The organism is Geminocystis sp. GBBB08 (assembly GCF_016743215.1).
Lineage (GTDB): Bacteria > Cyanobacteriota > Cyanobacteriia > Cyanobacteriales > Cyanobacteriaceae > Geminocystis.
In genome coordinates this window covers 1-57,671 of the sequence record NZ_VRZC01000002.1, presented here as the reverse complement: position 1 = coordinate 57,671, position 57,671 = coordinate 1, and the positions used below count along the sequence as shown (strand labels likewise).

53 protein-coding genes (1 of these 53 running past the window's edge) are annotated in these 57,671 nt (G+C 31.3%); 21 read left to right on the top strand and 32 right to left on the bottom strand.

Annotated features, from left to right (window positions below; genetic code table 11):
• The 7 genes from FWJ34_RS00615 to FWJ34_RS00585 form a co-directional block, all read right to left on the bottom strand.
• Positions 1–98: the 5' end (the start) of a GIY-YIG nuclease family protein gene (locus tag FWJ34_RS00615; protein ID WP_308253327.1), read on the bottom strand. 184 nt of this gene lie to the left of the window's left edge; the window shows 98 of its 282 coding nt (coding positions 1–98); the start codon lies at positions 96–98; its stop codon lies off the left edge, out of view.
• A 42-nt stretch (positions 99–140) separates the two neighbouring features.
• Positions 141–380, bottom strand: a complete 240-nt coding sequence (locus FWJ34_RS00610; protein WP_308253325.1) for a hypothetical protein — start codon at positions 378–380, stop codon at positions 141–143.
• Positions 381–462: 82 nt separating this feature from the next.
• Positions 463–792, bottom strand: a complete 330-nt coding sequence (locus tag FWJ34_RS00605) for a hypothetical protein (protein ID WP_308253324.1) — start codon at positions 790–792, stop codon at positions 463–465.
• Between the two features lie 258 nt (positions 793–1,050).
• Positions 1,051–1,413 (bottom strand): DUF6943 family protein, encoded by a 363-nt coding sequence (locus FWJ34_RS00600; RefSeq protein WP_308253323.1) that lies wholly within the window; start codon positions 1,411–1,413, stop codon positions 1,051–1,053.
• A gap of 79 nt (positions 1,414–1,492) precedes the next feature.
• Positions 1,493–1,984: an SLOG family protein gene (locus FWJ34_RS00595; RefSeq protein ID WP_308253322.1), complete on the bottom strand. Its 492-nt coding sequence runs from the start codon at positions 1,982–1,984 to the stop codon at positions 1,493–1,495.
• A 204-nt stretch (positions 1,985–2,188) separates the two neighbouring features.
• Positions 2,189–4,855, bottom strand: a complete 2,667-nt coding sequence (locus tag FWJ34_RS00590; RefSeq protein ID WP_308253321.1) for a hypothetical protein — start codon at positions 4,853–4,855, stop codon at positions 2,189–2,191.
• Between the two features lie 74 nt (positions 4,856–4,929).
• Complete coding sequence (locus tag FWJ34_RS00585; protein ID WP_308253319.1) at positions 4,930–5,157, bottom strand: hypothetical protein; 228 nt, start codon at positions 5,155–5,157, stop codon at positions 4,930–4,932.
• A 480-nt stretch (positions 5,158–5,637) separates the two neighbouring features.
• On the opposite strand from FWJ34_RS00585, the gene FWJ34_RS00580 reads away from it, so the two are divergent.
• Positions 5,638–5,937 (top strand): hypothetical protein, encoded by a 300-nt coding sequence (locus tag FWJ34_RS00580; protein WP_308253317.1) that lies wholly within the window; start codon positions 5,638–5,640, stop codon positions 5,935–5,937.
• A 360-nt stretch (positions 5,938–6,297) separates the two neighbouring features.
• Positions 6,298–7,710: a hypothetical protein gene (locus tag FWJ34_RS00575; protein WP_308253315.1), complete on the top strand. Its 1,413-nt coding sequence runs from the start codon at positions 6,298–6,300 to the stop codon at positions 7,708–7,710.
• A gap of 123 nt (positions 7,711–7,833) precedes the next feature.
• Here FWJ34_RS00575 and FWJ34_RS00570 read toward each other — a convergent pair whose 3' ends face one another.
• The 8 genes from FWJ34_RS00570 to FWJ34_RS00535 all read right to left on the bottom strand — a co-directional run bounded on the left by FWJ34_RS00570 (position 7,834) and on the right by FWJ34_RS00535 (position 16,366).
• Complete coding sequence (locus tag FWJ34_RS00570) at positions 7,834–9,090, bottom strand: hypothetical protein (protein ID WP_308253314.1); 1,257 nt, start codon at positions 9,088–9,090, stop codon at positions 7,834–7,836.
• Between the two features lie 2 nt (positions 9,091–9,092).
• Positions 9,093–9,950: a hypothetical protein gene (locus FWJ34_RS00565; protein ID WP_308253313.1), complete on the bottom strand. Its 858-nt coding sequence runs from the start codon at positions 9,948–9,950 to the stop codon at positions 9,093–9,095.
• Complete coding sequence (locus tag FWJ34_RS00560; RefSeq protein WP_308253311.1) at positions 9,947–11,866, bottom strand: hypothetical protein; 1,920 nt, start codon at positions 11,864–11,866, stop codon at positions 9,947–9,949. The genes FWJ34_RS00565 and FWJ34_RS00560 overlap by 4 nt, the downstream gene beginning before the upstream one ends.
• The gene (locus FWJ34_RS00555; protein ID WP_308253309.1) at positions 11,854–12,510 is read right to left on the bottom strand and encodes a glycosyltransferase family 2 protein; all 657 of its coding nucleotides are present in this window, start codon (positions 12,508–12,510) and stop codon (positions 11,854–11,856) included. The genes FWJ34_RS00560 and FWJ34_RS00555 overlap by 13 nt, the downstream gene beginning before the upstream one ends.
• Complete coding sequence (locus tag FWJ34_RS00550; RefSeq protein WP_308253308.1) at positions 12,507–13,160, bottom strand: hypothetical protein; 654 nt, start codon at positions 13,158–13,160, stop codon at positions 12,507–12,509. The genes FWJ34_RS00555 and FWJ34_RS00550 overlap by 4 nt, the downstream gene beginning before the upstream one ends.
• 567 nt (positions 13,161–13,727) lie before the next feature.
• Complete coding sequence (locus FWJ34_RS00545; RefSeq protein WP_308253307.1) at positions 13,728–14,324, bottom strand: hypothetical protein; 597 nt, start codon at positions 14,322–14,324, stop codon at positions 13,728–13,730.
• Positions 14,321–15,394: a hypothetical protein gene (locus FWJ34_RS00540; protein WP_308253306.1), complete on the bottom strand. Its 1,074-nt coding sequence runs from the start codon at positions 15,392–15,394 to the stop codon at positions 14,321–14,323. The genes FWJ34_RS00545 and FWJ34_RS00540 overlap by 4 nt, the downstream gene beginning before the upstream one ends.
• Positions 15,395–15,427: 33 nt before the next feature.
• Positions 15,428–16,366 carry a caspase family protein gene (locus FWJ34_RS00535; RefSeq protein WP_308253305.1) on the bottom strand — a complete coding sequence of 313 codons (939 nt, stop codon included), beginning with the start codon at positions 16,364–16,366 and terminating at the stop codon, positions 15,428–15,430.
• A gap of 269 nt (positions 16,367–16,635) precedes the next feature.
• Between FWJ34_RS00535 and FWJ34_RS00530 the strand changes: the two genes are divergently transcribed.
• The 4 genes from FWJ34_RS00530 (at position 16,636) to FWJ34_RS00515 (ending at position 18,935) form a co-directional block, all read left to right on the top strand.
• A complete protein-coding gene (locus FWJ34_RS00530; RefSeq protein ID WP_308253304.1) occupies positions 16,636–17,130 on the top strand; it encodes a hypothetical protein in 495 nt (164 codons plus the stop codon).
• Between the two features lie 2 nt (positions 17,131–17,132).
• On the top strand, positions 17,133–17,300 hold the full coding sequence (locus FWJ34_RS00525; protein ID WP_308253303.1) for a hypothetical protein: 168 nt from the start codon (positions 17,133–17,135) through the stop codon (positions 17,298–17,300).
• 377 nt (positions 17,301–17,677) lie between these two features.
• Complete coding sequence (locus FWJ34_RS00520; RefSeq protein ID WP_308253302.1) at positions 17,678–18,415, top strand: glycoside hydrolase family protein; 738 nt, start codon at positions 17,678–17,680, stop codon at positions 18,413–18,415.
• Positions 18,416–18,584: 169 nt separating this feature from the next.
• Positions 18,585–18,935 carry a hypothetical protein gene (locus FWJ34_RS00515; RefSeq protein ID WP_308253300.1) on the top strand — a complete coding sequence of 117 codons (351 nt, stop codon included), beginning with the start codon at positions 18,585–18,587 and terminating at the stop codon, positions 18,933–18,935.
• Between the two features lie 62 nt (positions 18,936–18,997).
• Here the strand turns inward: FWJ34_RS00515 and FWJ34_RS00510 are convergent, their stop codons facing one another.
• Entirely contained in the window at positions 18,998–19,954 is a 957-nt protein-coding gene (locus tag FWJ34_RS00510; protein ID WP_308253299.1) for a Fic family protein, read from the bottom strand.
• Positions 19,955–20,167: 213 nt separating this feature from the next.
• Here FWJ34_RS00510 and FWJ34_RS00505 point away from each other — a divergent pair, with 213 nt between their 5' ends.
• From FWJ34_RS00505 to FWJ34_RS00485, 5 genes are all read left to right on the top strand, one after another.
• Positions 20,168–20,476, top strand: coding sequence for an HNH endonuclease (locus FWJ34_RS00505; protein WP_308253297.1), 309 nt, complete (start codon positions 20,168–20,170; stop codon positions 20,474–20,476).
• Positions 20,477–21,017: 541 nt separating this feature from the next.
• Entirely contained in the window at positions 21,018–22,790 is a 1,773-nt protein-coding gene (locus tag FWJ34_RS00500) for a DUF4209 domain-containing protein (RefSeq protein ID WP_308253296.1), read from the top strand.
• A gap of 251 nt (positions 22,791–23,041) precedes the next feature.
• Positions 23,042–23,848 carry a hypothetical protein gene (locus tag FWJ34_RS00495; protein ID WP_308253295.1) on the top strand — a complete coding sequence of 269 codons (807 nt, stop codon included), beginning with the start codon at positions 23,042–23,044 and terminating at the stop codon, positions 23,846–23,848.
• Positions 23,845–25,701, top strand: a complete 1,857-nt coding sequence (locus tag FWJ34_RS00490; RefSeq protein WP_308253293.1) for a 7-cyano-7-deazaguanine synthase — start codon at positions 23,845–23,847, stop codon at positions 25,699–25,701. The genes FWJ34_RS00495 and FWJ34_RS00490 overlap by 4 nt, the downstream gene beginning before the upstream one ends.
• A 35-nt stretch (positions 25,702–25,736) precedes the next feature.
• On the top strand, positions 25,737–26,159 hold the full coding sequence (locus tag FWJ34_RS00485) for an ASCH domain-containing protein (protein ID WP_308253291.1): 423 nt from the start codon (positions 25,737–25,739) through the stop codon (positions 26,157–26,159).
• Between the two features lie 181 nt (positions 26,160–26,340).
• Here FWJ34_RS00485 and FWJ34_RS00480 read toward each other — a convergent pair whose 3' ends face one another.
• The 4 genes from FWJ34_RS00480 to FWJ34_RS00465 all read right to left on the bottom strand — a co-directional run bounded on the left by FWJ34_RS00480 (position 26,341) and on the right by FWJ34_RS00465 (position 33,001).
• Positions 26,341–27,294, bottom strand: a complete 954-nt coding sequence (locus FWJ34_RS00480; RefSeq protein ID WP_308253289.1) for a calcium-binding protein — start codon at positions 27,292–27,294, stop codon at positions 26,341–26,343.
• Positions 27,295–27,634: 340 nt separating this feature from the next.
• Complete coding sequence (locus FWJ34_RS00475) at positions 27,635–28,456, bottom strand: hypothetical protein (RefSeq protein ID WP_308253288.1); 822 nt, start codon at positions 28,454–28,456, stop codon at positions 27,635–27,637.
• Between the two features lie 479 nt (positions 28,457–28,935).
• Positions 28,936–32,061 carry a tetratricopeptide repeat protein gene (locus FWJ34_RS00470; RefSeq protein ID WP_308253286.1) on the bottom strand — a complete coding sequence of 1,042 codons (3,126 nt, stop codon included), beginning with the start codon at positions 32,059–32,061 and terminating at the stop codon, positions 28,936–28,938.
• A 49-nt stretch (positions 32,062–32,110) separates the two neighbouring features.
• Positions 32,111–33,001, bottom strand: coding sequence for a DUF928 domain-containing protein (locus FWJ34_RS00465; RefSeq protein WP_308253284.1), 891 nt, complete (start codon positions 32,999–33,001; stop codon positions 32,111–32,113).
• 89 nt (positions 33,002–33,090) lie between these two features.
• On the opposite strand from FWJ34_RS00465, the gene FWJ34_RS00460 reads away from it, so the two are divergent.
• Both FWJ34_RS00460 and FWJ34_RS00455 read left to right on the top strand, forming a co-directional pair.
• Complete coding sequence (locus FWJ34_RS00460; protein WP_308253282.1) at positions 33,091–33,684, top strand: neutral zinc metallopeptidase; 594 nt, start codon at positions 33,091–33,093, stop codon at positions 33,682–33,684.
• 240 nt (positions 33,685–33,924) lie between these two features.
• Positions 33,925–34,047: a hypothetical protein gene (locus tag FWJ34_RS00455; RefSeq protein ID WP_308253281.1), complete on the top strand. Its 123-nt coding sequence runs from the start codon at positions 33,925–33,927 to the stop codon at positions 34,045–34,047.
• A 281-nt stretch (positions 34,048–34,328) separates the two neighbouring features.
• On the opposite strand, the gene FWJ34_RS00450 is transcribed toward FWJ34_RS00455, so the two are convergent.
• Positions 34,329–34,655 carry a type II toxin-antitoxin system RelE/ParE family toxin gene (locus FWJ34_RS00450; RefSeq protein ID WP_308253280.1) on the bottom strand — a complete coding sequence of 109 codons (327 nt, stop codon included), beginning with the start codon at positions 34,653–34,655 and terminating at the stop codon, positions 34,329–34,331.
• Complete coding sequence (locus FWJ34_RS00445; RefSeq protein ID WP_308253279.1) at positions 34,655–34,921, bottom strand: type II toxin-antitoxin system ParD family antitoxin; 267 nt, start codon at positions 34,919–34,921, stop codon at positions 34,655–34,657. The genes FWJ34_RS00450 and FWJ34_RS00445 overlap by 1 nt, the downstream gene beginning before the upstream one ends.
• A 218-nt stretch (positions 34,922–35,139) precedes the next feature.
• On the opposite strand from FWJ34_RS00445, the gene FWJ34_RS00440 reads away from it, so the two are divergent.
• The 5 genes from FWJ34_RS00440 to FWJ34_RS00420 all read left to right on the top strand — a co-directional run bounded on the left by FWJ34_RS00440 (position 35,140) and on the right by FWJ34_RS00420 (position 39,277).
• Positions 35,140–35,406 carry a hypothetical protein gene (locus tag FWJ34_RS00440; protein ID WP_308253278.1) on the top strand — a complete coding sequence of 89 codons (267 nt, stop codon included), beginning with the start codon at positions 35,140–35,142 and terminating at the stop codon, positions 35,404–35,406.
• Between the two features lie 94 nt (positions 35,407–35,500).
• Positions 35,501–35,836 carry a type II toxin-antitoxin system RelE/ParE family toxin gene (locus tag FWJ34_RS00435; RefSeq protein WP_308253276.1) on the top strand — a complete coding sequence of 112 codons (336 nt, stop codon included), beginning with the start codon at positions 35,501–35,503 and terminating at the stop codon, positions 35,834–35,836.
• A 4-nt stretch (positions 35,837–35,840) separates the two neighbouring features.
• Positions 35,841–36,140, top strand: coding sequence for a helix-turn-helix transcriptional regulator (locus FWJ34_RS00430; RefSeq protein WP_308253274.1), 300 nt, complete (start codon positions 35,841–35,843; stop codon positions 36,138–36,140).
• Positions 36,141–36,370: 230 nt separating this feature from the next.
• Positions 36,371–37,237, top strand: coding sequence for a tetratricopeptide repeat protein (locus FWJ34_RS00425; RefSeq protein WP_308253272.1), 867 nt, complete (start codon positions 36,371–36,373; stop codon positions 37,235–37,237).
• A 12-nt stretch (positions 37,238–37,249) separates the two neighbouring features.
• Positions 37,250–39,277, top strand: a complete 2,028-nt coding sequence (locus FWJ34_RS00420; RefSeq protein WP_308253362.1) for a CHAT domain-containing tetratricopeptide repeat protein — start codon at positions 37,250–37,252, stop codon at positions 39,275–39,277.
• 100 nt (positions 39,278–39,377) lie between these two features.
• Here the strand turns inward: FWJ34_RS00420 and FWJ34_RS00415 are convergent, their stop codons facing one another.
• Both FWJ34_RS00415 and FWJ34_RS00410 read right to left on the bottom strand, forming a co-directional pair.
• A complete protein-coding gene (locus FWJ34_RS00415) occupies positions 39,378–39,839 on the bottom strand; it encodes a hypothetical protein (protein ID WP_308253361.1) in 462 nt (153 codons plus the stop codon).
• A complete protein-coding gene (locus FWJ34_RS00410; protein WP_308253271.1) occupies positions 39,839–41,143 on the bottom strand; it encodes an AAA family ATPase in 1,305 nt (434 codons plus the stop codon). The genes FWJ34_RS00415 and FWJ34_RS00410 overlap by 1 nt, the downstream gene beginning before the upstream one ends.
• Before the next feature lie 738 nt (positions 41,144–41,881).
• On the opposite strand from FWJ34_RS00410, the gene FWJ34_RS00405 reads away from it, so the two are divergent.
• Positions 41,882–42,112, top strand: coding sequence for a type II toxin-antitoxin system prevent-host-death family antitoxin (locus tag FWJ34_RS00405; RefSeq protein ID WP_308253269.1), 231 nt, complete (start codon positions 41,882–41,884; stop codon positions 42,110–42,112).
• Positions 42,109–42,501 carry a type II toxin-antitoxin system VapC family toxin gene (locus tag FWJ34_RS00400; RefSeq protein WP_308253267.1) on the top strand — a complete coding sequence of 131 codons (393 nt, stop codon included), beginning with the start codon at positions 42,109–42,111 and terminating at the stop codon, positions 42,499–42,501. Before FWJ34_RS00405 ends, FWJ34_RS00400 begins: the two co-directional genes overlap by 4 nt.
• 193 nt (positions 42,502–42,694) lie before the next feature.
• Here the strand turns inward: FWJ34_RS00400 and FWJ34_RS00395 are convergent, their stop codons facing one another.
• The 8 genes from FWJ34_RS00395 to FWJ34_RS00360 all read right to left on the bottom strand — a co-directional run bounded on the left by FWJ34_RS00395 (position 42,695) and on the right by FWJ34_RS00360 (position 55,690).
• On the bottom strand, positions 42,695–43,579 hold the full coding sequence (locus FWJ34_RS00395) for a dynamin family protein (RefSeq protein ID WP_308253266.1): 885 nt from the start codon (positions 43,577–43,579) through the stop codon (positions 42,695–42,697).
• A gap of 742 nt (positions 43,580–44,321) precedes the next feature.
• Positions 44,322–46,487 (bottom strand): dynamin family protein, encoded by a 2,166-nt coding sequence (locus FWJ34_RS00390; RefSeq protein ID WP_308253264.1) that lies wholly within the window; start codon positions 46,485–46,487, stop codon positions 44,322–44,324.
• A 372-nt stretch (positions 46,488–46,859) separates the two neighbouring features.
• Positions 46,860–47,765: a lipase family protein gene (locus FWJ34_RS00385; RefSeq protein WP_308253263.1), complete on the bottom strand. Its 906-nt coding sequence runs from the start codon at positions 47,763–47,765 to the stop codon at positions 46,860–46,862.
• Positions 47,766–47,799: 34 nt separating this feature from the next.
• Positions 47,800–48,699, bottom strand: a complete 900-nt coding sequence (locus FWJ34_RS00380) for a M48 family metallopeptidase (RefSeq protein WP_308253261.1) — start codon at positions 48,697–48,699, stop codon at positions 47,800–47,802.
• Positions 48,700–48,856: 157 nt separating this feature from the next.
• Positions 48,857–51,118 (bottom strand): hypothetical protein, encoded by a 2,262-nt coding sequence (locus tag FWJ34_RS00375; RefSeq protein ID WP_308253260.1) that lies wholly within the window; start codon positions 51,116–51,118, stop codon positions 48,857–48,859.
• An 818-nt stretch (positions 51,119–51,936) separates the two neighbouring features.
• Positions 51,937–53,262: a protein kinase domain-containing protein gene (locus tag FWJ34_RS00370; protein ID WP_308253258.1), complete on the bottom strand. Its 1,326-nt coding sequence runs from the start codon at positions 53,260–53,262 to the stop codon at positions 51,937–51,939.
• Between the two features lie 205 nt (positions 53,263–53,467).
• Complete coding sequence (locus FWJ34_RS00365) at positions 53,468–54,838, bottom strand: protein phosphatase 2C domain-containing protein (RefSeq protein ID WP_308253257.1); 1,371 nt, start codon at positions 54,836–54,838, stop codon at positions 53,468–53,470.
• Positions 54,839–54,952: 114 nt separating this feature from the next.
• A complete protein-coding gene (locus FWJ34_RS00360; RefSeq protein WP_308253256.1) occupies positions 54,953–55,690 on the bottom strand; it encodes a VWA domain-containing protein in 738 nt (245 codons plus the stop codon).
• Between the two features lie 826 nt (positions 55,691–56,516).
• Here FWJ34_RS00360 and FWJ34_RS00355 point away from each other — a divergent pair.
• Positions 56,517–57,671: hypothetical protein (locus FWJ34_RS00355; RefSeq protein WP_308253255.1), on the top strand; the 1,155-nt coding region annotated here is incomplete at its 3' end.

Sequence of the window (57,671 nt, the reverse complement as noted above, 5' to 3'; positions counted from 1 at the left end):
TGAGGGTGTCCAGTTTGTAATTGTTTTAATCTTTTATCAGGATGTTTACTAATTCCAATTTTATATTTTTCACCATCCGATATTAAATAAATTGCCATTAAAAAAACTCCCCCGAAGGAGAGTAATAAATTGTTTAGAGATTAGAAATTACCGTCATATTGGTCAAATGTAGGATTCTCTTCGACATTTCCGTATTGACCTATACACCAATGATGTTTGTGGGTATTAGGGATAAGGTCATAATCAAACCAATAATCATATTCAGGTTCAGGTTCATTTTCAGAACAATAATCCATATATTCATCTAAATCTTGTTGATAACTACGATATTCTCCACTTCCATCTGCTACTAAATAAAATCCTATTTGGTCATAATTCATCTCTTTTTTCCTCAAATTAAATTACACAATTATTAAGCGATAGCCATAAAAAAAAGCCCTCATAAAGAGAGCTAAATAATAATTAAATTTGAGATGAAAGCCAATAAATAGTTTTACCGATTAAATCTGCTTTTACTTTATCAGAAACATATAATAATTTGACTGAACCGTATTTCTTATAAGCCAATGCTATTTTTAATAAAGGACAGAAATAACGAGAATCATCATTTACTTCAAATTCTTCACCTTGTGAGTATCTCGGTTGAAAGTTTAAGAATCTAGGTAGATGTTTCTTGATTTGTTCCCAATAGATAATGCGTAATTCTTCTACTGATTTATCTGACCAAAGATGTGATTCATCAAGATTTTGGTCTTCAAATACAATGCTTACGGAGATAACCTTCGGAAACATTGAAAGTTTTATCACCTAGAGATAAATGTCCTACTTTCTCCTCTCTAAATTTGTTAACATCAAATTGTTCAATAATAATCATCGTTTTTACCTTTAACTAAAGAAACATGATTCTCTAGCGATAGCCAATCAATTAAGTAAAAAGTAAAAAGTAAAAAACCTGTAAAAGTTAAAAGCGATAGTCCAGACGAAGGAAGGATCTGGATAAAAGTTAAAAATAAAGGGATAAAAAAAGCCCTCATCTGAGAGCTAAAAATATTAAACAGTAATAAAATTATTGAGAACACTACGAATATCTTTTATCCGTAAATGTTGCCAATTGATAGAAGAACAGGCGTAACCTTGCCATATTCTTTGCTGATGAAGATAAACACAAAGATAAAAACCGTAATCAGATACAATTAATTCCTTATTACACTTAATTCCTGTTAAAAAACTTTGATATTCTTTCGTTGGTCTTCCTAGTTGCTCGAGCGTTCCTTTATTTAATAACCAAAAATCAGCTTCTGCATAATTATTATGAACTTCAAATACTTTAAATGACATATTATCACCGGGGGAGAACAAACTCCCCACAGCGAAAGCAGTTAAAAGTAATCCATAAATAATTAAAATAATCAACTTTTAAGTTAAAAGTGGTTTACACTTAAATAAAACAAAAGCCCTCAGATTGAGAGCTAATGAGTTATTGATTTAATAATTAAAATAAATTAAATTGAGAAGGTTTAATAGTAATAAATTGATGATTATTAGGATTAAAATAACAAACAAATAAATTCTTATTTAATGCCGTATTAATTGTAAATGCAGTACCACCTTTTTCTAATTCATCATAAATACCGATACAAAGTTGACTGCGTTCTAACATCCATAAATTACGCTCAATCATTACATGGGATTCGTAATAAGGAGAAAGAATAATTTGATTTTCAGTTTTAGAGATTATTTTATCAAATCGTTGTTTATCGGCATAATTCCATAATTTAATATGATTATGACAAGGAATAATAGCAGTCCATTTTAAATTACGAGCAATTAATTGTTCTGCAAATAATAAATCAGCACCTCGTGCCATACCGACTAAAAATTCAGTAACATTTTTTTTAAGTGCAAAATCAATTAATTGATTAATTCCTTTGATATTTGTTTCATTTGATTTGATATTCCGATGTCCAGTTACAGTTACTATCATTTGAGTGAATTTCTAAACTACAAAATTTTATAGCGATAGCAAAAACAAAGGATGAATAAATAAATTAAAATAAATTAAGAAATTAAACAAATAAAATTCATTAATTTATAAAATGAATAAACAAATATTAAATGAATGAATTAAACAATAATAAACAAATAAATAAATAAACAAATAAATAAATAAATAACTAAATTAAATGAATTACAGATAATAAGAATTTTTATTGCGGAAGTATTCAACGATTTTATTAATTTCATCTTGGGGATAATCCATCTCAAATAGTAAAACTGAACTATTAAATATTTGACCTTGATGAAGTTTGAATCGAATAGTATAAATTTTCATTTTTTTCGTTTCACCGATGGCGATTTGACCCCTTGTTTTTTGTCCGATCATTCCTAAATGTTGAAAACCGAAAAATTTAGGATTTGTTACACCGTTCCATTGAAACTCTACCGCCTTACCTTGTTTACCATTAATATTTTTGAGATAAACACGGGTCATGACATCTTCACCGTTCCATTCCCATTTATGCTTATTAATTGGGGAAAATTGAACTGCATAAACTTCAATCATCGAAAATACTTTATCTTTCATATTTTGTAATTCCATGATAATTTCATCAGGAAAAATAGCAAATACAAAACCCGCATCTCCGGAGTTTACCATATGTGACACTTTCCAGTATGCTGATGCCCACGATTCGGCTGTAAATAATTCACCATTATCTGTTAGTTCTAAAACTGTATTTAAAGATGCTTTAAATCGTTGTGAAACTTCTCTAATTTTAGTAGTATCACCTTCATTATTATTCTTCCAATCGTTTGCTATTTTCATTTCTGCCCAATATTCGTTTCTTTGAGATAAAGCATAATTTAATTGAAATTGTGTTGGTTCTACATCTGAAAATAAAGTATCAACATAATCTCTTGCATCAGTATTTACAGAAAGTGAAGGTGCAGTAAAATATGAGTTTACTAGGCGGACTAACCTACTAATAGTATCGGTAGCATCCTCATCAACGGCACAAGGACGAGTTTTATAACAATCAGGGTTTTTGAAATCAGCTAACCACGGAATATTAGTATTAATACCACTACCAATCGGTTCGCCATCTTCATTAACAGTTGGAGCACCTAAATCATCTAAATAACCTTTAACGACATCTAAACCTTTTGTATGATTTGGATATGCACTCTTTATTGAGTCAACTGCTATTTGTAATTCCTGAGAAAGAAAATCGATAATTCTACGTTCTTCAGGTTCGGATTGATACGGTGGAAAAGCTGGAATTTCTAAAACATGATAACCAACATTCACGGCTGTACTTCTTCCTAATAAACTAGCGACAACACCTGTTAAATCATTCATTGAACCTAAAGCTATTTTTCTCAAATCTCCTTTTAACGGTACTTTTGGTAATTTCTTCGTAACAGGTGATTCATCAAATGCCATGATTGCGTCTTTTATATGTGGATAATGATTTGCAAACGCTATTTGTACATAATCCCCATCGGTATCTCTACCTAAACTTAACAATAAATCTTTACCAGTGGCAAGAATACCAGTATCGCCGAGATAATCACCTTCATAAACATTACGCCATAATTGTACATCACCCCAATGACGCATAGGGTTACAAAATACGATATATAACCCTTCTTGAAAATCAGGAGCGCAAAACAATTTATCCCCGACTATTCTACCGTCCGCATTAACCGTATAATATTTGGCAAAATGTTCATCTGGCATCGTCATTACTGAAAAAAACTTCATTCCTGCACTCTTGGCTAGATTTAACCAATAACTTTGTAATCTTTGTTCAATTCTACGCACAACGTATGGATGCAATAAAAGTAATCCTCGTTTATCAGCCCGAATAATCCGAATCATCATGTTTTCATATTCGGCAACGGAGGTAAAGCCGTCATCAGGATTACTTAATTGGGCTTCTCCCGAATCTTGTTCTACTTTTAAAAACTTAGCTAATTCTTGGATATTATCGTACGCCTTAATAATCTTTTCACATCGTTTTATTATCTGTGTAATAATTCTATCTTTTTCTAAAGTCTCAAAACTAAACCATTGAAATAACATCCAACCACCTTTAGCAGAGCGTTTTTCGGCGGTAAAAACCTTACCATAGAGAATTTTACCTTCGTATCTTCCTAATGGTAATTTATTACCTTTCATTGATGATAATGGTTGGGCAAAATCGATGTCATTATCATCACAGGTAGTATTATAAGCTACTGTACCTTTACCAATCCATTTACCGAATAAAGCCGTACGAAATTGTAACGGATTACCTGCATTTAAGTTACCGAAATTTTCTATTAAATTAATCAATTCTGAATTACATTTACCATGACTATCACCTGTTTGGAAGTTTATCCCTAATGGTGGACAATCATATTGATCTCCGTCTTCATCTCTGTTTTCATCATCGGTAATTGCATAATTTGATACATAATAAGTTAATTTTTTGCATCCAGTGTGAACGATACTACCGTAAATTATTCGTTTCCAATCTTCACCGTAATATAATTTACCAATGGGTTTTTCTGAAAATGTAAATCTACCGTGATTACGAGAATTGGAAGCTAAATCTAAATATTGTTTTGGACAACTATCACTTGGTTTAAACGGATTTAATAAATTAAGATTAGTCTCATTTTTATCTATTTCTCCGATGGTAAAAGTCAATCTCGGATACATTGCAAATAATAAAGTATTTCTTAATACCACTGGTGGCGTACTTGCCCATTTTTTAGCTTTACAATCCCAAACTTTTAACGTAGTAATAGTTGTTAATTCACCAGCCGTTGCATCGGAAAAGTATAATTCATTCTTAAAATCTGTCGGCATAATATCAAGTTAAAAGTTAAAAGTTAAAAGTAATAGTCAAGACAAAGTCCAGTTCAAAAGTAAAAAGTAAATAATTAATTTGGAGCATTAGCAATCAATTGTCGATAATATTCTCTTAACTGTGTCAAAGCTGTTTTTTGTGTGGACTTCAACTGTGTTAATTGATTCTTTTGAGTAGTTTTTAGAGTTATTCCCTGTTGTTTATGTACATTTTTCATATAAGTGATGTCGTTTAGAGATTTATTGCGTAAATCTTTTATTGCGTTATCTCTTTGGATTCTTAATTGTATTTTAGTAGCCATAATTAATAATTTTTAGATTTTTTCTTTAATCCTAATTTTGAAGCACGGCAATAAATACTATATCGTGTTCTATTTAATTTTACCATTAATTCATTTATCGGCAGATTATAATTATTTCTCAAAAATTCTTTTTCGATTTCAATACACTTTTTATTCGGTAATTAATATCAATAGACAATATACTATTCGTATTTCATTCGTGGCAAAATCAGCACCAAAAATTTGATGCAAGGGGATGGGAGCCCTTTATTAAATAATAATTATAAACTTTTTTACTACTTTTAAATATATCACAGCTTGTTTAGGATTGCTATAGAATGAATGCTATTCTTTGATTTGTTTAAAATCTTTGCCAATTCTGCTACTGATTTATGTTCTTTTTTATATTTTGTCATTGTAAGTAATTCAGTTATTTTTATCATTTTTTATTATATAATAAAGATATAATAAATTTGATCATTCATTATAATTTTAAACTAAATGTATAAAGATTTTGAAGTTGACTTAATCGAATTAGAAGACGTAATAATTAACGGTTATTTTATAGGAGAAAACAGCGAATATTATATTTTTCAAGAAATAGAATTTACAGCTTCACCGTATAAATTATTAGATGTTTGGCATATAGATAAATCAACAGTTAAAGGTATTCCGAAAGAGAATATACAAGGTATTTTACAATTAGATGATTCTTATTACCCAGAGTTTGAAGGAGGTAAATGGTATATTAGTAAAGGTATGGGAGCATTAATGAATTTTATCTCTAATCCATTTCTCTGATTCATATAGAGTTGAAGTAAAGGTTGTTACCCATAAGTTATGGGAATTTATAAACCAATTTTAGCTATTAATAAACCTATCATGACACCTCAGTTCGACATAAAATTATCGATTAAGATAAGGTATCAGGTAAAGATAAGATAAGATAAAATAAAGATAAGGTAAAAAAATTATTCAAATTGATTTTATCAAAATTAAATTAAGTAATTAATTGATCTAAACAAAGAAATTGTTAACCTGAAAAGAGCAACCGTCAAACCTATTAACATAGAGAATTCTTATAGTTCACTCAGTATCCTTTGACCAATTTAAAAAACAAATAGAACCACCAGTAAATCCTCCCTTTGCTATGCAAAAATAATGAGTTATCAAGGAAAAGAAATATTAAAATTACCGTCTAATTTAAACTCAATTGATACGGTAATGAATACGCCCCCATTTGAAACATTTAGAACTTTACCTAAATTATCTTATTTAATTAATTTATTTGAGTCTGTACCAGATTTATTAAGTATTTTAGTTTCAATGCCCTTCACTTTTTTAGAATCAATACACGGCATAAATAGAGCGTATAATTCCGATAAATATGATAATCTTAATCAAATAGGTACGAGTTTATTAAATAGTTCAAAATATGAAAATAGATTATATGAAGGAGTTTTTAAAGCCTATAATAATTCACTTGATATTGATTATTTAACAGAAGTTCTAACAGAAAATAATATTGATTCAGTACCAATTGACGGCGGTAATCCTTATAATGAAATGCAATCTTGGCAACAAGAATCGATTAATGTTTTAGAATCAATTAAAGAATCAGTTTCTAATCTATTAAATAGTTTAAAAGGTAAAAAATTAACTGCCGAACAAAGAAAACAACGGACAAGATTATCATGGCAACTATCCGATTTGAATAAGATTTACTCCCAAATTCAATCTAAATTAGGTTTACGAACATTGGAAGATAGAAATAATTTATTAGAAATAATATTAAATCCGAATAGAATTGATCCTTCCTTTGTCAGAACTAATCCGTTAAACATTCTTGATTTACCACAAATTCATAATCAATTTAATCAATTTCAATTTAATCAATTTAATCATCAATTTAATCAAAACCAATTAAATAAAAGACAATTAACAGATATTATTTCGACACCTGCGGATATGTTGGCGCAACTTAACCGAATGTCTAATTTTTTTCTTAGTTTCTTCGGAATACCAGTCAATATTAATCTGCTTCCAGCTTTATCCTATACAGTCTCTAATATGGTTCTCAAATCTCTTGGTAGTAGTGGGGCAATGGCAACTAGATATTTTGCAGGGCATATCCTAAGACAAAATGCGGTTAATTTACCTGTAATTGTGCAACAAACCGGGATGTGGGGAATGGCATGGGGATATTTAGCACCTTTTGCCCCGTGGGTAATTTTAGCGTCCGTTACTATTGTTGTGGGAATTAAAAAGAATATGAAATTAGGAGAACATCTTTATTTATTTGGAGAACATTCAGGTAGTTATCCTGATATGACATTTATGGTGTTGTCCAATTCTAATAATAAAGAAATATATGAGACGATGCTAAATCAAGGAGAAACAATGAAGAATAATTCAGGAAAAACTTATAGTACATTATATGGGTTTAGTACTTATAAAGATAAACCACAATTCGGATTAGATCTGACTAATGATGATGTAACAATGATGAATAGAACGGAATTAAATAGTTTTGACGGTTATCTTAATATCATCGATAATTTTTGGACAACTTAATAATTAGACATCGACCTAAATGAAAAATTAAATCAATTTCAATATCGAAATCGAAAAAGAAAGGATAATTTATTGTCATTTTTAATTTTCCTAAAATAATTATTGGAGAAATCTATTGATGAGTTAAGGTTTTTTAATTAACCAAGCTGCTTTTTTCTTCCAATGGCGTTTATCCGATTCCCACCCCATATAAACGGCACGATACGGACGACACTCCCCTACCCAAATCGGTTCATCTAAAAATGTCGGTATCCATTGTTGTATTTTTACATCTTGACATAAGCTAGTTAACCATGTGGCGAAGTCACCTTCAATAAATTCTTTACACTCATCTTTAGTTTGGAAATTGGTGTAAATCTGTGTTTTTTGAACAGCACGAACGGCATCTTGAACATTATTTATCCTAATCCAAATTTCGATTAAAGTAGCACCAAAAGTAAAGTTACTAAGGATAGAAAAACTATCTTGAGTAATACTATCTATATCAATCGGACTCGGTAAAGTAAAATATTTACGATAATAGTTGCCCTTTCCCCAATCAAGATTACGGTACATAATTTGTAATTGATTTGTTTTATAGCCTTTCATTTCATCGAATGCCGAAACAGGGATTACACATTCGTCTAGTTCATATTCCGTTATTAATGGCGGTTCATTTGACGAAGGAGGGGTAACACCGTCTGATTTAAAAATTAATTCTCCTATGGATATTAACCCTGTTACATTAAAGTTTTCTATATTAGAAGCCCTTGCACTATAATAATTTCCTATTTTATGGATATTTTTAGTAGCACCGATTAACACGGGTTGTCCAAGATTGGTTAAACTAACAAAAGCTAATGCTTCTAATAAAGCCGGTGCCGGATTCTCTTTATCATATTCAGCATCGATGTCAGCATCTAAAGCACCTAAATCTCCCATTAATTCATCTTTAAATGCCGATACCGTGCGATTATCTGCATCATTAAATTCAACAGCTTCTTTATATAAAATATTGCATAACATTCTTCCGAACTTATGGTTTAATAAACTACTTTTTACGTCTGATGTATAAGTATAAGTCGTATTTGTACTACTCCCACTAACCTTAGTAGAAATCGGTAAAATTCTAATTGGTGGAGACGGAACTACTACAGATTTTGTAAGATAAACATTAAGGTTGGTATTATTAATGATATTGCGAACGGTATAATTAATAATATTAGGCGGATTATCAGGACAATTTACCGTAATATTTACCGTAGATGATTTGTCAGGTATCTCAGGTTTTTTAACGTCTTTTCGGAAAAGATTGGTAATAGGAACAATATTATTAATTAAATTAGAAGCAGTATTAGACCAATCAGATATTTGAGCTAACCAACTAAATTTTTTACTCATAATTAAGGTGTGGGAGAAACTGGAGGAGGAGAAGAAAGAATTGCTCCATTAATAATAGCTATATTAGTGATGACATCCATTAATCTTTTATGGATTGATACCGCACCAGGATTAACTTTAGGCATTTCTATATATCCTTGTATATTATCACCACTAACAGGATCACTTTCCCCTATATCTATTTTCATTTGGCTATAATCTATCGGTAATCCTAATGCTTTTAATATTTCTAAAGTATTATTCGTTGTCTTTAATCCTAAAACATGAGTTTGATATATATTACTAGACAAAGAAGATAACATATAGGCTACTTCTGCTAATAAAGTGCCTAGCCCCTCATAACTTGTAATTTTACTACCATCAGCAGAAGGTAACATACCAGCGCCTATTTCTTGCCAATTAAGCCCTTTATCAAGGTCATCGATGTAAGATTCTTGATATTGCATCCAATTTTCGCATAATACTATGTCACCTTTCCGCATTATATTATTCTCAGGGTCATTATCATCAAAGTTTTCATAGCGATTGCAACGGTTTTGATAGGCAATACCAAGCCTTTCTTCAGTGGATAATCCACCTGTTTGACCTGTCGTACTACCGCCCTTATTATCAGCAAATTGACCCCTTGTCCACCCGTCTGGTATCGTTGCTTTTCCTTTGTCATCATACGGTATATTAACTCTTTTGCGTACCGACATTATACTACCATCAGGATTAAACGCTACTCCTAAAGCCTTTGCAATTTTGTCTAATTTTCTAGCCATGTGCATATAGTAAGGTTTATCGTTATCATATGCAAATTCACCGGCACCTAAACAGGCGTGTATTTCTTGAAGCATTAATTCTTGTGGAATTGTCATAATTCTATTGTGTTATTTAAAATTAAATTGTAGCAGTCTATTGCATTTAAAGATGTTGAAGCGGCATCTAAAAAATCATTAAAATTATTAAAATTATAATCATAAGATTGAGTTTTTTTAATGGCTAAATGTGTTTGTTTCTGATGAGCTTCTGGAAAATATACACCATCATAATATTTGATTAATCCATTTTGTAATTGACCACTTAAATCAGGTAATAACCAGACTGGATAGCCCAAAGTTTGAGAATCCACTTCAAAAATCACGTTTCCATTTTGAGGAACTTGTACCCAAGTATTAGAAGTGACTACTCTTTTCATACCATCCGTTAAAACTTCAAAATAATTTAATTGTTCTCCGTTGATAATTGTATTATAGATTAACTCCAAATTTACATTAGCACTAGCACCTACATCATTGAGATTATTACTTAGAGGAGCGACAAAAGTAGCCGTTAAATTAGAAGAATTAACAGATTGTAAAGAGGTTAATACGGCTAGTAAAGCCTCTACAGGAGCTCCTAAAATACCGCCAATAAAAGACTGATATAGTTTTGAGCCAACAATTAATTGATAATTTTTACTATGGGGTTGTTGAGGATAGGTATATACTCTTCTTTCTGATATTAATAAAGGACTAAAAATTAATTCTAATGTCTTAAGTGCTGAAGATGCCTCATAAATTCCCACATTCTTATCTTCATAAGTAGGAATAGTAGAATGTTCAATCCAACTAAGAGGATATTTTTTCCTAGCATAAACTATCTTATATCCAAATGTTTCCAGCAATGGTCTATTTAAAACCTCAAATTCAAGAGTAGTATTCTTAGTAAAATGGTGATCGTAAATAGCATCAGCTAGTAATTGATCACTCTCACTATCACCATCAAAATAAGCTGAACTATTATTGTAATCATCATTAAAATCCTCCCTAGTTAATATTTGCTGTTCTCTAGCGTAATCTCCCCTTCCTAAATTTTTATACATCCTCCCAGCCAATCCAAAATAATCTGAATTTAAAACATTATATGCCTCATAACTCTTTAAAAATAATTGTTGAAAATCAGTACGAGGTAATAAAGGAATAGGTATATTAACTATGGGAACATTATCTTCATTTACCGATTTTGTTTGAACTAAATTATAAAGAGTGGGTAAAATATCAGAATTAGTAATATTAGCAATATTTTTATATAGAAATAAAGGATTTATTTGAGATTCAACTTGTTCTTTAATATTAGGATCTTCACTTTCTATCACTATAGAAAATATAGCTAATTTATATTTTTTTACTATTTCATTAGTATAATTAGCTCTAGTAAATAAAGTATCAAAAGTATAATCTATACCAGTAGATAAAGTTACTTGATGTTTAACTAAAGCTGTAAAAGCTAAACCCTTCTTAGAAATACCTAAATATTTTTCTATTAATAATGAATCATCAGGAGTGTTATTATTAGTATATAAAAAAGATACTGTAAACTTGCCTAAAGGAATATTTATAGTATTAATTTCTACCCTATCAAAAGAAGTTAATAATAAATCATTCAAAGTAAAATAAAAAGAGGTACTAATATAATAATCATCAACAACATTATTACTTATACTTTTTCCTTTTAGCCCTTGATAAATAAAATCATAAGTTTCAAAGAAAAAGCCAACATATTCAAGATATTTATCCGCATAATTATATTTATAAATACCGAACCTTTCAACAAGAATAATATTAGTAATTAAATGAGGAGATAATTCAAGGTAAGAAGAATAATATTGTGGATCATCTAAATATAAATAAATTTCTGATTTTCTTGGTACAGAAAAGTTATAACCTAAAAAAATATCATATCTTAGGGTAGGGTCAAACCACCATAATAATGTCTCATCGCTAGTTAGATTAGCAGGATTTATGACTTCCATAGTAACCTCGCTCTATTTTTATTTATTATTTGTCGGTCTGAATACAATGCAGATATTCTATTTCCATGTATTAAATAGTAATATAAAGGAATATTGACTTTATGAGGAGTACAATATTGCAACATTTTTAATGATAATTCATAATCCATAGAAGTATCGTAAGAAAGGTCGATACCACCGACTTTATGGTAAAGTGCAGTCTTGAAAAGCCTGAAGTGGAATAAAATATTATTCTCAAGCATTCTTTTCATAGTAAAAGGCTCAGTATTTCTTATCCCAATGGTAATTTTAGAAGGGTGGACTTCGTAAAAATCAGTATATATAATATCAGCATCAAATTTACTACATTCAGCTAAACAATTAGGATGTAGCCAATCATCATCATCAACCCACCCACAATAATCGGTTTCTACATGATGATGAGCATTATAAAGAGCCGCAACTCTCCCGATATGAGTACCGCCTAATACTTTTGCATAAGGAATTATCCGTAATATTTTATCTAGTACTTCTGCATAAATATTAAAATCATCATCTACATAGATAATCCATTCTTTTGGTGGCAGAAGTTGTTTTATAATCCCCACCGCACAATGCCATAAAAACTGAGGACGATTATAAGTAGTAGTAAGTAAGGTAATCAACTACCGCTTCCTCCCATATCACGAGGGGTAAAAGGTGGCTCAATGATAAACCTAATTTTCTTCTTGTAAAATGGGTATTCTTCGTTATTATCAAGGTAATCAAGGTAACTATAGTATTTAATCATGATGTAAAAACTACCATAATAAACAGCTTCTGGGGGGGTATAGGTAATAAGACCATTGTCATCTATAGATAAATCACCAAGTTCAATATGACTACCTAAATTGTAGAGATTAGCAGTAATACCATTAGGAGTATAAACACTCTCATCAAATTCTCTGATAAACCATCTATCAATACGCCAATGGGAATTATTACCGAAAAGATAGCTATAAATACCACTAGGGGATTCTAAGGAATTACCATAAATAATAATAGTATCAGCTATTTCTTGATGGTATTTTTCTTTTAAAACAGAAGCAATGTGAATATTTAAGTTATCAAGAGCCAATTGTGCATTGTTACTAATTTCTGCAAAGTCAAAAGAGGTTAATTGTGTATTAATAGAATTGATACTAGAATTAATATCATTAATAAGAGCATTATATTTTTCCGTAACAAAACTGCCGTTAGGATGATTGTCACCACTAATACTAGGTACGTCATTTTTCCCTACAATAATAGGAATTTTATAATCAGAAAATGGCATAATTAATTACTAATAAGATTTATTTAAGTTTTGTTTTATTTTTTAAATTCTTGTCTATATCCATTAGCTGAAACATACAATATTTTTGAGTGAACTATAAAAATTCTCTATGTTAATAGGTTTGACGGTTGCAGGTTAATAAGTAGGTATGCAAAATTAATGATATGTTTACTTTTAATATGTAAAAGATAACAAACACAGTCTAATAAGGATTAGAGGTAACAAAAACTAATTTTAAAATTGATCAATAATTTTGCTGAGGCACTTAGTTGCCGGTTAATAGTTGCCAGTTTGGATTAATTAATTACTTAATTTAATTTTGATAAAATCAATTTGAATAAGTTTTTTACTAATTCCGTCTCCGGATACCTAGCATCTGACACCTAGCATCTGATACCTAACACCTGATACCTGATACCTAACACCTAACACCTGATACCTAACACCTTGCCTCAACCTATAATTTTATGTCGAACTGAGGTAATATTGAACACTTGTGGGGATATTCCAATTGTCATATTCTTTTTTTAACATAACAATAATTTTTCTTAATTTCTTTTTCATTTATTAATTCCCAATAAGATTGTTATTTCCAACGAGCAAAGTATTCCCAAAAATAGAAATAGGGATAGAAATATCATCATCAGCAACGGCATCAATAGCTTGGATAATATTATTAGTAGTAAGATAAACTTCATATTTTATCGGTAATGTTATCAAACAATCAATCAAATTTTTAGATTGTTGATTAAATACAGGGGTAATCTTTACGACATTAGCTTTAGTAGTATCTAATGCAAGATATTGCTGTGAACACCAATAAAAGTATTGTTCTAAGGACTGTACTACCAACGGTTCATTAGTGATGTTCGGTAAAGTACTAGGACTTGATATGGTCTCTATATATTCCGTAATACCAACTAATTTTTCTACTATATTATCAAGAATATTTGCATTAGTAATAAGGGAGGTATCGGTATATTCTATTGTTACTCTTACTACTAGATTAGCTATGGCAGGAGTAGCATTAACAGCTAACTGTACCGTATCTTTAATATCACTATTCTTATAAGCATTGCGTAACAATAAAGCACTCCATGCTATACCACGTTGGTAAGTATCAATATTAAGATTATCTCTTTTTATTTTAGGTGGTAATATCATAAGTACATTAAATTAAGGACATAATCTTCTTCCATACTTGATTCCGTTGAAAGTGATAATATATATTCTCCTACGGATAATTGATATTCTATTTCTTCTACATATTCTTCATCATAAATAACGGCATTATTACCGATAATTTGCCAAATTACTGCTTTATCTGTCGTAAATTTGATTTGTTTATTCTCAGATAGATTTATCTGCATTTTCCAATTGACAATATCGCCACCTAATCTTATATTAAGTTGTTCTTCTGTACCGTTATTAGAATGTATTTCTTCTAATTTTTTAGACACATTATCTAATATAAATTCTGTTTGTCCACTGCTTTTAACGGAATCTAAAGCTATCAAATAGATAAACCCTTCTACTACTTCTATTTCTACATTTCTTGTAATAGTTGATCCTTGTATTAACAATTCATTTACATTTGATAATTGATAAAAAGTTCCGTTATAAACTAATAAACTATCATTTTGGTTCTTATCGTATTTTCCTAATGATACATTTACCGTATATTTACCGTTTTCTAAATTATTAATGATTAATGCACTTCCTTTTTTCCCTACAAACGGTTTAATTGCATTTTTCAGATGAGACGCAGTTCCGAATAATTCATTAGAAATAGTTGTATTTAATACTTCACTTGTATTTATTATTGTTTTTCGATTAAAAATATCAACTTTTACATTGCCAATAGTTGAATAAGTTATCGGATGTTCGGGTGCAAATATCGGTAATATTTCATCGATTGTTACAGTAGAAACTATAGTAATTACCGAGCTAGGAAATAAGAGAAAACCCCAATTATTAGAGGTAATATAACCGTAAAAATGATTAATACCTTCTCTGACTTTGATTTCTTTTAAGATTAACCCATCAAATAAAACTAATTTAATATTATCGGCATTAACAACTATAATATTTGTTTTAATAATTCCTGAATAATTATCCGTAAATTGAGTAATATTAGCCAAATTACCGTATTCACTTAAATCTAATGAATCATTGAAATAAGTAGAATTAATCATACTTATCGATATTGCATTTTCTGTACTTAATATTGTCATTATTTTTGCTTTATTTAATTAATGAAATAATAGTTAAATTGATGAATTAGAAAAACGAGTAGCACTACCCGCTGTTTGGCTTGGTGTTGGGCGTTTTGGTGCTTTAGGGAATTTAATTCCTTTATAGTCAGTTAATTGAAAAACATCTTGAAGAAGAAAAGAACGAGGAATAATTCCGTGTTTATTTAATTGGGGAGTTTGGTTTTTACCTTTTAGTAATAATTTAGTTTCATTAATTAAATAACTAGGAGTTAAACGCTTCGGTTTTTCGCCTTTTTTGGGTTTTTGATTCTTAGTAACTAATTTGAGTAAAGATTCAGTAAAAGCACCATAATTTTTGCCTTCCGCCGCTAATTGTTTATCATTACAAGCGGATAAACTAATAATTCCTGCTTTTATTTCTTTCTGATTATTTGTTAATTTAGCTAATCTATTTTTTAATTGGTTAAATTTACGTTTATCAGCAAAAATATCTTGACTAATTTCTGAAGATAAATTACGATTTAACCTTTGTACTTTGCCCTTTGTACTTTGCCCTTTCACAGAACGAGTAATAGTACCACTATGACAACAATCTGCAATAATAATTACTCTTACATTTTCTGCAAATAAAGGGAATAAAAAATGTAATTCATCATCGAATAATGGCTTATCATAAGTAACAAAAAATTCGTCTTTTTCGTCTTCTTCATCGCCATTATTATCCTTAATTTGGCTACCATGACCTGAATAACTCAATAAAAAAGTATCACCTGATTTTAGTTGTTTAGCTGACTCTTTTATATGAGAAATAATGTTAATAGTAGTTGCTTCTGGAGATAATAATAAAGTTGACTTAAAACCATTATTATCAGTGATTTGTTTTAGAGCAATAGCATCATTTTCACAGGCGAATAAAGGCGGTACTTGAACACCATAACCATTATTATCAACGTGATTAATACCAATATGTAAAGCAATTCCTTGAACCATTTTATTATGTTAATTGATTGTACGGGCTTAATATATTGAGCATCCTAATTAATATAATCAATAAAATAATAGATTGTATTTAAAAAGTTAAATTCTCTTGGAATCATTTTTTACAACCAGATAAATTTCGTGATTTACATATTATTATTAATAAAAAGGCAAAATAATTTATCTATTGCTAATAAGGGTAAATAGACAATTGTTCATGATTCATTATCTTTTTCTTGATATTTAACTTCAATTATTAGCTTTTAACTTTTAACTTAACTATGGGATTAGGAATAATAGAAACAATAATAGCGATAATCTCATTCGTAGCAACCGTCATGAATTCAATATCAAAATTTTTAACAAATAGATTGAATAAAAAATTAGACTCGGTAAAGGAGGATATTCTTGAATCAACAGATAAATCAATTAATAACTTCATCAAAAAAAATGAAGAATCGAGAAATAAAATGTATGAAAAAATATCAAATAATTTCAATAAAATAACAAATGAAATAAATCTAATCAATAATAATTATGATCATCAAAATACGTTAATTAATATAAAGATAGAAGCAATCAATCAATTATTAATGGAAAAAATAAGTAATTTAGAAGAAGAACATGATGACTTTAAACAACAAATTAATAAATCAGAACAACATAATAATCAAAGTCATGATGATTTTAAAAAACAAATTAACCATCTTGATAATTCTATTAATAACCTAAATTATTGTTTAAGAGACCAAGAAAAAGAGCAAAAAAAACCTTAGTAATGAATATTAATATTACTTTTTTAGTTTTTTATGGTTTATCTATTTTATTAATAACAATATTATTTAATAAATCCATAGAATCACAAACATTAGTAACCGAATTATTAAAAATACTAATCAGTGGATATTTAGGATATTTAATTCGTACTGTTGAAGATAAAAATTAACTCATCCAACAAAGATAAATGGTAAACAAAAGTAATTTCCATCCGTGAACTGTAAGAAACCTTGAAAAAAATAAGGATTAATTCGTGATAATTGACTAAAATTTACCACAATCACGAGGATTAAGTTTAGTAAATAATTGCTCTATTTCAATTTTGATACATTTTACATCAATTATAAACACTACTCCTTTGCAAGAGCTATCTGCTCCCTAGGGCGTGTCATCAATTAAATCTATAAGTCTTCTATGGATAAGAGTTTCAGTCTTTTATCTTTGACAATTGAAAATAAGCGAAAATATTTATCCTCTCACAGCTAAATGATGACAAGCCCTAGTCTTTACTGACAATTTTTAACTTTTAACTTTTAACTTGAAATAATGACTTTATCAAATATTATTAATCCAATTCATATTAATAAATTGTCGATCAAGCAGGTAAAGGAACTGCAACGGTTACTAAATAATTGTGGGTATAAATTAGCGATAGATGGTATTGTCGGTAATCAAACTTTAACGGCATTTAACAGCTTCAAAAAAGGACATAATCTGACAGAACCGAATCTCATCGGTAAAACAACGATCGAATGGTTAATGAAATATGCGACAAATTCATCAGCTAGTAACTCAGAACTAAATAATCCTCTGCTCTTTGCCCCTTGTCCATTGCCCTTTGAGAGAAAGATTAACCAGAGAGGATTAGACTTGATTAAAGAATTTGAAGGTTTTAGAAATCAAGCCTATATTTGTCCTGCTGGAATACCAACAATTGGCTATGGTTCGACCTTTTATCTCGATGGTAGGAAGGTAAAAATGGGCGATCGCATCAGTAAAGAAGAAGCAGAGAAATTATTAATTAGGACAGTACAAACATTTGCCGATGGAGTTAGTAAAGTTATCAAAGTACCATTAACCAGTAATCAATTCAGTGCCTTAGTTAGTCTGTGTTTCAATATAGGAGTTGGAGCATTTCAAAAATCAACACTGGTGAAAGTATTAAATCAGGGCAATTATAGCGAGGCGGCGAACCAATTTTTACGATGGAATCGAGGCGGCGGTAAAGTCTTGGCAGGATTAACCAGAAGACGAACACGAGAACGTCAGTTATTTTTGAGTTAAATACTGAAATAGGAACTACGAAGTACAGTAGAAAAGTGTACCTCCTTTCTGAGTTCATAGTTCTGATCATAAAAAGTGGATGAAAAACAGAGTCAAAAAGAATACTTTTAACTTTTAACTTTTGACGCTTATTAGTTGTTGTCAATAATAACATGAGAAAAGAATAACAATGACAGCAACGAATCATTATAAATCAATAAATTTATCGGAAATAAAGCTGATAAGACAATTAAAAGAAGAACATAAAACAGTTAATGAAATTGCGAACGCACTAGGTAGAACAATAAACTCCATTTATTCTTTTACTAATTACTACTCTTTACCTACAAAAGGATGGACTGAATTAGAAAATGAGATTTTAAGAAATGAATATTTGGAAACACCTGCTAAATTATTGGGACAAAAACTAAATCGTAGTCGTCATAGTATTTATGTTCAAGCGTGTAAATTGGGATTGAAGAAAAATATGATTAGAACTCAGAATTGTAAATCAAACCCAATGGCAAATCTTGATGATTAATCATTAATTATATAGATAAATAAAAACTTTTTAAAATCCTAAAATATTAAAATATAATTAACTTATTCTAAGTATAATTTTGGGTGACTATAAAGTTTGTTATTTTCTTTAATTGCTATTAATTTATTTCTTTTAATCCATTGACGTAGAGTCGTTTCTTTTACCTGAAAATAATCACTTAAATCTCTTAATATTAATAGTGGTTCTTTAATCTTTAATGCTGTAATAATCATTTTTTCTAATCTAGGTTTTAATCCTAAATATAATAGCTCTTTTAATAAACTATAATTTCCCATATCTAAATGCTTTTTAATAGTAGATAAATTAGAGTTAAAAAATCCTTTATGAAAACCTATATCTGCTAACTCTAAGGCTTGATAATATTTATTTCTTTCTGATAATTCAATCCCCTTAATAACAATGGGAGGATAACCTTGAGAAATGGCTAAATAATTAAGTAAAATTCTCCCTACTCTACTATTACCATCTTGAAAAGGATGGATACTTTCAAATAAGGTATGAATACGGGATAATGCTTCTAAAATAGGGTAAGTTTGCCAACAAATTTTACTATATTCACAAAAAATTTTTACATAATTTTCAATGTCAAATTCAGGCGGTTTTACCTTTGCTCCATGAATAATAATTGGATTGATTCTAAACTTACCACAATAATAGCTATATTTATCAATTCCTCTCAATAATTGACTGTGAATAGTACGAATTAAAGCTAAGTCTAAAAAAATAGATTTTTCTCGATAATATTGTAGTCCTAAATCATAAACAAATTGAGATGTACGATAATAATTTAATATTTCTGGTTGGGTTTTTTTTCCTTGTAAGACGGCTTTTAATTCTTCTTCAGTGGCAAAATATCCCTCAATAGATAGTGAATGTCTGGTGTCTTCTTCTAACATATATAACCATTCTTGGTTTTCGACTATGGCTTCTGGGAGTTTACCTAATTCATCTAAGAGTTTTTTTCTTTTGCTGATACTGTCACAATTACTATGAGGCATTTTTCGGTAAAATAGGTTAAAAGTATTGAAAGTTAATGCTTTTATCTACTGTAACAGTTTTGGTGATTTTTGCTATTTGTGACACCTCACTTGTCTATTTTTTATTAGACTTTTTGAGAAAAGATTTTTTATTAGTTTGTAGGAGCAGTTGGGCTTAATGCCTGCCTGTACCGCTTGATTTTTTAATTTTTTAATTAGAATAAAGGTTTATTAATGTCAAAATCTCGTTATCCTGATAATTGGAATGAAATTGCACGAGAAAAAAAAGAAGCTGTTAATTGGGTTTGCCATTCGTGCGGAATGCAGTGTTTAAAACCATCGGATGATATTTCAAAATTAACTAAATCTGAGAGAATGAAAAAGACATTAGTTGTACATCATGCTGATTATAAACCAGAAAATAATCGTCCAGAAAATTTAATCCCTGTTTGTAGCGGTTGTCATTTGTCTTATCATAAAGGTAGAAAAGGCAATATTTCCCTTGGACAATTATCGTTATTTGATAATAATAATTTTAGTTAATATAATAATTAGAACATCATAATATAGGGTTTACAGAGTTTATCAGATGCATACAAAAAATTTAAGTTCTCCTTAAAAAGTTAGATTTAGAGGTAACTATTCTTAGTATAGCAACCCTAAATGAGTTCTAAATTAGAATCCCATTAATTGTCCTGTTCTTATCTTAAGAAAAATTAGTCTTCCTAAGTACATGATTTAAGATTGCTTTAAATTAATAAGAAAATTGTTATTATTAATTAGACATCGACCACAATTAAAAATAAAATCAATTTTAATAAATAAATTGTCAATTAAGAATATTTTATCTCTGATTTCTGCTACCCTCTTACTAATTTCTGGAGATGTCTATTGATTCAATAATTAATTCGATTAATAATATATTTGATTATTTAATTATTGTATTATTAGCTTAACTTTTAAATCGTATTTACTGAAACTAAAAATTTTTATCATTTATTTTTAAAACATTTATTTTTCTTTTAAATAATTTTATAAAACTTCATATTTATAATTTAATTAAATTTATTCAATTCATTTGATTATGATGAACTTTCAATTTACAAATCTGAATTTAACAATAGAAAATTTTCATAATTCTCAATGGCAAGAAGTTATTAATAATTCTGAAAAAAAAGATTGTTTTCACTATAGTAAAGGTTTTTCAAAAAAACTAAAAGAAACTGAGCAAAATAATAATGTCAGTCCAGAACATCAAATCACTTTACTATTGTTATCAAGAATTACATATCCTAAACTAAAACCAGAATCATTAGATCAACCGTTTGCAACAGATGTTATTGAGCAAATTCCTGATGAATATTTTATATTTTTACAAGATTGGGTATCACATATAAATGATTATGAATTAAAAGCAAGAATTGCAGATATTATTTGGATTCGGAAAAAAAATTATCGTATGGCACAACTCGCTATTGATAATTATTTAGAGTCAGCTAAATCCTTGGAAGATCCAGAACATTGGACTTATTCAATAGATAGAATTGAACGTGCTATTCGTTTAGCTTATCAAACTAATCAAAAAATCCAGAAACAAAAAGTTTTTGAACATATTGAAAATGTATTACAAAAATATAATGGAGAAGATCCTCTTTTTTTATCAGCAAAATTGATGGAATTTTTACAAGAATTTAAACAAGGAGATCCATCAATATACGCACCTTTGGCAGAAAAATTAGCTAAGAAAGCTGAAAATAAACATAATTGGAGCTTGGCAAGAAATTATTGGTGTATAGCTATTGGTTGGTATAAAAAAGATAAAAATATTAATTGCGAACGTTGTGCATCTCTAAATTATGCAGAAACTTATATTCAAGAAGCAGAAGATAAAATTAATCAATCACCACCTAGTTATTTAGTCGCCTCACGTTTTTTAGCAAAGGCGATTGAAGCACTAAGAAACATTGGAAATAATCAGAAACGTGAAGAAGAAATACATTTAAAGTTACTTGATTATCAACAAAAATCTACTAGAGAATTAGGACTATTTTCACAAGAAATAAATTTGAGTAACATTGCTATACAAGCAATAAATAGAGTAAAAAGAAAAAAATTTGATGAAGCTATTTATGTTTTAGCTCTGGATTCCAAATCTCCAAGTAAACAAGATATAAAACAACAAACAAAAGATTTAATGGAAAATAGTCTTTTCTACTTATTTCCATCTATTTCTATAAACGAAATGGGTAAAGTGATAGGAATAAATCCCTCTTTAGAAGATGAAATGTGTAAAATTGCCGTTTACCATCAAAATGCTCAAGTTTATGGCATTATTGAGCCTATGAGAAACCAAATAAATTTAGAACATTATGTTAAAGTTAGTGATTTTTACTCATTTGTAGTTGATAATCCTTTTATTCCAAGAGGTAGAGAAGAAATATTTGCGAGAGGACTATATAGTGGTTTGATAGGAGACTTTTTAGTTGCAACACATCTTTTAATCCCTCAAATAGAAAATTCTCTTCGTCATGTTGTCAAAGGTATGGGTAAAATTACATCTTTTTTAGATACGGATAAAGGTGGCATACAAGATGAACATATTATGAGCGTACTTTTTGATGAAAATAAACATCTTAAAGATTTAGAAATTCTTTATGGGGAAGATATTGTCTTTGATTTAGTTTGCTTATTGAATCGAAAAGGTTTTGGCTCTAATTTAAGAAACAATATGGCTCATGGTTTATTAGACATAAATCACTTTTATACATCATCCGCTGTTTATTTTTGGTGGATTACTTTACATTTATGTTGTTTGCATAAAATTTCTAAAAATCAATCTACAGACAAAAACACATAGGGATTTTATGATAAGACTTTAAGTATGATACAAAAGTTTAACAGAGTCAAGAAATTGAAAATATTTCAAGTCAAGATCTAAAACATAGAATGCAAATGATCTAAAACATAACCAAAAGTACTCTTTGCTTTTCTGTTTTGAAAATTTTTAGAATTGATTTAATACAACTTTTAGCTTAAACTAACTCATATAATCGAATGATTTACTTAAATAATGTTAATTAATATTATTCGTATTCAAAGGACGTAAATATGGGTCATGTACGTCTCGGAAAAATACCAACAACAAAAAAATGGCAGTCTGTTGTTTCATTAGTTGCTAATCCTTCTAGTGAGTCTAATAAATCTGAAAAATTGTCTGATAATGTTCATGAACTTGCTAGAGAAACTCTTAACGCTGCACAAAAAGGTTTAGAAAGAGCCAAACAAGATTTTGGGCTTAGATATAGTTTCTATTTATTGACTCAGATTGTTTTAGCAACCAGAGCTTCAGATTGGCAAACAAGTTTAGAAAAAATAGGCATTTATCTTTCTGAAGATGCCACTATTTTTGATTTAACAACAAAAATTCAAACTGTAATTGATGACGTTTTATTCGAGCAATCATGTAGCACAGATATTAGTGAAATTGCACAACAAGCCATTGGAGAAGCATTTAGCTCATTAGCATCGAATCAACAAATTCCTCTTTTTGGAAATACTAGAGATGAACTAATCTCAGTCATTAATCAACTTTCGACAAAAAAAGGGTTTTCCCAGTTAGGTCAGGTATTTTTTGGTCGTTTTATGGCTCGATTTCTTAACTTTTATCTTAGTCGAATTACAGCCGCCAATCTAAATACTGAACAACTGACTAATATTGGCGAATTAACTAAATTTAATGAAGCTTTACAGCGTCATTGTGAACAAAGCGCCAAAATTGTTTATGACTTCTGTGGTCAATGGTATTCAAAAACAGAATTTCAAGAAGGAATCAATCTGGATAATTCTTCAAATTTTATGGCTGTAGCATTGAAAAAATTACAAGCTGAATTAAAACAACAGGAGGCGGAGCTATGATTAAACCCCGTCTTTTTCTTTGTAATGGAGCTATTTATTCGGAGACTTCTGATCGTCAAATAATAGAACTAAATACTCAAGGCTTAGATCCTAACGTTAATGTTCGCTTAGAGAACTTAACCAAGATATTTCTCAAAAATTTATCACCAAGAATTATAGACCTAATTGAGATTGCTTCATTAGTTTTTGCGGCGGATTGTGCTATATCAAGAGGAAGATCAGGGCTAAGCAGCGGTCAAGAATCTTGGGACAGAGATTTTCAATTTATTATTGCGGTGCGTGAACCAAATTTTTGGAATCAAGAGCAAGTCAAACAAAAGCTAATTAGAGTTTTAAATTTTCTTTCTGATGACAAATATATCTTTCAGTTTCAACAATTAACTAATGAACCAAAACAACTTTACTTAGAACTAAATGAACAAGAAAAGTGGACAACGCAAAATATTGATAGAGTTCTCATGTTTTCAGGTGGATTAGATTCTTTAGCCGGAGCAGTTGAAACAGCATCAACTGGAAAAAACTTAATTTTAGTAAGTCATAGAAGTGTTGCAACAATGGACAAACGAGTAAAGCAACTTGTTAAGAAATTACGTCAATTTTATCCAGAAATCACAATAAAGCATATTCCCATTTGGGTTAATAAGGATAGCACAACACTTAGACATGAACATACACAAAGAACTCGATCTTTTCTCTTTTCTGCTTTAGGAACAGCAGTCGCTGAATGTATTAATTCTGATGGCGTGAGATTTTTTGAGAATGGAATTGTTAGTTTAAATTTACCAGTAGCTGATGAAGCAATTAGAGCTAGAGCTTCAAGAACAACACATCCACTAGCTTTATATTGGTTTAGTGAACTATATAGTTTAATAACCGAACGTGATTTTCAAATTGATAATCCTTTTTTCTTCAAAACCAAAACAGATATTGTTTCTATTATTGCTCAAAATAATGCCAGTGAACTTATTGGTTTTACCTGTTCTTGCGCCCATCAAATATATCAATCAAAAACACAATGGCATTGTGGTACTTGTAGTCAGTGTATTGATAGAAGAATTGCCATTTTTGCTGCTAATCAAGAAGAATATGAGCTAGAAACTGATTATGTATCAGATGTCTTTACTGGAAAAAGAAAAGAAGGATATGAAACTAATATGGCAGTTAATTATGCTCGTCACGCTTTTGAGTTAGATAGAATGAGTGATCAAGAAATAGCTACAAAGTTTAATAGAGATATTTCACGGGCTACCCGATCTTTCTCTAAACAAAGTCAAGTTGCTCAACAGATTATAGAAATGCACAAAAGGCACGGATTAAATGTGGCTAATGTTCTTCAAACACAAATTCAAAATAATAGTAAAGCTCTCTTTAATGGACATCTTGAAAAAAGCTCAATGATAGCGATGATTGCTGGTCAAAAACATTTATCTTCTTCATGGCAAAATTATATTCAAAAAATTACAAAAATTCTTAAAAATGGAATACCGACAGCTTGTAAAACCCATAAACCAAAAGATGAACCTCATCTTCAAGAAATATGTGATGGAATTTTACAAGGACATGATTTGACTCTAGTGCGTGAATTTCCTTTTATGCGTTGGTCTTCTTGTTTTACTAAACCAGATTGGTCTGCCGAACATTTACAACTTTGGATTGAATTAAAATATGTTAGAAAAAAAGAAGATATAAGACCAATTACAAGAGATATAGCTGAAGATATTACTAAATATGGAGACAACAATCGTCGTGTTTTGTATATTATTTATGATCCGCAACATTTAATTATTGACGAAGCTCAATTTAGTGAAGAGATTCTAAAAAGAGAATTTATGAAAGTTGAATTTATTAGATAAGATATTTAATTTAATTTTAGTTTTTATAGATATTTATGCAAATAAAAGCTATTAGTTTATGGCAACCTTGGGCTTCTTTAATAGCTTTCAATTATAAAAAGTACGAAACAAGATCTTGGTCAACCAATTACAGAGGAAAAATTTTAATTTGTTCTGCAAAAATAAGTAAGCCTTATTTAAAGGATATAGCAAATTATTTAGTTAATAAACATGAATTAAATAATTTTTATAAGGATTGGAATGAATTTCCTTTTGGAAAGGCAATTGCGATATGTAATTTAACAGATTGTATAAAAATAACTCCTGAGTTACTAGCTAAACAATCACAATTAGAAATAGATTGCGGAAATTGGGAATTAGAAAGATATGCTTGGAGATTGAAAGATATTAAGCCAATTATTCCATTTCCAATAAAAGGAAAACAAAAATTTTTTAATACTAATTACAATCATCAATAAATTATAAAAAAATTAAAGACTAATTATATATAATAATTTTATATATAATTAGTCTTTAACAATCTTATCCCAGTTCTAAATCTTTTGTAATATGGAAAAAGAAAAGGGATCCCAAAGGGATCTGCTTCGCAGCACGCCTTTCTAATCAATTTGAACTCTTATTGTTTTATTGCATCCATATCTAGGTTAGTATAGATGTGAGATTAGAGATATAAATATCCGTATTATATAAAAACGTATTTGGATTAAGTTGGGCAAACTTCACAGCACTACTTGAACCTGTTCCGTCAGGGTCAAAGAATAAATCTCCTGTACTGCGGTTATAGATAAATCTTGTACTAGAGCTAGTTGCTGATGAACCGAGAGAAAATTCAGTATCTGAAAGAAAACGGTTTTTACTTATGCCACCGAAATATCCAGACGTTATCACGATCGTATCATCATAGCTATTAAAGTCTGAAATTCTGGTTACTCCTTGTCCGTAACCTTGAAAAGCAAAGCTGTCTTGACCTGCTCCGCCAGTAAATGAATCATTGCCAAAACCACCTACTAAAGTATCATTACCAGTACCTCCAGTCAAAGTATCAACATCATTGGCTGAAGAACCAAAAGGATTCCATCCTGATAAACTGTCATTACCGGCACCACCATCGAGATAGTCATTTCCACCGTCTCCAAACATTGCGTCATTTCCATCACCACCATAGAGTAGATCGTTCTCTGTACCACCACTTAAACAGTCATTACCTTGATCTCCATAAAGAGTATCAATACTGGCTTCTCCATAGAGAGTGTCATTATCGTAACCACCGTAAAGTTTATCACTACCTATTCCACCCCAGAGGGTATCTTTTCCATATCCTCCTAATAGAATATCATTGCCATCAGCTCCATATAATCTATCGTCTCCATAACCCCCGTCAAGGTAATCATTCCCAGAGTTAAGCTCTGCGACGTTTGCTGATCCTCCATACAAAACATCATTACCATCTTTTCCTGAGAGTGAATCATTCCCCCCTAAACCGTAAATTTTATCTCCCAGAATATCTCCTATTAGAGAATCATTTCCGTTTGTTCCATTAATAGTTAAACCTAGATTAATGGGACCAAATAAACTCATACCTAATGTAATCATTTTTTCTTTCCTCGAATTTCAATTTTTTAACTTTTTTAGGTTGATTTCTTTATCAGGATTGGCTATTACTGTTACGCAAAAATTTTAAAATTCCTGATGTTAATCTTCTTGATTGTTGATTTCTTTATCAGGATGAGCTATTACTTTTCCGCAAAAATTTTAAAATTCCTGATATTAATCTGCTTGGTTGTTACTGATTTCTTTATCGGAATTAGCCATTAGACATCGACCATATTTGCGACAATGAGGGCTGAAGCCCTTACTACAAGTCTGTAAAAAATGTTTTCTGGAGATGTCTAATAAATTGTAAAAGCCCTTGATAGTAAACCTTCGAGCAATGTTATTTTGAGCTTTTTTTGTTAAGGATATGTTTAATTTCTTTGCTCAAGATTTCGGCAATTTTGCGAGTTTCTCTCAGGTGAGTTGCTTTATCAGGAGTAGAGGCAATAATCTTAATTCGCTCCTCCAAAAAAGCTTTAAAAGCCGGGTTACGTTGCTCTAATAGTTTAGCCGCCTCAATTCTAGCTTCTCTATCTGGTACATAAGAGTCATCTACATGAATTCTATGATCAAGTAAAGCAACAGCCAAGACTCCATAAACGGCAGTGCGTACTTCCTCCGCTAAATTTAGCCGTCTCCCTTGAACCATATCTTCGGTTGTTTTTGTCAATAAAGTGCTAATAAAAATTCTGCCATACTCATCTACTGCACTATCTTTAAGAAGTTCTGCTAAAGGTTCAGAAAAATGTCCTAATGCGTCAAAAGAAGTATCTGTAATGTGCCCAACAAAATGAGAAATTTCTCGATTGGCAAAATGCGTTAGTCCTCGATTTACAGCTTGTCTTGCTTGTTGTCCCGTTGTCATACGATTTTTCAAAATATCTTCAATACATTCATCACCTGCTTTTTTCGTTAAAACGAATGTTACATACCCATTAACCAATGAGCCTCCTGGAATCCAATTAAGTAGGGTATGTGCCATTGCAGTGCCTTTAACTGTAAGACGAGCAATAGCAGAAACTATGTGGATTCCTCTAGCTTTATTCTCAGTTACTGATAACTCATCACAGATTTCATTAATCATACTTATAGTAAAACCTGTAAGAACAATTCTATCCAAACCAAACTGACCACCGACAAAACCTATAGTTGCGGCTGTCACAGCGTGTAAATTGGCGTATTCTTCGATAATTTTTCTTGCTCTTTGAATTTTATTTTGATTCATAATTATTGATCTCCTCTACAATAAAATTAGGTTTCTTGATTGATATATCCGGATTTACTTATTGCTTTTACGCAAAATAGTTAAAATCCTAATATGAATCTTCTTGGTTGTTGATTTATCTCTCAGGAATTAGCTATTACTGTTCCATGAAAATTATTGAATTTGTTATAAAACTTTACAATTTACCTGAAGTTCGAGAAGAAACTCTTATTTATTTCTAGGATGATCAAACTTTTATATGGGCATAAGTTATAAGTTAAGACGCATTTAAAAGGATTGCGATACTTAACAAGGTCATAATTTGAATGTTTCAAAAATTCCTCTTGTCTCTTCCATGAGTGCCTACCCTCACCACTATCTTTATATTCCTTTACTGAGTATATAAATATGGGCAAAGAAAAAACCGAACTGAACATTTAACGCCATTCACCTTGTAATATAAAAGCAGACCAATAATAAGGAGCATTACCTTCTTCCCACATAGATAATTGAGCTTTTCTTAAGGCTTGAGCGGGGGTTAAGTTTTCTTGTAATATTCCTTTATAAAAACGAGTCATTAATTCTGCCGTCATTTCATCGTTAACTTTCCATAAACTTAACATTAATCGAGATGTACCAGCATACATAAAACCCCTTGTTAAACCGACTATTCCCTCACCTTTAACGTCTTTTCCTAAGCCACTTTCACAGGCACTTAATACAATTAAATCGGCTGGTAAATTAAGGTTAAATATATCAGGTGTCATTAATAAACCGTCTTGTTGTTCACCTTTTTCATTGACTAAAGACAGGACAATTCCTGATAATTCGGGATTAATTCCATTTAAAAAGCCATGGGTTGCTAAAAGAATAAAGCGATATTTACTAAGTTCTGGATTGTTAATAGCGGTTAAATTTGCGTCAAAATCTAAGAATTTTTTACTATCAGAATTAGGTACTAATTTTAAGATATTTTCTGCTTCTTTTCTTGTTCCTTGTAAACGATCGAAAACTAATTTTCCATCTCTGGTTGGAAAACTTCTAGTTAATCTTTCAAGGGTTAATGAACTTAATAAATTATTTTGCTTGAGATTATTTTGAACTGAATTATTATTGGTAGGATTATTGTTATTAAAATTTCGATTATTTGGGACTGAATTATTATTAGTAATTCTGGGATCATTGGCTGTAAAAACTGGATCTGCTAAAACCGCTAATGTTTTTTGATTTGCTGGACGTTTAGCCATATTTTCACGGATTCCTATAATAACTGAAGCGGAAGGTAAGTTAACAATTTCATGGTCAAATATTAAGGGTTTAAAGGTTTTTGGTGTGCTATTTAGACTAGCTAAACTGTTAAAAGGAATATACTGTAAACCACCATCGGGGACAATTATTAATCTTTTATTAGTTAATTGTGACTTTGCTGGTGCTAATAATTTATCAGTTAATTGAAATGCTTTTTGAGCAGTGGTTTTACGGCGATTACTCTTACTTGAATCTGCAATTAAATTCTTAAATTCATTTGCTAAAGTTTCAATTTCCTTTTTATTTGCTAAGGTATAACTGGTTAAAGATTTTGGAGTAATTACCCAGAAATAACTCTCTTTTTCTCCTAACCAATAAGATAATAAAACGGTATCTTGATCTAATTGTTGTTGAATGTCTTTGAGGTTTTTAAGTTTAATATTTTCTGGTTGACTTATTTCTGCATAACGGGGATTTTGAGTGCGAATTTCTCCTTCAACTTGCTGTAATTGAGTGGTTATATCTGCAATTTCTCTTTTAATAGTTTTAAGTTGTTCTTCTGAATATTTCCCTTGAGTTAATTGGAGTTGATATTGGGTTTTACTTCTTAATTTGCTTAATAGTTGTTGTTCTTTTTCTTTTAATTGAGGATTAATATCTTTACGAATATCGGCGTTAGCTTCGTTAAGTAAATCTATTAAACCACGAGCTCGTGCTTGTTCGCTAACTTCAAAAGCGGTGATATTATAACCAGCAGAGGGGTTTTGCTGATGTAATTCCATCAATAATTCGATATAAAACTTATAGTAATCTTGAACGGTTGCAAAGTAAGATGTGCGTAAATCTTGACTGGCAATATTTATGCGTAATTTTTCGATAATGGCGATCGCTTCTTTGATGTTTGTGAGAGCGTTTTGTAGATTACCCTGACTTTTGTGTGTGCCAGCGATGTTATAGAGAGATTTAGCTTCACTGGGGCGATCGCCTATTTGTCTAAAAATAGCTAAAGCTTGGTTAAAATTGTCTAAAGCTTTTTGTTTGTCTCCTAAATATAAATAAATACTACCAATATCATTCAAAGTTGTTGCTTGACCAGTACGATCTCCTACTTGTATTGAAAGAATTAAAGCTTGGTTAAAATTTACTAATGCTTTTTGTTTATCTCCTAAATATGAATAAAGACTACCAATATTATTGAGAGTTCCAGCTTCTCCAGAACGATATCCGAAGGTTTTTTGTAAAAGTAAAGCCTGTTGGTAATAATCTAAAGCCTTTTGTTTATCTCCCAGATCTGAAAAACTTATACCAACATTATTAAGAGTGGTAGCTTCTTTAAAACGATTTCCCACTGCTTTGTTTAAAGATAAAGACTGTTTGTAATATTTCAAGGCTTCCGAATACTCTCCCAACTTATGGTAGACAATTCCTATATTATTGAAAGTGTCAGCTTCTTTAGAACGATCAATCACTGGCTTGTATAAAGATAAAGCGTGTTGATAATACTTAAGAGCTTCTGAATATTTTCCCAAATCATCATAAATAACTCCTATACCATTGAGAGTGCTAGCTTCTCCAGAAAGATTTTTCTCTGCTTTCCATAAAAATAAAGCCTGTTGGTAATAGCGTAAAGCCTTTTGTTTCTCTCCTAAATCATCATAAATAACTCCTATATTATGGAGAGCGTTAGCTTCTCCAGAACGATTTTTTTCCGCTTTCCATAAAGATAAAGCCTGTTGGTTATAGCGTAAAGCCTTTTGATTCTCTCCTAAATCTGAATAAGCTGCCCCTATACTACTAATAGTAATAGCTTTCCCAGAAAGATTTTTTTCCGCTTTCCATAAAGGTAAAGCCTGTTGATAATAACGTAAAGCCTTTTGTTTCTCTCCTAAATCATTATAAATAACTCCTATATTATTTAGGGTCATAGCTTCTTCAGAAAGATTTTTCCCCGCTTTCCATAAAGATAGAGCCTGTTGATAATAATCTAAGGCTTTTTGTTTCTCTCCTAAATCTGAATAGATATTTGCGAGATTACTAAGAGTAGCTGCTCCTCCGATTATATTTGATATTTTGTGATATAAAATATAACTTTTTTGAAATTTAACTATTGCTTGTTGCAATGATTCTGCTGTACCTTGTTGAAATAGTTGATACCCTTCATTAAATAAATTTTCCGCTTCATTTTGTATTACTTCTTGATTTGATTGTAAGGTTATTAATGATTTGATTGGGAATTTTGTTAGTACAAGGTAGAATATTCCCATCAAGCTAATAGTAGCAAGTGGAAACAATCGCTTTAAAAATGACTTATTCATTTAATTTACAAACTCCAAAATTCATAATTACTTAAACAAAATCATGGCTTTAAGGTAGTATTTTTTCGGTGGCTAAATTCTCTAATTGTTCTACTTTTAAAAACTCAGTCCAAGCCGATAAAACATTAGAATCATCGGGATATTCTTGGCGTAACTTCGCTAAACTAGCTAAAGCATCATACCACCAACCTTGCTCTGTATAAATGGTAATTTTTTCTTCAATATTTGCTGTTTCTAGCTGTTTTAATACAGTATCATTGGGAGTAATTTTATCAAGACTTACTGCACCTTCTACGGTTTCAGTAATGGGAATTTGAGAAGGATTACAAGGGGTATTTGCTTCTGCAAAAATAAAAGAAAATGTCCAAGAATAAGTTTGACCTTTTTCTATGGATACATTATTTGGTAGAGGAATATTAATAATTCCGGGAGTAGGTTTTATGGGTAATTTAACCTTATAAATTTCTTCTTCTTCCTCGTTTAATAAAATAAATTCGTAGTTATAATTTTCCTTAGATTGATAGGGTAAATAAACAAAAAAAGTAGGATTATTAGAGTTAGTTAAACCTTCAATGGCAATGGGAACTAAAGCTGTTAACGTTCCTTTTTCATTCTTTTGACTGCTTAATAAATCACCACAACTACCACGACTCCCTCCTGTGGCTACTTGACGACGACCCGGTTTTCCGACATTTTTAGGTTTATTCCAATTTATTGGAATTAAAAATCTTGGTTTATTTTTAACTTCTGCTTGAGAATTAACAGGAAGTGCTGATACCTGATTAAGCTCTGATGTATCTTCATCTTTAGGTTGATTCCAATTGATGGGGATTATTGAGATAAATTTGTTAGTAATTGGAGATTTAGAATTAACAAGAATAATAATTAAAGTTCCTAATATTAAGAGAACAAGATTAATTTTTAAGAAAAAAGATTTCATAAAATTAGTTATAAATTTTTTTAGAGTAAATATTATTAATAATTATTTATTAAAATTGATTTTAAATAATCACTTTCATCATAACTTCAATGAAAATAAATATTGTCAAAACTTTAGTAACACTTTCAACCCCAATAATATCATTATTAACGATGAGTCGATCGATCGCCCAAGAGTGGCATCCTGATGCCGTTATTCAATCAATGTATGCAGGTGTGGCTTATATTCATGGTTATAAGGCGATTCCTAGAGTTTATAAACCAATTCCTGCGGGTAGTCGAACTAGATGTGGTGTTATGGTAGCAATGAATGCTTTTTATTGTCCACTAGATCATTCAATTTACATCAGTAACGATATGATAGCATTTGCTTATCGCTTTGGAGATGCGGCTTTAGCTTACATAATTGGACACGAATATGCCCATGCTATGCAAAATGCCTATGGCTTTAATCGAAATAATAGTCACATAACTGAGTTACAAGCCGATTGTTTGTCTGGTTTTTATATGAAGGCTGTACCAAATATAGTATTTGATCAACGAGATATTCAAGAAATCCAAGCACTTGCTTACAGTATAGGAGATCATAATAGATGGTCTCGTAATCATCATGGTACACCATCTCAAAGATTAAAAGCCGTTACTATTGGGATGAGTGCATCTAATCTATTAGGTTGTTTTTAAATCAAGATAAGTGGAGGAAAATCAAATAGACTTTATTAATAAATAAAATATCATAAGGGGAGTATAAATCATGTTGAAAAATGTTGAATAAATTTATAATAATGAAAAAATAAAACTCCTAAAAAATATTAATACTATTCTGTTAAAGACGAAAACAATTCTTACTTTTTTAAAGAATATTTCCAAAATAAAGCAATAATATCAGATACGTTCAAATAGTTAATAAAACGAGGTAAAATTATGATTCAAAAACTAATTAATATATCAGAAAATCAAGACATTAACTTAAAAACTTTAGCTAGTAATTTAGGTTTATCAGAAGATGAATTAATTGCCAATATTTTAAATAAATTTTTACAATAAAATAGGGTTTTAAATGATCCCTTAGAGGATTTTTTAGCAGAAGCAGAGACTATTTCTCAAACTAATAAGTTACCTAAAAAATACAAATTTAATCGTCAAGAACTTTATGACTAAAATTAATCAATATCGTTATTTATTAGATACTAACATTATCAAATTGAATCAGCTAGTTTGCATTTAAGTCGAGGAGTGAGGGTAGCTTCAAGGGAAGAGTAGAATTTCTCGAAAATACTAATAATTTTAATCAAATTGATCCTTTAAAGAAAGCAGTATTACTATAACTAATTCACATCGAGATAATCTTCTAAAATTACCTCAATATCCCTAATTCCATGAATCACTCTCAATATCTCTATCCCGTTTTCAATCAAACAATAAAAAATTAAATATTTTCTAAATCCTTTAATACCTATTTGTCTGATGTCAGCAAGTTTTGGGTGAGAAAATTGACAGAGTCTCCCCATTTGAGGAAAATTTCCCAATTCTCTAAAAGTTTCTTCCGCCGCCAACAGAAAACTATCAGAGGCTTCTAGGTTGTTTTCCCCGATATATGTAGCAATTGCGATTAAATCAGAGATAACTTGTGGTCTTTTTTTAATTTCGCCCATTATTTCTTATTTTGTTGACGATTAGCTAATTTTTGGGCTACAGCTTGACGAATATCGAGCCAATCTTGTTCAGTCATATCGGTAGCTTTGCCCGATTCTAAACCCTCTAATAGTAAAGTTTCTAATCTTTGTGTAGCTTGGCGTTTTTGCTCTTGGCGAATTAAATCTCTGATATATTCACTAGCGGTACTATAACCCAAAAGAGCCATTTGCTGGTCAATATAAGTACGCATTGATTCTGGTAAAGATATATTCAGACTTGTCATAGGGATTCATTAATAGGGTTAGTCACTTCAATTATGGCAATTTTTGTCATATACTGTCAATTAGATGGAATAGTTAATGAGAAAATAAGAGCTACAATTTAATTAAAAAGATTTATTTAAGTTGACAAATCTAACACAATAATAATTAATAGGAGTAAATTATGTTAAAAAGTGTCGAAGGAATTTACGAATAAGGAGAAATAAAACTCTTAGAAAATATGGATAATATTCCTCAAAAAACCAAAGTAATTGTTACTTTTTTAACAAATATTCAAGATTCTGAAAAAGTAGTTATTCATTCATCATCAAATCAAATTTCATCATCAAATCAGGTTTTAAGTAATGAAGAAATTGACAAAATTTTGGAATGTTATCGTCAAGAAAATAAACCACGTCTTTTAGGTTTATCTAAGGGATTATTTAAAGTTCCTGATAATTTTAATAAACCTTTACGACACGAAATTTTAAATTTATTTAAGGCATAATGAAACTAAAAATCAGGAGACAATAAAAAAAATAAGTGAATTTATATTAAAAAAGGTATAAAATAGATTGGCATAACCTTAAAATTAAATTTTAATGTCAGATAAATCGATCCAATGGATTGGCACATCGAAAGATGATTTAAAAACATTTCCAGAGGACGCAAAACGTAAAGCTGGTTTGGAACTAAGGTTGATTCAGCAAGGAAAACAGCCTATTGATTTTAAACCCATTCCTATTGTTGGTAAAGGTACTGAAGAAATTAGAATCTCGACGGGGGATATTTACCGAGTGTTTTATGTGGCAAGATTTCCAGAGGCGGTTTATATTCTCCATGCCTTTGGGAAAAAAACTCAAAAAACCTCAAAAAAGGATATTGAGTTAGGACAAAAACGCTATCAGCAAATGATTAAATTAAGACAAGAATTATAAAAAAATGCTTACTACAGAAAAAATAGAAGTTACGAAAGGTAGCGATAATGTGTTTGAAGATTTAGGTTTTTCACCTACAGAGGCAATGAATCTAAAAATTAGGGCTGATTTAATTATTGAATTACGCTCTTTTATTTTAGAAAAAGGTTGGACTCAGCAAGAGGCGGCACAATTTTTTGATGAAACTCAGCCTCGAATTAGTAACTTAATGAATGGTGATATATCTCGCTTTAGTGTGGATAAATTATTGAATATGGTTGTAAAAACAGGGTTGAAAGTAAAATTAGAAATTTTATCAAATTGAATAAGCTAGTTTGCATTTAAGTTGAGGAGTTAGGGTAGGAAAAAGGGAAGTTTCTAAGAGGGAAGAGTTAAGGGTTAGTCACTTCAATTATGGCAATTTTTGTCATATATTGCCAATCCAGTGGTGGAGTTAATGAGAAAATAAGAGCTAAAATTTTTTGAGGTATGTTTCCAATTAAAATTACAGTTATCCGATTAAATAATTAATGTTTCCTAAATCCAATCTTAATTATGAAAAATATCTCCCTAAAAACTATTGTTAATTTACAATTAATAAGTCTGTCTATTCTAGGAACAATAGCGATATTTTCGCCTTTATTTTTAAGAGTAAATCCCGTTTTAAGTCAAAATAATCTTAATACTATAGATGAGAAAAAAGCGGAAGCCGATCGATTAAGTAAGTTGGGTACACAACAGTATCAAAATGGTCAATTTAAGGAAGCATTAGAGACTTTTCAACAGGAATTAATTATTAGAAGGGAAATCGGCGATCGAGCAGGAGAAGGTGCAATTTTCAATAATTTGGGATTAGTTTATGATAATTGGGGAAAATACGAGGAAGCATTAAATTATCATCAACAGGCTTTAGTTATTAGTAGAGAAATTAAAAATCCTTTCAATGAAAGTATTGATCTCAATAGTTTAGGGGTTATTTATGAGAAATTAGGAAAATATGAGGAAGCCTTAAATTACCATCAACAATCCTTAAAAATTAGTAGAGAAATTAAAAATCGTGAACGAGAAGGTATTGCTCTCAATAGTATAGGGAATGTTTATCATAAATTAGGAAAATATCAAGAAGCCTTGAATTATTATCAACAGGCTTTAGTTATTAGTAGGGAATTTAAAAATCCTTTCAATGAAAGTATTGATCTCAATAATTTGGGTAGAATTTATAGGATTATGGGAAAGTACGCAGAAGCTTTAAATTATCATCAACAGGCTTTAGCTATTACTAGAGAAATAGATGATAATAAACAAGAAAGTATTATATTTAATAGCTTAGGTTATGTTTATAATCAACTAGGAAAATATGAACAAGCCTTAAACTATCATCAACAATCTTTAAAAATTGATGAAAGGGTAAGCAATAATTGATTTAATGAAGCAATTGCTCTTAATAATTTGGCTAGTGTTTACGATAATTTAAGAAAATATCCAGAAGCCTTAAACTATTATCAACAGGCTTTAACTCTTGTTAAAGAAATTGGCAATCGCTCTGGTGAAGGTGATACTTATGCTAATATAGGATTCCTATTCGCCAAGCAAAACAATTTCAGTGAATCCGAAAAATATTTAACCTCAGCCATTGAAGTATTTGAATCTCTTAATAGTAAGAAATTACAAGACACTGATAAAATTTCTCTCTTTGATAGATATATAAATAATTACTCAATCTTACAAAAAGTTCTGATAAAACAAAATAAAACTCTTCCAGCCTTAGAAATAGCAGAAAGAGGTAGAGCCAGTGCATTTAAAGAACTTCTCGCTAAACAAATTTCTCCTCAAGAAACCCCCATTACTATCCCTACCATCTCCCAAATTCAAAACACCGCCAAAACTCAAAAAGCTACCTTCGTTCAATACTCTATTATTCGAGATGAATTTGATGTAAACGGTAAAAAGGAATGGTTAGATTCGCAACTTTATATTTGGGTAATAAAACCCGATGGAGACATTCAATTTCGTTCGGTAAATCTTCAGGAGAAAAATGTAAAATTGGCTCAATTAATCCCTCAATTTCGCACCTATTTAGGTATTCGTGGAGATAATAAAATTGCCTATAAAATTGGGGATAAAGTTCGGTTAAAAAGCGATCGATCTAGAGACTTAAAATATGATCCTTGGGTAATTGTATCCGTAAACGCAGACAAAGGAATAATTCAAGTAACAAACCCCCTTTGGAATGACCAAAAACAAACCAAAGAAATTACTATTAATGATATTAATCAAGACGCAGATTTAAGCAATTCCCTACAGAAATTACATCAAATATTAATAGAGCCTATAGCTGATTTACTGCCCAAAAATCCAGAAGAAAAAGTAATTTTCATTCCTCAAAAAGAATTATTTGGCGTACCTTTTCCCGCCCTAGCAGACAGTAATAATCAATATCTGATTGAGAAACATACTATCTTAACAGCTCCTTCCATTCAAGTATTAGATTCTACTCACAAATTACGGCAAAAACCCGTTAATAATGCACAAAATATCCTGATAGTAGGTAATCCTAGCCCCATGCCTTCTGGTTGGCAACCCTTAAAATATTCCGAAACCGAAGCCAAAGAAGTAGCCCAAATTTTGCAAACACAACCAATTTTAGGGAATCAGGCAACCAAAGCCAATATCATTAAACAACTACCCCAAGCAAAAATAATTCATTTTGCCACCCATGGCACATTTGCAGATCAAAATGGATTAGATAGTTATATCGTTTTAGGGGTAACAAACTCGAAAAACACGAATAATAACGATATTGTCACCACTACAAAAACTGATAATGGCATCCTGAGAAGTGCTGATAATAGCGAAATTTTTACTCCTAAAAATACCAATAATGATGACATCCTAACCACTGCAAACATCAATAATAATGACATCTCTACCACCAGAAATAACAATAATAGTGACATCCTAACTACTGGAAACATCGATAATAATGGTATCTCTACCACCAGAAATAACAATAATAGTGACATCCTAACTACTGGAAACATCAATAATAATGACATCTCTACTCCCAGAAATAACAATAATAGTGACATCCTAACCACTGCAAATATCGATAATAATGGTATTCTTACCGCCGCCGAAATATTTAATCTCTTTGAAAAGAATCAACTAAGTGCAGAATTAGCGATTTTGAGTGCCTGTGAAACAGGAAGAGGGGAAATTACTGGGGATGGAGTAATTGGATTATCTCGCTCCTTAATTAGTGCAGGTGTTCCTAGTGTAATCGTTTCCTTGTGGGCGGTGGATGATTTAGCTACCTCAGAATTGATGGTAGAATTTTACAAGCAATTGAAATTAACGGGAAACAAAGCCACTGCTTTACGGAACGCTATGTTAGTAACTAAGCAGAAACATCCAGACCCTCGTTTATGGGCAGGATTTACTCTCATTGGGGAGGCGGAATAATTATCTTAAGTTTGTAGTGATGGCTTTAGCCATTTTCAAAAAGCCTTAAAAGGCTTACTACTAAATAAATTATTTCTCAAAAAAAGAGTCCATCGCATTTTCATAAATTTGGTAATTGTTCATAATTTTGGAGATGCTTATCTAAAGACCAAATATAAACTCTTCTGCCTTGATTCTGATTACAAAGTTTTTGCCAATCGTGAATAATTGATAAATCACCTAATCCACTGCCACCCATTGCTGAATCAGGAAATTGAAGGAGTAATTTATTTAAGTCTTCTGAATCTAAAAAGCTAATGGGAGTAAAAGGGGATTTTCCAATTAAGGCAAGTTGAACTTGGGTTACAAATTTTACGGCACATTGACGACGTTGATTACCATTGCCATTTTGAGCAATATGATTTCCCGTTTCTATAATAGTTGCCATCGGTAAAAACAGAGATTCATTGGCTTTTATTTTTTCCCCTAACTGTTGCATGATTTGTCGATGTTGACTTGCTTTTTGAGGTACATTCAAAATCTCCACAAAAACAGATGTATCAATTAAACATACTGCTCCCATTAAGCTACCTCTTCTAATTCTTTTAACCATTGGAGAGCGTCTAATTGACGTTGTTCAGGAGTTGATTTATCTTTGAGGAAACGATCGAGTACTTGCTTCGTCATTAATTGTCCTAATGTACCCTGAGCGATTAATTCAGGAAAACGGTCTAAATCAGCTAATCGCACAATGCGACTGTCACCGAATTGAGGATCTCGATAGCAACAAAGCACATCTCCTAGAGCATTATCTGGCACTGCATCTAATAAAGCTGGATTATGGGAAGTAATTAGTACCCTTAGCTTTCTTTCGGATGAGATCGTTTGAATTTGTTTAACAAGATTATCTGCCCGACTGGGATGAACACCATTATCGATTTCTTCGATAATAACGAAAGTTCCTTCCACAGCACTTAATAAAGTTGCACCAATGGCTAAAACCCTGAGAGTACCATCGGATAGTAAAGGTGCATCGATCGATCGTTCATGGTTGCCAAAGGATTCCACTAACCTAACCATGACATCATTGCGTTCAGTGGTGATAAAACTAATATCAATAATATCTTGTTCTGGCAGTGAACGAATAAAGTCTAGTAGTTTATTTTTTTCTTCTTCGCCCTTTTGACAAATGGAATAAAGGACACTGGAAAGATTAGATCCATCCTCCTTTATATCATTATCTTTAGCATAAGTATAATCACGCATAACCGCAGGACGAGGATCTAAAAAGATAATATTTCTGAGAGTTTCTCTAATTATTTTTGTCACCGCAGGGATTATTTTCTGTGATTTACTGTCACCCTTACGAAAACGACTGGGGGTTTCTAATTGATAAAAAATAGCTTGACGATTAGAGCAAGGAATGTGAGGTTTATTTTTGCCCTTTTGGAAGTTGTTATACATGACGCTAATTTCATCAGTATGGGGATTCGCTTCACTATCAATTTTGTATAGAGGTACAGTCTGTTTATCATTGGTAACAGTTTCCCCTATAACAATCAGTTGTTCTGCTAATTGTCCGATTTCAATCTCAAAATTTGTCCAGCCATCGGGAGCATTATCTATATGTCCTCCTAAGCTAAAACATAATTCTCTTTCTCCAAAAAGGTCGATCGCCTGTCCTCGAACTACGGTATCTCCACTTTGTATATTACGTTCAATATCATCTAAACGACTACCTTTAGCTAACCAAGATAATAAGCGGATTCCTTCGAGGGCATTACTTTTACCCGAAGCATTAGCACCGATTAAAAAAGTGGTTGCTGATAGGGATAGGGTTGCTTCCCGATAACTTTTGAAATTACGAAGGGTGACTGATGTTAACATATATTTAACTATATTTTTTTATATAGCGTTTATCTAAATAGTAAGGTACACCTATTTCTTAATAATAATGGGTTTGAGTATGCTCTGGAGTACTTCATAAATATAAGAATGGCTATATATAGCAATACTAAGTATCTAGGCTAAATTAATTGTATAGAACCCATTTGGTATCTTTTTTAGAATGGTTACATAATAATGATTTCAGAAGAAATACTTTAATCTCGTCAAAGCCTTTTGTTATTTGGGTTACAGGCGTAAATATCAAATAGGTTCTATAAGCTAAGACGCATTTAACTTACATTTTTGATTAATTTTTAAAAATGACTCAAACTCGCTTTCTGTTGCATGAGTGCCTCTTGTCTCTTGCTACCTCTTGCCTACCCTCACCAGTCAACTTAGATGCGTTTGAGCTTACGATCGAGTCATTGGTAGAGGGAATTTAGAGCAGATTTATCCTATGGATGATCGTAATCCTCTATCTTTAAAAACGGAACTTTTAGTCGATTCATATTGCCTTACAAATAATCATTTTGTGCTTAATTTTTATATCTTCTGATTTGGCAGTTTTTCCGCAAATTTTCTGGTTTAGGACATTATTTTTTCAATTAGTAGTCAAAATTACTTTAGGCAACCGTGAATCCCAACTTCAATGATGAATAGGCTTAGATTGAGTGATGATGGGTTGTCATATTAGGAATGCTATATTATATTTGTGACTTAATCATTAGAGTTAAATAAATGCAGATAACCAAAACAGAATTTAAAGCCCAGTTAGAGGAACTTTTAAACAGAATCCAGACAGAAAATGAGGAAGTTATTATTGTTGATAATGGTGAGCCAATATTTAAAGTCATGAAGTATCAACCAGAGTCTGTTAGCACTGCTGAATTATTTGCACCCTTCAGAGGTAAGGTCAAATATTACGAGGATTTAACTTCTCCCACAACGGAAGAATGGAGCGAAGTATGAAAATAGTCTTAGATACTTGTGCTTTGATTTGGTGGAGTTTAGATCCTGATATGCTTTCCCCTTCGGCTCGAAATCTTTGTGATGTGATGGAAAAAAACAAAAATGGTTTAGTTGCTTCTATTTCACTTTGGGAAATTGCACTTAAAGTTAAAAAGGGTAAATTGGATTTAGGTATTGATATAAATACTTACATAAATATTCTCGATCGTTCCGATGTAATTAAAATTATTTCTGTGGACGTAGATTTATGGCTAGATAGTATCAATTTAGACTGGAAACATCGAGATCCTGCGGATAGAGTTATCGTAGCTTTAGCAAACAACTATCAGGCTCAATTAATTACTAAAGATACTATAATCAAGGATTTTTATTCTTTGACTGTATGGTAATTAACTTTTTGTATAGAAATCATTTGGGTGCGTTTTTTATGGTTACGGGGTACAAAAATAAAATTAAAGTTTACCTGATTAAAGGATTTGAGCGTACCTCATAAGGGTAGAAATTGCTATATATCTTATCTTCTGATAAACCTGAGTGCCTTTTTCCCATACATAATTTATCATTGAAATAGAAGAGCAAAAATTATTTATTATAGATTTTATTCGCCATCATTTGAATACGAGGAAAACGTAATTGTTTCATTTGGGGTAACATAAAATTAACAATTTGTTCAATGCCTGAGTCAAAGGTAATAATACCACTTTGGAGAGCTAACTCCAGATTATTTTTTAGCCTCGATCGAAGGGCTGGAAGAGCATCTACAAAATAAAAATTACTGATATTATAAGGGAGATTACCTCTAAATTTTTCTGCTATTAACACTGTACGATTAAAAATCTTTCTCCGCTCTTCACTTTCTTCAATTAAGTTCATAAAATTTAAGACAAAAATTGCTATATTAATACCACGATGGAATAACCAATTTCTTAATTTGTCCATTTCACTCATACTCAAAGGTTTTCGTGCATCTATCACGGGAATTACCAAATCAACCGTTAAAAGTTGGTTGTAAATAAATTCGTCTTGTGTATCTATATCATTAGTGCCGGGTAAATCAATCAATTCCACACCTTTAGCTAATAAAGGATGAGGATATTCTACTTCAATGGAAAGAATATCTTGGGGTATCTGCCGTGTGTGATCTAAAACCGCAAATTGTTGTAAAATTTCTGTACCATCTTGATATATCTCTTGATGATCATGAGTAATAATACGAGTTTTTATTTTTTGCCCATATTTAATCACAATAGCTGTGGCAGTAGTCGGAAATAAATTGATAGGTAAACAATTAGTACCTAAAAAAGCATTAATTAAGGTAGATTTACCATGATTAAAAGGAGCAAAAACTGCAAGACGAAGTTTAGAATAATAAAAATGATTACAAACAACTTCTATGTCACGTTTGATAAAAGATAAATTCAAAGATTCATAATCAATATTTAATAATTCTTTGATTAGTTGATCCATAAAAATAACCTTGAAAATTTTGTATTTTTAATTCAATATAAAATATTTATTTTTTTTTGCTCAAAAATTTATTTATAAAATTTTAATTTTTACTTTACTGTAAAAGTTATTGAGTAATATTTATAGAGTTTATTTTCTGTTAAAAAAATCATAGCTACTGTAGAAGAGCCACAATTATTTACTTAATTTAATGTTTGTAATATCAAGTTCGGATGATCACTTATAATAAAACTTTGCGTCATTCTTTGCTTTTTTGCGGTCTTTGCGAGAGATTTTAATATAATTATTCAATCGAACCTGATATAACCCTATGATTGTCAAACTTCGCAAACATTTGCAATTTCTGGTTTCTGGAACTATTATATATTAATTGATTGAACGAATATTTAATAGTATGAAATCGAGGGAAACTTTAAATTAAGAAAATTAACTATGTAGTATATTTTGAGCCTTAGTTACCAAGCAATTTGAAAATATTTAATAATAGTTAAAATCGGAAACTGAGAAAAGAAAGATAAGTAGTTTTTTTTGTTTTGTTTTCAAACATTATTTTTAAATATTTTTAATATCAATTTCAGGTACTTTAAGAGCATTTTAACAGTTGTAAAAACTAATCTTAATGCTCTCAAATATAGCAATTCTCGTTATGGTGAGGTACAAAAATTATCAGTATAAAGGAATATGCAATGGTAAATTGGATAAAAAACTGTACCTCATACTTTTAAGAAACGCTATATATCTATTACTTATTAAGTAAATCATCGTACATGGATTCAAACATTTGTAACTGATTAAAAACATCTCGTTCGACTTGATTTAATCTTTTGATTTCCATTTCACGCTCAAATTCACTTTTTTCTTTTTGCGTTAATAATGTTTCCAACTCGGATTTACGAGCTTTAATATCATCATCGATGCGACTTATGCACTCTTGTTGATATTCTTTAAATAGTTTAAAAACTTCTTTTTCCACCACTTGACCGGCGTTTTTAGCTACTTGAGGCAGTTCTTTTTTGATAAGTTCTTTTGTTTTTTTCAAAAATTCTTTGCGTAAACCCTCTGTTTGTCCTAAACCTGCCAAGCTCAATATTATACTCATTCCTAATGGACCTAAAACCAATCCAAACAGAACTGTTAAAAGAACATTTACACCAATTACTAACCCTATACTGCCAAGTAACATTCGCCAATTATATGTACCCGTAGCCGCACCAGTTACACCCACAACATCCCCTAAAAGTAGAGATGTTGCCCCTGCTGCAAATCTTGCCCATCCCGGCATTTTAGTTGCATCCCCTTTTTCATCAATGGAAGTAGATGTGTTAATGGTTATGCCTGTTAAATCAGCATTTATTTTATTGACTATTTCTTGATATTCAAAACCATATTGAGTAATTTTGATGGTTAAGCTATCTACATTCAGACGAAGATCTTTTTCGGCAGATTTTCCCCACTGAGCCATTTTGTCATTAACATACTTTTTAAATCCCTCATTTATTTTGCGTTCAAATTCTTTACGTTTTCCCCCCCATAAAAACTTGAAAAAGTTAAGAGGAGGAACATAAGGACGAAAATCCTCTTCAAAAGTTTTGTCTAACTGAGAAAAGAATAGATAAGCAGATTGAGCTAAATCATCAGCAGTCTTTTCTTTGGTTTTTAATATATCTTGTTGAAACTGATTTCGGATTTGTTGTAAACAGTTAAAATCAGGCTCTACAGATTTAATTGCCTGTTGTAATTGTTCCAATTCCATCGCTAATAAAGGAACACGACGATCGATCGCCTCCCGAAGACGAATATAAGTATCACGCAAAACAGTACGGGAACGACGAAATTCTGAAATAGCCCGTTCTTTGGTCAAAAATTGTTTGAGGGAGGTTAAAAACTCAGCTATTCCTGTACCTTCTATGGATTCTCCTTTGACTTGACGACGTAAGGCATTTAAAGCGGAGGTTTCAAATACTCGCTCTTGGTATAAGTTACTACCTTCAATCGTGCAGTAATCTTGTAAATTAGTGGCAAATACCAGTCGTTGAGTGTCTTCATGTTTTTTAACTTCTATGGCATCATCAGGATCAAAGGCAGATTTTTGTAATTCATCCCAACGATTAATTAAAAAGAAAATGGTTAATCCTTTGTCTTTAAGGTAGTTTTCTAAATAACGACGTTCATCCATTGTGCAAGGTTTTGTGGCATTCAAAACGAAAAGAACCGCATGGCAATTGTTAATATAACCTAAAGTGAGTTGATTGCGTTCATGAGTATCATTTAAACCGGGGCTATCAACCATTTCTACTCCATTGCGCAGAAGTTCGAGAGGATATTCGACGATAGCATGACTAACATCAGGAAATGCTTCTTGATTTTCTTCTTCAAGGCGTTTAGCTTCTTGAGGATCGATCGTATATTCCTGTTTGAATTGCTCAAAACTCATAGTTTCAGTACGCACTGCGAAGCCTATTCTTTCGGGATCGTGCCGTGTCACTTCTTGATCATTGCACTGTGCCATTTCCTGATCCCACAGCCCCCCTTCGTGATTGTCCTTAAAATAAACAGTTACCTTCTCCTCTTCCCCAAAACGAATAATAGTCAGAATTGCTGTACAAGGATTGACGGCACTGGGTAAAAGCGGTTTGCCTAATAAAACGTTAAGTATCGTACTTTTGCCATGGTTCATATCTCCTATAACCATCAGGCGAAATCGACCATTTTTCAAGTTTTCGGCGATGATTTCTAAATCTTGAACTTCTCGATCCAAAAATAATTTTCCTGATTTGTTTTGCCCTTCTATTTCGGCTTTTTGGATGATCTGAACAACGTTTTGTATATGATGAGCAAATTCTTGACGTTTCTCTGCGACTAGATGTAAATTTTCGATTAAGTTTTCTATTTCCTTGGTGTAAGCCATAATTTTTTCCTTTAATAAACGAAAAGTTATTAATTTATAGGGTGATATTGTGATATTTACCTAGGAGCTGTCATTTTGGTTAATACTGAGATCTTGCATGACTTACATTAATACTTAATAGTTAAAGGTAAGCAAATCAATTCTCTTATTGTTAATGCCAATTCTTATACTTATTACTCCTTACTCCTTACTCATTACTCCCCCTTACCAGTCAATTTTTGGATAGGTGCAAGATATGAGTAATAGACACGAGTGCAAAATAAAAACTGAGATAAAATTGGGATAGTTTAAGATCAATTTTATTCACTTTTTAGGAATTCCCTTTTTCCTCTTCCCGGGACAACTTCCACGAAGTCTAATGAATAACACGCTCTAGGAATGCTTTAATTGTTTGGGTACACAACCATAATTCAATAGTTTTATGTAATAAGTGATATGGTGAGACTTGATAATACTCTTGGTGGTGAGATCAGGCAATTTATTAACACCAGAGATTACTTTTACAATTTTGCTCAATTCAGTCATCTGAGTGATTTGATAGCTTTCATCTAGTAAATACTCCCAACCAGAATGTTGATATGGGGAAAGAACATCTTCCGTGATATTCATAGTTTTTATTTTGTCCGAGGCTTGAAGCAAATAAGGTACAATATCCTTAGAAGTTCTCAAACGAAAAAAACTGTCTCCAACTTTCAAAAGACGACGAGCGACAGCAGGTGAACCAAAAGTATAAGCACCTGCAATTTTTAATTCGGGATACTCAAGGTGTAAACGATGAGCTATTAGGGTAACAACCGCCCCTCCAGAGCTATGTCCTGTAAGGATAATTTTTTTGTTACGGTTATGTTCGCTGGTGAGAAATTTAATTAGGGATTTCCAGATACTATTGGTGAGATAGGATATTCCTGAATGAATTTCGTCTTTGTTGGCATTAGCACAAAAATTGATCATCCAATCATTCAAAGCTCTTGTACCTCGTAATGCAACGATCGCATATCGGGGATGAGATACAAAAATACCACAAAGAGATTGATCAACAAAAGAAATATTTTCACCATAGATATAATTTTCCAGTTGATAACCTTTCTCAAAGATGGGAATATCTAAAATTTTTCTTGTGGTGACAATATCAGAATCATAAGCGATATGAGCTAAACGACAAAAACAAGCCATTTGCAACGCTTGTTGTCGATTAAAGTTATTGAGTGAGGAAGTTTTGCCTTGTAAATGAAGGCTAACTTTATTTAATTGTGATTTGATAGCAAAAGATGAAAACATGACTTTTTGAAATATAATTTGTCCATAGTCGGAACTAATAATGCCAAGGTTTAGTGACATCAGATATATTTTCTAGTTCACTGTCAGAAGCTAATGCGGATTTCCAGTGACTTTTAGCCATGACTTTACTATAATCGGGGCTTTCAAACCATTTGAATAGCTCTGCGGTACGCATTACAATCCAAGGATGAGAGTTATTAATAGTGCTGAAAATTTTAGCAATACGATCGATGGTATCGTAGTCATAAGATTCAAATTCCTGAGCTTGTTTTAAGAAATCTTGCACCAGATTATCAGTAAAATATTTTTTAGGTAATCCTGCGAGTTTGACCATAACACTAGCGGCTACTTCTGGATTCTGACAAGCTAAGAGTCCAGCTCTATCTGCCGTAAACTCTGACATTCTTTTCCAATTCATTAAGCTTAGTTGTAACCCAGTGGTGAATAATGAACCGAGACCAAAGACTGTATTCCCCATAACTTGAGCGATTGATGGTAAATAGGAAGCTGTTTGATAATACAGGACATGGTTACTTTTAATATGACCAAGTTCGTGGGCAATAACATAAAGCAATTCATCAGAAGATAACCAATCTATACAATCTCTATTGAGAACAACAATTGGTTTTTCTACCCCCGCCGTAAAAGCATTAATGCCGTATCCCATTTGAATATAAAGATCCGGTTGGCGATCGATAGCTAATATATCACAAGCCTCTTGCAATAATTTATAAACATCAGATAGATTGCTCTGATTAACTTTGAAACTACTACCGGTGAACTGAATTTTTAAAAGGCGATCGAAACCAATTTCATTTAGTTTTTTTATCAACCCAGTAAATCCCGGTACTTTTTCAAGGGAATCACGAGCAGATTTATCCCACGGATGTTCATAATCTTCAATATTTAACAACGGAATTTTCTTTCGGTTCATCAGATATTATTTTGCTAATAATAATTTTGTGCTTAATTTTTATATCCATTGATTGAGAAAAAATTACGAATTTTGGAGATTTTAACCTAGGCTTGTCGTTAAAGGTTTTAGCCTAGGCTTGTGATAAAGACTTTCAATGATTAGTAGATATTTGTCATCATAACAAAGTCATCGAGATAATATTGTCTATTAATGTTATCCACTCCTGTTTTAAGTGATTTCTGTCCTCTAATTGCTTCAATTCATTCCAAATCTGAGAGCGAAATGTCGCTAAAAAAATATCCCATTCTTGCTCTATATTCATAGAACGAGTGATATGATCGGCAAATTCTTCAATCATAGATGTTCCTGTCTCAGACAATCTCTTAGCTAAACCTTCTAAAGCATCTTGAGATTTTTTGATCGCCTTTTTATGAAAATCTTGAAGATTGAAAATAATCGCATCATTTTCAGTCAATAATTGAGTATCATTTTCATTATTATTTCTTCTGGGTAAAAGAGGCATCTGATTAGGATCAGAGGGTAATTCTTCACTAATTTCCTTCCAGATAATTGATTGAACTATCCCTTTATATAAAAATTCAAAAGAGGAAATAAATTGAAATCCCAATCGTAGATTTTCTGAGGGAGCGGGAATTTTATCAGCCAAAGTTTTTAAAAATTCTGAGCCTTTTTTTTCCGTTAAACCCCCTAGTCCTAATTCAATTAAAATATTGGCAACTTTAATCTTTTTATCTTCCAATGATTCTTTTAAACCAATTTCCACATTATGAAAATGTTTGAGTAAACAGGGGCGCATTTGATGAATAGCGCGCGCGTAAGCGGCAGCATAAGAACCATGTCGATTTTTGAGACTTTCTAATTCTTCTACAGAAGGAATACCAGTCTCTGTCTTACATTTTTCAATGGCAGAGTCCACTTGAGTCTTAAAATAAACATCTGGCTTATTTTGTTCTTGTTCTTGGCGAGACTCTTCCCGTAAGGCTTCCATTTCGTTATAAAGATTTTTGAGGAAATTATTTCGCAATTCAGGATATTTTGCTTCTATATTTCCATAATCTTCCAGTGCCATACGAGCTAGTTGTAATTGGGTCTTAACTTCAAGATAGAATGAGTTTAAACTTTGATAGGAAGCTAACATATATTGCTCATCTAAACGATCGATATTTTGACTCAAATAATCAAGGACTTGAGTTAAAATTCCATTCATTTCATCGGCATTTTGACAATTAGCGATTAAAAATTGATTCACTTGGGATGTAATCTCATGTGCAGTTCTTTGTAAATCTAAACAATTCTTACGAACATCGTTATTACCATTATGATTCAGAATAACATATGACCAATTGCAGAGGGGTAATTTATCTTTTAAAGCGTCATAAGCCACTTGAAATAGTTCTCTATCTCGATCCTCCCACTGATTTCTATCAGTTTGAGGGAATCGAAAAATAAGAATAAAATCAACATCTGCTAATGCTTTAATCAATCGTTCCTTATCTTTCAAACGAGTATCACCTAAACCAATAGTATCCACAAGACAAATTTGTGGTATTCTGAGACGAGGAAATTGACAGAAAACATCAACCTGTTTGACTGCTAAACACTCGGGATTAATTAGTGTATCGCCATTATCATTATATTGCCGAGAAACATATTGTTTTACTTGTTCTCGATAAATTTTTAATTTTTTTCCCAAAGAATTTTGATACTGATCAAAATAGCGGTGATAGTTGTCCAAATGTATGTAAATTGCCTCAACCGTTGCTTGTTGAGGATGATTACTGGGTTTTGGTGGTAGATCATTTTTAGCGAATTCTTCTAAAGAATTAGGTTTGGTTACATTTAACACATCGAAGTAAACATGAATTATTTCTTCCAAAAATTCCTTTTTAGAATAACAATTAACTATGGCAGATTCATCCTTGTCTGTATAATGAATATTACATTGCGCACTGGTACAAGCTTTTCCACGGCGACTCGGTATTTCATCATCGCTTAATCCGGTCAGTGTCTTCAAGGCAGTACTTTTTCCTTGTCCTGATAGTCCGACACCAGCAATATTAATAGTTTGACGAATAAAACGTTGATATAAATTTTGCCAAATCTTTTCTTGTTCAGCGATGAGTGTTAATAATTTTGCTAAATCAACTTGGACTAATTTATCTTTAATTTTGGCATCGGTTTGATGATCTTTGAGTAACTTTTCGTGGAAATTTTGGAGAATTTTAATAGATTGAGAAATGTGGGTTAATGTTTGTAAAATTTCCTGTGGTTTTTGAGCAGTCGCTTTTCGTTTTGTTAAAATTTGCTGTATTTTCTCCGATATTTCGGCGATTTGAGGTTCATTAATCTCATTTAATGATAATAAACCGTCATTTTGGATAACTGTAGTTTCGATCGACATAAAACTTGACCTCATTAATAATTATTGATTCTTTATTTTCTTTATCTAAATATTAAGCAAAGATTACAGAATTTTATTAAGATAATTTTAGATAGCCTTGCCATAAAAACTTTCTGGGTTCTAAAGTGGCGATCTTCTGTGTCCATGTATTTTTATGATTTCATGACATTAATAGAGTGTTTAGTAAGATATAATAATCGAGAAGGCAATACGACTCAGAACCGCACCACAACTCCTCTCCAAAAATACCTCAGTTTGAAAGAAGAAAAATGATGAAGACGAGACAGGAGGACAAGTGGACAACAAGAGATACAATCTATCTGTCTCCCTGTCTGCGGAGTCAACGAGAGTTAGTCATCACCTATTTTTATAGCAATAAACGGGTTAGTTAAGACATTCTCAAAATCTATAGTTGTCATTCTGAGCATAGAGAGGAATCTCAAAACGTCCTAATCAACTCGTTATCACCTCAGTTCGATATAAAATTGTCAGTTAAAGTAGGGAATAGGGAACAGGGAATAGTGTTTATAATTGACATAAACTGCGATTAAATTCATTTTAAATCAATTTTTCCTAAATTTAATGATTTTTTCACGGAAAATTTTGTTAATTATTAAGTCTTAATGCCTTATTTTTCAATACTTTTTTCATCGAACTCAGGTAAAAATGTACCCAGTAACAGGCAGTTCAAAAATAGCTGAAACTACCTTGAGTAGCCGAGTAATGGGTTCTGTTATTTTGCTTTGGGGAAAGTTCAGTTGAATTCATAAAATGCAATTTTAGCCAACAAGTAAAAACCCTCTGTTTTCTAAAAACTTTATCAACTACTCAAATTAGAAAAACAAAATATAACTTAATAATATCGCTACCCCTAAAATAATCATTGTTTTAGGTGTTATTTTCGGTGTATTAGATTTATTCTCTGATTCATTAGTTGATAAGGAATTTGTATTAGTATTGTTTGTGGGGGGTGAATTATTTTGGTTTTGATTATTCCCCTTATTTTGATTAGATGATTCTGAGTTATTATCTGTATTTGTATTGTTTTGTGTATTCGTTTCTTCTTGTAACAATTCAGATATTGTCTCTTGAAATTGTCGCCATTGCATTTGAGAGTTCGGATCGGAGTTTTGAGGAGGCGGAAAACTATCGTATCTTTTTTGTACTTTTGATTCACACCAATAGCAAAGCCATAAATGTCGATCATAAAAATGATTTCCATTTTGCTCACAACGTTCTAAACCTATAATAGCTTTCATTAAAGCCCTTTTCCATTCAGTTGCCGTGGGACGTTTTTCAGGATTTTGATGACCATCCGTAAAACATTTATGAAATAATGTTTGTAATTCAGAATGAATTATGTCGAGAGGATGACCGTATCTTGGCAATGCCAAAGGAGCATTCGGACTATAAAGCCAATGACCATTTTGAATCTGATTATCATAGAACTCCAAGTGATCGATTCCTTCTTGTATTATTTTACCGTCGAAGGGACGATAGCCAAAAAGTAACAGATAAATAATAACCCCTAAACTATAAGAATCGTGAAACTTTTCTCTTCGTTTAAAAGTCAAATTCTGACCTAATAACTCCGGTGGTGTAAAATCCAGCGTACCCACAGAACTATAATAGGTTTTTCCTCCACTATCGGTAAATTGAAAGGAGTCTGTATCTACCAAAGAGATAAGTCCTTTTCCATTGGCTAAGATATTATCAACTTTTAAATCACCAATAATATAACCTTTATCATGAATTGCTTCTACTACCATGGCAAGATTCATGGCGGCGGCGTGTAAGTAACCCCAATGAAAATTAGGCGCATTTTCTCTTCGGGTTTTCGTATGATAAAAATTGAAAAGAGTTTTCCCTTTCTTTATATAAGGCATAATAAACCCTACATGGTTGCCACCACTATCTTGAATTAAATCTTCAGGCCAAACAATAGAAATATGATTTTGTTCTCTCATTCTGTCATCAGGAGGATTCTTAATCATGGTCAATAATTTTTGTCTCAACATTGAGTCCATTGATGTTTTATAAATTTTCGCCAGATAGTCTTCTTTATTGACAATTTTGTATATTTTTCCTTGTCCTCCTTCTTGAAAAGGTTTATCTTCTAAATGGATTCTTTCTCTTGTTTTTTCAAGATAGTAAAACATTGTTATAACCTCGTAATTACTTATCAAAAATGTTTTCTTTGAAATTTAATGTTTTTTAGATTAAAAAAGTTTAATAATGCCTTATAAAAAGTCTCAAATTTTAGATAATTTATTGCCTTAATTTAATTAAAGTTACTAAGAAAAAAATATAAGACTTTGGCATTTTTTTACTTAATTTATTTAATAATTTTCACTATTGAATGTATCATTTTTGATATCTATTTAACCAATCTTTCATCGACAATTTCTCTTCAGGGGAATGATCGTCTTGGGAATCACTCGACACTTTTTCTTCGGGGTAACGATCGTTTTGGGAATCCTTAAATACTTTTTCCTCTTGTAAAAGATCCTCTTTATCAGAGTCACTGGATACTATTGTTTGTACATGATTATCTTGAGAATCACTCAACATTTTTTCTTCAGGAGAATTATCGTCTTGGGAATCCTTCGATACGGTTTCTTCTGGAGAACGATCCTCTTTATCAGAGTCACTGGATACTGTTGTTTGTAAATGATTATCTTGAGAATCACTCGACATTTTCTCTTCACGGGAATCATCGTCTTGGGAATCCTTCGATACGGTTTCTTCTGGAGAATCATCGTCTTCTTTACTACCTCGATCCTTCTCTGGTTTTGGTTCTGGTTCTGGATCAACGTCTATTTCAGGGGTTTTCACTTGATCCTCTTCTGGTTGTGGTTCTGGATCAACGACTATTTCAGGGATTTCCACTTGATCCTCTTCTGGTTGTGGTTCTGGATCAATGTCTATTTCAGGGATTTCCATAACTGGAGAACGAAGACAAACTAATAAAGTTTTATCATCACTAGATTTCCTTTTCACCCTTTCCGAAAGCAAATAATTTTGTATGTGTTCTTCACAATCTGATTTCTCACGAACAAAGTTTTCTAATTTAGTGAAAAAAGGAACAAAAGGAGTTGCCTCCGTTATTTTCTGCAAATTTAAAATACTATTTTCTAAGCCATCAGTACTGCAACAGATAAAATCACAAATACCATTAATTATTTTCACTTCCATCGTAGGTAACGCCTCCGGAGAAATAACAGACATCGTTATTGCCATGGGTATCCCCTTTTGATGACCATATTCTCTGTGAGGTTGAAATAATAAAATAAAATCTTGTTTTTCCTCCTGTCGAATGACGATCGAACCATCTCCCACTTGCATCGCCATTAAATATGTAGGGGTAGCAATAAAAACCGATAAAGTACAGTGTAAATCATTGGCAGACCATCCCTCCTCCTTCGCTTTAGCCATTAAAGTCGATTGAACATCCTTTAAAAGATTAGAAAACAAAGATTGAGCCTGTTCCAAACTAAATTCCTGTAACCATCGTTGAGAATCCATCTTCAAATTTTTTAAAAAACCTAAAGCAGTCTTCACCGATAATTGAGCGCCTACTTCCGAGTGTATCGCACTTCCCATTCCATCAGAAATACCTCCGGCAATAATTAAATGTTGTTCATCCAAAAAATCCGCCTCAGCGTAATCTTGATTAGGTGTATTCGTTATGAAATGATTATCTCCTGTTGCTTGTGCTATTACTGGTTTCCACATTAACTTTTTTCTCCTAATAATATTAATTGAACACTATGTATATATCAAGGCAGACAAGGGGCATCATCGATCGTTATCGAGACTTGTATTGATTTCCCACCCATCAACTATTCACTAAGTCAGAACATCAGGAAGCCCTATTTGGTATACCTGGTTCTTGTTATCTTCGTCCACGGGAGTATTACAAACTGAGACCATAGAATTTGATAACCAGCAAAACAAGTCTCGAAAAGAAACTTGATTCTGATTGTTTCTTCTAAGAAAATGGACATTTTTTCCGCCAGTAATTTGTGTTAATGTAGGCATAGCTTCCGGCGTCACCCCAAAACCAAAAAATACTACCCCATTATTGTTTTGTGCTTCTTGGATTCTTTGAGCCGCTTTTTCCCATTTATCCGTAGGAATACCATCGGAAATTAAAAATATCCAAGGACGATAGTAACGAACATCTATATCTTTATAATATTGTTTTCGTTCTTCTAATATTCTCATTGCCATATTCATAGCCGCACCCATAGGAGTCGAACCAGAAGCCTGTAAAGTAGGAGCTTTAAATCGAGTCGCACTAATAAAAGGTTGTACTAATTGTGGCTGATCGCCTCCAAATGTAATTATCGACACTTCTAACCGATTTTGAGTCTGGTTATTTTGATCATTTTGTATTTCGTGCTGAAATTTTCTAATCCCTTCGTTTAAATCGTCAATAGGTTGTCCCTTCATTGAATAAGAAGTGTCTAATAGTAAAACCACAGCACAACGGGGTTCTGGATTATCAGGTTCTTCTTCCACATCAAATAGATTATAATCTTGTGAAGGATCTGACAACGGGTTATTTTGCTCATTAGTGTACATAATACTTTCCTTTTTACTAAACTATTTTTATCTATCCACCAATTTTATTTTTATTACGTCAACTAGAAGAAAAATTTTTTCCTTTTTTTTTGACACTCACCCATTAAAAATATAATGTCATTGCGAGTGATACTATTAGCAATCAGAGGCTTGTTGGGAAATCAGCAATCTAACAGACGATTCTTAATTTACAGACACCTTACTAACTTTTGACAAATTCAAGATAGAACTATTTTAGATCTATGAAATCCCACTATTACGATTTTTATACATTTTATCAAATTGTCGATCGCGCAGCGTGCCCTTGACATCACTTCGTTATTCTGGGCGATCGTACCTTATTCAATATTTACTAAGAATCTTCTTAACAAATATTTACATTAGCGTATTTCACTATAAATATCTAAAAATGCTCTTAAACACAAACTTTGACTGAAACATAAAATTAGTTTATCAATCAAATGTTAAGAAGTACGGAAAGTGGGTTGTAATAAGGGCAGAAGCTCTAATTTTGTCAATTAAGGTCGAAGTCTAATGATTTGTAAAATTTTTGTTTTGAAAATTCTTATCTTATGCACGTTGTGTGCAACATTTTTATCACAAATGATTTACGGTTGCTATATTATACTTAGCAAGGGCATAATTTGAGCTTAGTTGGCGGAGGTAAAAAGCAATAGGCAACAGTAAATTCGTAACATCAGATTATAACCTTGATGAGTATAAAAATCGTCCCTAAGTGTGTCTTGAAAATTTTGTCCTAAAAATTCGTAATGTTTATTTAAAAGAATGATAATCAAATATAAAGCCTAAAAATTGGAGGACAAATATGTTCGCTCAAAAACTACAAGAGTCACAAGAACTTATCCAGAGAATCATTCAACTTAATTATCAGGAAGATAAAAAGGCAATTGATAGACTTATTTACCAATTATATCAAATTATAGACGATCAAAATTTAGAATTTAACTTGAAATTAGAGTTAATAGTTTTTCTTGTATCCCCCATGAATCGAGAACAACCTATAGAAAACTTAATCCGAGGAAAGTTATTAACTAAAATGATTATGCTTATTGATCATTCAAAGAAGTTTCATTGGATTTATTATAAAATACCGCAAAAATGTGTCAAAACCAAAATAGCCATACAGGAGAATATTTATGAAAATGAGATTTATAAGGATATTTATAAAAATTGTTGTGACGAAGCTATCTCAAAAACTAAGGAATATCTATGTAAGAATCCTCATAACTATAATCCTGAAGAAGCAAATGTAATAACTTGGTTAAATAACCATCTTGAGTACAGATTACTTGATGAATTAATTGTCGTCTTAAAAGAAATTCGAGATCGCCGTAAAAATTTGACAGACAATACTGTTGTTATTAATGACGATGAAGAATTGGTTGACATATTTGATACGGATAAAGTCGAAAATCCACACGATTCATCTAGTACTGAAGAAACAATTATCTTATTTGAAAAAATTATTGATTTAACTTCTTCTAATCCTCAATTACAAAAAATTCGTCTTACAAGTCATCCTCATGTTACTGCGGCTGAAATAATACGAGAACGATTACTAGATAAAAACATTACCTGGAATGAATTGTGTGAAAAATATAATGTCAAAAAGCTAGATAAAGAAACAGGAGAAATGAAAAATGCTGTTTCTACTTTAAGTAGTTTTTATGAAGATAAATGCCGACCTATGTTAATAGAATTATTGATTGCTTCGGGCTACGAAAAACCTGATACTCCTTTAGATCCTATTCAACATATTAAATCAATCATTAATAAGAATAAAAATATTGAAAATGCTCTAAAAGAATGGATCAATACAGAAAATGAATTAGTCAATATATTCCTTAAAAATAAATCTGATTTAACCGCTAAAATATTTCTTTTGCATTTACTAGAAGTAGCTACCAATACAAGACTACAAACCAACGGTTTTGTCCAAAATTTGGGAATAACCGTTAGT

Excerpts from the sequence above, each read along its gene's own strand:
- FWJ34_RS00405 (WP_308253269.1), top strand. The coding sequence starts at position 41,882 with ATGCAGATAACCAAAACAGAATTTAAAGCCCAGTTAGAGGAACTTTTA.
- FWJ34_RS00500 (WP_308253296.1), top strand. The coding sequence starts at position 21,018 with ATGATGAACTTTCAATTTACAAATCTGAATTTAACAATAGAAAATTTT.
- FWJ34_RS00425 (WP_308253272.1), top strand. The coding sequence starts at position 36,371 with ATGAAAAATATCTCCCTAAAAACTATTGTTAATTTACAATTAATAAGT.
- FWJ34_RS00585 (WP_308253319.1), bottom strand. The coding sequence starts at position 5,157 with ATGGCTACTAAAATACAATTAAGAATCCAAAGAGATAACGCAATAAAA.
- FWJ34_RS00550 (WP_308253308.1), bottom strand. The coding sequence starts at position 13,160 with ATGCCATTTTCTGATTATAAAATTCCTATTATTGTAGGGAAAAATGAC.
- FWJ34_RS00490 (WP_308253293.1), top strand. The coding sequence starts at position 23,845 with ATGATTAAACCCCGTCTTTTTCTTTGTAATGGAGCTATTTATTCGGAG.
- FWJ34_RS00485 (WP_308253291.1), top strand. The coding sequence starts at position 25,737 with ATGCAAATAAAAGCTATTAGTTTATGGCAACCTTGGGCTTCTTTAATA.
- FWJ34_RS00360 (WP_308253256.1), bottom strand. The coding sequence starts at position 55,690 with ATGTACACTAATGAGCAAAATAACCCGTTGTCAGATCCTTCACAAGAT.
- FWJ34_RS00515 (WP_308253300.1), top strand. The coding sequence starts at position 18,585 with ATGACAGCAACGAATCATTATAAATCAATAAATTTATCGGAAATAAAG.
- FWJ34_RS00375 (WP_308253260.1), bottom strand. The coding sequence starts at position 51,118 with ATGAGGTCAAGTTTTATGTCGATCGAAACTACAGTTATCCAAAATGAC.
- FWJ34_RS00410 (WP_308253271.1), bottom strand. The coding sequence starts at position 41,143 with ATGTTAACATCAGTCACCCTTCGTAATTTCAAAAGTTATCGGGAAGCA.
- FWJ34_RS00605 (WP_308253324.1), bottom strand. The coding sequence starts at position 792 with ATGTTTCCGAAGGTTATCTCCGTAAGCATTGTATTTGAAGACCAAAAT.
- FWJ34_RS00580 (WP_308253317.1), top strand. The coding sequence starts at position 5,638 with ATGTATAAAGATTTTGAAGTTGACTTAATCGAATTAGAAGACGTAATA.
- FWJ34_RS00530 (WP_308253304.1), top strand. The coding sequence starts at position 16,636 with ATGGGATTAGGAATAATAGAAACAATAATAGCGATAATCTCATTCGTA.
- FWJ34_RS00565 (WP_308253313.1), bottom strand. The coding sequence starts at position 9,950 with ATGACAATTCCACAAGAATTAATGCTTCAAGAAATACACGCCTGTTTA.
- FWJ34_RS00545 (WP_308253307.1), bottom strand. The coding sequence starts at position 14,324 with ATGATATTACCACCTAAAATAAAAAGAGATAATCTTAATATTGATACT.
- FWJ34_RS00540 (WP_308253306.1), bottom strand. The coding sequence starts at position 15,394 with ATGACAATATTAAGTACAGAAAATGCAATATCGATAAGTATGATTAAT.
- FWJ34_RS00520 (WP_308253302.1), top strand. The coding sequence starts at position 17,678 with ATGACTTTATCAAATATTATTAATCCAATTCATATTAATAAATTGTCG.
- FWJ34_RS00465 (WP_308253284.1), bottom strand. The coding sequence starts at position 33,001 with ATGAAATCTTTTTTCTTAAAAATTAATCTTGTTCTCTTAATATTAGGA.
- FWJ34_RS00460 (WP_308253282.1), top strand. The coding sequence starts at position 33,091 with ATGAAAATAAATATTGTCAAAACTTTAGTAACACTTTCAACCCCAATA.
- FWJ34_RS00510 (WP_308253299.1), bottom strand. The coding sequence starts at position 19,954 with ATGCCTCATAGTAATTGTGACAGTATCAGCAAAAGAAAAAAACTCTTA.
- FWJ34_RS00390 (WP_308253264.1), bottom strand. The coding sequence starts at position 46,487 with ATGGCTTACACCAAGGAAATAGAAAACTTAATCGAAAATTTACATCTA.
- FWJ34_RS00560 (WP_308253311.1), bottom strand. The coding sequence starts at position 11,866 with ATGGAAGTCATAAATCCTGCTAATCTAACTAGCGATGAGACATTATTA.
- FWJ34_RS00470 (WP_308253286.1), bottom strand. The coding sequence starts at position 32,061 with ATGAATAAGTCATTTTTAAAGCGATTGTTTCCACTTGCTACTATTAGC.
- FWJ34_RS00385 (WP_308253263.1), bottom strand. The coding sequence starts at position 47,765 with ATGTTTTCATCTTTTGCTATCAAATCACAATTAAATAAAGTTAGCCTT.
- FWJ34_RS00430 (WP_308253274.1), top strand. The coding sequence starts at position 35,841 with ATGCTTACTACAGAAAAAATAGAAGTTACGAAAGGTAGCGATAATGTG.
- FWJ34_RS00395 (WP_308253266.1), bottom strand. The coding sequence starts at position 43,579 with ATGGATCAACTAATCAAAGAATTATTAAATATTGATTATGAATCTTTG.
- FWJ34_RS00505 (WP_308253297.1), top strand. The coding sequence starts at position 20,168 with ATGTCAAAATCTCGTTATCCTGATAATTGGAATGAAATTGCACGAGAA.
- FWJ34_RS00590 (WP_308253321.1), bottom strand. The coding sequence starts at position 4,855 with ATGCCGACAGATTTTAAGAATGAATTATACTTTTCCGATGCAACGGCT.
- FWJ34_RS00535 (WP_308253305.1), bottom strand. The coding sequence starts at position 16,366 with ATGGTTCAAGGAATTGCTTTACATATTGGTATTAATCACGTTGATAAT.
- FWJ34_RS00495 (WP_308253295.1), top strand. The coding sequence starts at position 23,042 with ATGGGTCATGTACGTCTCGGAAAAATACCAACAACAAAAAAATGGCAG.
- FWJ34_RS00450 (WP_308253280.1), bottom strand. The coding sequence starts at position 34,655 with ATGGGCGAAATTAAAAAAAGACCACAAGTTATCTCTGATTTAATCGCA.
- FWJ34_RS00525 (WP_308253303.1), top strand. The coding sequence starts at position 17,133 with ATGAATATTAATATTACTTTTTTAGTTTTTTATGGTTTATCTATTTTA.
- FWJ34_RS00440 (WP_308253278.1), top strand. The coding sequence starts at position 35,140 with ATGGATAATATTCCTCAAAAAACCAAAGTAATTGTTACTTTTTTAACA.
- FWJ34_RS00400 (WP_308253267.1), top strand. The coding sequence starts at position 42,109 with ATGAAAATAGTCTTAGATACTTGTGCTTTGATTTGGTGGAGTTTAGAT.
- FWJ34_RS00445 (WP_308253279.1), bottom strand. The coding sequence starts at position 34,921 with ATGACAAGTCTGAATATATCTTTACCAGAATCAATGCGTACTTATATT.
- FWJ34_RS00610 (WP_308253325.1), bottom strand. The coding sequence starts at position 380 with ATGAATTATGACCAAATAGGATTTTATTTAGTAGCAGATGGAAGTGGA.
- FWJ34_RS00570 (WP_308253314.1), bottom strand. The coding sequence starts at position 9,090 with ATGAGTAAAAAATTTAGTTGGTTAGCTCAAATATCTGATTGGTCTAAT.
- FWJ34_RS00365 (WP_308253257.1), bottom strand. The coding sequence starts at position 54,838 with ATGTGGAAACCAGTAATAGCACAAGCAACAGGAGATAATCATTTCATA.
- FWJ34_RS00575 (WP_308253315.1), top strand. The coding sequence starts at position 6,298 with ATGAGTTATCAAGGAAAAGAAATATTAAAATTACCGTCTAATTTAAAC.
- FWJ34_RS00380 (WP_308253261.1), bottom strand. The coding sequence starts at position 48,699 with ATGAACCGAAAGAAAATTCCGTTGTTAAATATTGAAGATTATGAACAT.
- FWJ34_RS00455 (WP_308253281.1), top strand. The coding sequence starts at position 33,925 with ATGATTCAAAAACTAATTAATATATCAGAAAATCAAGACATTAACTTA.
- FWJ34_RS00435 (WP_308253276.1), top strand. The coding sequence starts at position 35,501 with ATGTCAGATAAATCGATCCAATGGATTGGCACATCGAAAGATGATTTA.
- FWJ34_RS00480 (WP_308253289.1), bottom strand. The coding sequence starts at position 27,294 with ATGATTACATTAGGTATGAGTTTATTTGGTCCCATTAATCTAGGTTTA.
- FWJ34_RS00370 (WP_308253258.1), bottom strand. The coding sequence starts at position 53,262 with ATGTTTTACTATCTTGAAAAAACAAGAGAAAGAATCCATTTAGAAGAT.
- FWJ34_RS00595 (WP_308253322.1), bottom strand. The coding sequence starts at position 1,984 with ATGATAGTAACTGTAACTGGACATCGGAATATCAAATCAAATGAAACA.
- FWJ34_RS00415 (WP_308253361.1), bottom strand. The coding sequence starts at position 39,839 with ATGGGAGCAGTATGTTTAATTGATACATCTGTTTTTGTGGAGATTTTG.